This is a genomic window from Acetobacterium sp. K1/6, from assembly GCF_034438075.1.
GTDB classification, from domain to species: Bacteria; Bacillota; Clostridia; order Eubacteriales; family Eubacteriaceae; genus Acetobacterium; species Acetobacterium carbinolicum.
This window is the reverse complement of sequence record NZ_JAXQGA010000005.1, coordinates 173,015-229,070: the sequence shown is the minus strand read 5'-3', so window position 1 is coordinate 229,070 and position 56,056 is coordinate 173,015. Positions and strand designations below refer to the sequence as shown.

Here is a 56,056-nt window from a genome sequence, read left to right as displayed (position 1 = left end):
GTGAACCAATGGTATCATCTCAAGTACTGCCAGTATCATTAGCGTGTACTGGCGGTACTCTTAGCGTGAAATAATCAGATAGTAGATATAAATATTAACACAAGGAGAAATTATCATGGAAATGGACTTAAAAGACCACGAGATAACAGCAGATATTCTTAAAGCACTAGGCCATCCAGTGCGGCTTTGCATTACAAAAGGACTGATTGCAAATGGACGATGTAATGTTTCTTATATGGAAGAATGTCTTGAAGTATCTCAGTCAGGTGTTTCTCAGCATTTGTCAAAATTGAAGAATGCGGGAATTGTTAAAGGCTTCCGAACGGGTAATGAAATTTATTATGAAGTCATCAGTAAACCGGCAAAAAATATTATTCAAGCATTGTATGGAGAAGATTTATAGTCTGCGGCAGGATCAGGGTAATTAAACAAATAAATTAAAAAACGAAGTGTTCAAGAACCACTTATCTTCTAACAGGATTGTCTAAAGACAATGGTGTGTAAGTTTAAGATAATGATTAAGTGAACACTTTTTTATTAAAAAAATCAAAAGAAGTTTGACAATTTGGAATAATCATACTATAATTAAAACACAAATTATTAGTTAGGAGTTATTCTTAATCATGAAAAGTAAAAAAATACAAATGTATACAGACATGATCCGTAACGTAGGTTTAAAAGCCACACCACAACGAATTAGTGTGTTAAAGATGTTGTCAGAAATGACATCTCATCCCAGTGCAGATATGTTGATGGATGCCCTTGAAAACCAAGGATATGTAATGTCAGTAGGAACAATTTATAATATATTGGAAACATTCTCAGAAAAAGGCCTGATTCTAAAATTGAAGGATAATCAGGAAGTGATGCGTTTTGATGCAAACACACAGTTTCATGTACATATATACAACAAGGAAAACAATGGTATCTGCGATTACTATGACCCCGAACTAGAAATTCTGCTAGCAGATTATTTTAAGAATAAGTTGCCGGAAGATGTTTCTCTGAATCGCATGGAAGTATCGCTTTTTGCTTGAGATTATTTCAAGTTGCTTTTATATGCAATCAAAAAAGAATAAATTTTTACATCTAGAAAGCCTGATGCCAAAACATCAGGCTTTTGAATTTTTTGAGATTATTCAGAATGACAAATATTTATCATGAATGATTATTGACAAGTATTTATTCCAGTTCTATAATTTAGACATGATCTTAATAGGAATGATTCTTTTAAAGATATTATTTAATTTAAGATCAGTTGTTTATACAAATATCTAAAGAATAAATTATTGGAGGGTTTCATATGAATTCAAATTTTAGCTGTAAAACCTGTGCAAGTGCTGATCAAAAGCTGGAGACGTTTATTTCCAATCTCAGCGTCGACACATCCCATCACCGGATGGAAGGACAAAGTGTCAAATGTGGCTTCGGTCTACAGGGAATCTGTTGCCGTCTCTGTTCTAATGGACCATGTCGAATCACACCCGACGGACCAAAAGGCGTTTGTGGTGCCACCGCCGATACCATAGTTGCCAGAAACTTTTTGAGAGCAGTTTCTGCTGGTTCCGGATGTTATATTCATATTGTCGAAAATACTGCGCTGATGCTCAAGAAGACTGCAGCTAGCAAAGGGGTATTAAAAGGCAAGTTGGCGTTAGCGAAGCTGGCAGATATATTTGAAGTGGATGAAGCTGATGAATATGCTCGTGCCGAAAAAATTGCCGATATGGTCTTAGCTGATTTATATAAACCCGACTACATAAAAATGGAACTGGTTGAAAAAATGGCCTATAAACCACGTTTCGATCGTTGGAAAGAACTGGGGATACTACCGGGGGGAGCGAAATCCGAAGTATTTGCCGGTGTTGTTAAAACATCCACCAATTTAAATTCGGACCCCGTCGATATGTATCTGAATTGTTTAAAATTAGGTATTTCTACTGGTCTTTATGGTTTAACGCTGACCAATCTGCTAAATGACGTGATGCTTGGGGAACCTTCCATCCGTCTGGCGCCAGTGGGTTTACGGGTTATTGATACCGATTATATTAATATCATGATCACTGGCCATCAGCATTCCTTATTTTCATACTTACAAGATCGATTGATTCAGGATGATGTCATAAAAAAAGCTAAAGCAGTGGGTGCCAAAGGGTTTAAATTGGTCGGATGTACCTGTGTTGGTCAGGACCTGCAGTTGCGTGGTGAGCATTATCAAGAAGTCTTTAACGGTCATGCCGGTAATAATTTTACCAGCGAAGCGATTCTAGCCACTGGCGCGATTGATGCGGTATTATCAGAGTTTAATTGTACCTTGCCGGGGATCGAACCGATCTGTGATGAATTAAAAATCAAGCAGATCTGTCTTGATGATGTTGCGAAAAAAGCTAATGCCGAAATGAAACCTTTTATTTTTGAAGAAAAAGAAACCCAGAGCAATGAGATCATTGATTTAGTGATCGCTGCCTATCAGGCTAGACGAGGAGTTATTACTCTGAACATGGCTGCTGACCACGGAAACGATGATACTTTAACTGGTGTCAGTGAGGGTTCCCTTAAATCATTCCTGGGAGGAACCTGGAAACCACTCATCGACCTAATTGTCAAAGGTGAAATAAAAGGGATTGCTGGTGTTGTAGGCTGTTCAAGTTTAACTGCTGGCGGCCATGATGTGCTGACAGTTAACCTGGTCAAAGAATTGATTGCTAAAGATATTCTGGTTTTATCAGCGGGCTGTTCATCTGGTGGGTTAGAAAATGTTGGCTTGATGTCACCTTCAGCGGCATCTCTGGCTGGACCAAAACTGCGAGCTGTCTGTGAAAGTTTAGGGATTCCGCCAGTCTTAAACTTCGGTCCATGTCTGGCAATTGGCCGTCTAGAACTTGTTGCCACTGAACTGGCTGAAGCCATCGGAGTTGATTTACCGCAATTACCACTGGTTTTATCAGCACCACAATGGTTAGAAGAACAAGCTCTGGCCGATGGTGCCTTTGGTTTAGCGCTGGGACTACCGCTTCATTTAGGATTGCCACCGTTTGTTACCGGAAGCCCAGTGGCGGTTCAGGTGTTCACCCAGGATATGCTGAATTTGACCGGCGGACAACTGATCATTGATGACAATGCTAAATCAGCAGCCGAAACGCTCGATGCGATCATTGAAAAGAAACGCAAGGAATTAAACATCTAAGGAGGTGTAATCTATGAAACGAATCATCATTGATCGCGACAAATGCGATGGTTGTCTTAACTGCAACATCGCCTGTATCAGTGCCCATGAGGAAGGTAGTAATTTTTACACCGTAAACATGCAAAGTCCTGATGCTGAGACCCGTAATTTTATTAAGTTTGACACCCAAAAGGGATATCTGCCAATTTTCTGCCGACACTGTGATGAGCCGGAATGTGTGCTGTCCTGTATGAGCGGCGCCCTGGAAAAAGATCCCGTAACCGGACATGTACAGTATGATGAAAGCAAATGTGCGGCTTGCTATATGTGCGTGATGAACTGTCCCTATGGCGTTTTAAAGCCAGATAGTAAAACCCGAACCAAGGTCATTAAATGTGATTTCTGTGACGATAAACCGGACGGACCCAGCTGTGTCAAAGCCTGTCCCAAGAAAGCCATCGAAGTGAAAGAGGTAAGCCTATGAAAATCGTTATTATCGGCGCCAGCGCAGCCGGAATCAGTGCAGCTAAAACAATCAAAGCCTCAGAACCAGTTACCGAAGTGGTGATTATTTCTAAAGAAGACAGCGTTCACTCACGTTGTATGCTTCATAAATTTTTGGGTCATGAAAGAGATGCCAAAGGGATCAGTTTTATTGCTGAAGACTTCTTTGAAAAAAATGGGATAACCTGGCTTAGTAACACCACCGTGATTGGGCTGGATGCTCAGAAAAAGACGGTAAAAACCCATGACAATCGGGATATCAACTATGACAAGCTGCTAATTGCCACCGGAGCTTCCTATTTCATCCCACCGATCCCGGGACTCCGGGAGTCAAAAAACGTCTATGGGTTTCGTGATTTAAAAGATGCCCAGTTGTTAGATAGCGAGTGTAATACAGCTCGAAATGCCGTCGTTATCGGTGCTGGTCTGGTTGGTATGGACGCCGCAGTAGCGTTGCTCGCGCGGGGTTTGAAGGTAACCGTTATCGAAATGACGCAGTCTGTGATGAGTTTACAGCTTGATCAAAAATCGGCCGAGGCGTACCAACAGCTGTTTGAAAAAAACGGGACTGAGTTTGTTTTAGCGGATAAGGTGGTTTCAGTCGATGTTGACGAGGTTGGTCGGGGAAAAACCATCCATCTTGCCAGCGGAAAAGCGATTCCTGCTGATGTCATTGTTATTGCGGCCGGAGTACGACCTGCTTTTAACTTTACCGAGGGATCTGGTATTACAACTGACCATGCCATTTTAGTAGGGGATGATCTTAAGACGAATATCGACGATATTTATGCCGCCGGAGATGTCACCGGAATTGCCGGGATCTGGCCTAATGCCATGAAACAGGGACGGATTGCCGCAATCAACATGCTGGGTGAAAAACTCTTGTATGAAGATCGCTATGCCCTTAAAAATACAGTTAATTTCTTTGGGCTCACGACCCTATCCCTGGGAAACATCAACCCGGAGGTCGAAGAAAATTGCGATATCTTCATACGGGAAGACCGCAATAATTACCAGAAAATTGTCATGAAAAAGGGCGTCGTTCAGGGGGTCATAATCCAGGGAAATATCGGCGGAACAGGATTCTGGCAATACCTGATTAAGAATAAAATTGATGTTTCCAGTAAAAACAAAGATGTCTTTGATTTGAGCTATGCCGATTTTTATGGTCTAGACCAGAGTACTGGGGAATATAACTACGCTGTTTAAAGACACAGTTCTCAAATATCTTAAGATATTTGAGAACTGCTTTTCATTTTATTTCTTTTGGTGTATACTACATTGAAGTAAAAATTATAAGAAATATTTGGAGGAAATAATGTCAGAAACAGCAAATCCGATTGTAAAAATTGAAATGGAAAATGGCCAGACTATGGAAGTGGAACTCTATCCCGAAGTTGCTCCAATAACTGTTGAAAACTTTTTAACCTTAGTCAATGATGGCTTCTATAATGGATTGATCTTTCATCGGGTCATTCCTGGCTTTATGATTCAAGGCGGATGCCCTCAGGGCAGTGGTATGGGTGGTCCGGGACACACGATTAAAGGTGAATTTTCTGGCAATGGTGTCGTGAATGATCTGAAGCATGTGAAAGGCGTAATATCAATGGCTCGTTCCGGGATGCCAGATTCTGCCGGCTCCCAGTTTTTTATCATGGTCGATGATGCACCATTTTTAGATGGTCAATATGCGGCTTTCGGTAGGGTGATTTCGGGAATAGAAACAGCGGACGCGATCGTTGTGGTTGATCGGGATCGATCAGATAAACCGCGTGAAGATCAGGTAATTAAGAAAATTGAAGTTGTATCCTAAATTATATTTTGAAATCATTCTGTTTTTATGATAAAATAAAATAAAAAGGATGTGAGCGCAATGGCAAAGTATTGTCCAAAATGTTATGCCGGTATCGGTGCAGATGATGCAGTGTGTAGTAATTGTGGAAATGTGTTGAAGGAAAATACCAGTGAGATAGAAGATTTCACGGCAGGTGTTTTCGATAATGAAAATATTTCTCAGGATGTTACCGGAAAAGAAATTCCTGGTGAAATCTCAAATGAAGAAATCTTATCTCACGAAATTGTCGAGGATGAAATCATTGCTGATGGTATTGTTGAGGAAGAAATCATTGTCTCGGAAACGATCATAACCACTCCAGATCCTGCTCAGACCTCGTCACAATATCAGGCTCCACCGGAACGTCAGGCGGCCCCGGAAAATTCCGAAGTGCCCATGACCCTGGGTGACTGGATGCTGACGCTGCTGTTGCTGTACATACCAATCGTCAATATTGTGATGCTGATTATCTGGAGTGTTGATTCCAAAACTAGTACCACAAAAAAACACTTTGCTTGGGCAACCTTGATCTTTATGGGAATTGGCATTGTTCTTGCCATCATTTTTTCTAGCATTGTGGTGGCCATTGTTGCTTCAATGATGCAATCCATGTACTATTATTAAAACTTATCCCGATCAAACAAAAGAACCGTCAACTGGCGGTTCTTTTGTTTGTATTAATATAAGGTGGGGATCAGTAATCAACTGGATCTTCCACGCAGCCAATAATGGCGTTTTTAAATGCTTCACAAGCGGTTCGGCAATTGGATTGGGTACCGGTGAGGATGGCACCGCTCAGATTTGAATTAGTCGGGGGACTAAAAAATTTCACAACTTCCACATCGGCAACCGTTAAGGCTTCATCGATACCGACAATCCCTTCAAGAGCTGGGGCAAAGAGGAACGCAATGGATGATCCGATTGGCAGGTCATAGGTTTTTGAAAAATACTTGCCGATTTTGGGTACCAGCTGGGCATAAATTAGGTTGCTGTCATCGTCATTGACGCTGTAGACGCTGGCCTTGTTTTCGGCATAGTCCCGGATATAACGAAGTCCGCTTTCTACGTCAGACACGGTGGGTCCGGTGATGACACCAAAAACCTGACCATCATTAATTCCAGCACCGGACCCGTAAAGGGTTTTAATGTATACAACATCGACATTCGAGGTTTTGGTGGCTTCATCGGCAGCGCAATAGCCGACACCATCGTATTGGGTGGTAAAAATGCCAATATCAATGCAACCCTCCGGTAAATCAAACTCTTCCAACATGATGTCTTCAACAGCGGTTAGCATTTTACTATAAACAAGTTCGCATTTAATTCGATCTCCAGTCATGGCATCATCTCCTTTTTTGAATTTTATACAAATTTTTACTGATGATTCATAATATCATTATTTTGGCTCTGGGTAAATAAAAAAAAAGCAGAACAATGGGTAGTTTATCTGCTTTTTTCTGGTTTGCTCGTGTTTTTAAATAATTATTCGGAATGGGTTTCAATCGCGCCATATTTACGAAAGCGTTGGTAACGGTGTTCCGTCAATTGTTCAGGAACAAGAGCCTGATATTTTTGAAAGCTTTTATATAAACCGATCTTCAGTTCTCGATAGACGTTTTTAAAATCTCGATGGTTTTCAGAAATAATTTTATCAACAACCTGGAGCTCATACAAATCCTGAGCGGTTAGTTTTAGACACTTTGCTGCTTCTTTTGATTTTGAGGCATCCTTCCAGAGAATAGTGGCACAGCCTTCTGGAGAGATCACTGAATAAATGGCATTTTCCAGCATCCAGACCTCATCAGCCACACCTAAAGCCAGAGCACCGCCACTACCACCTTCGCCAATTACAATGGACAGGATTGGTACCGTAAGGCTCATCATTTCCATCAGATTTTTAGCAATAGCATGCCCTTGCCCTCGTTCTTCAGCACCGATGCCACAAAATGCGCCAGAGGTATCGATCAGACAGACAATTGGACGATTGAATTTCTCCGCCAGCTTCATCTGCCGCAGAGCTTTTCGGTAGCCTTCGGGATGGGAAGATCCGAAATTTCGCTTGACCCGTGATTTAGTATTTTTTCCCCGTTCCTGGGCAATAACGGTAACCGGCAAGTCCATCAGAAATCCCAGGCCGGTAATCATCGCGGGATCATCACCAAAACAGCGGTCGCCGTGCAGTTCGATAAAATCGGTGAACAGATTATCGATGAAATCCTGACCAGTGGGACGGCTTTTCTTCCGGGCTAGTGCGACACGTTTATATGCTTCCATTTTTATTACCGCCTTTGGGGTTTTCGTGAAGGATCAATAGCCGCTTCACCGTTTCTTTTTGGATACTACGGGGTACAATCGCATCTACAAATCCTTTTTCAAGTAAAAATTCAGCCCGCTGAAATCCTTTTGGTAACCGCTGCCGTATGGTTTGTTCAATAACCCGGGGACCGGCAAAGGCAATCAAAGCTTCGGGTTCGGCCAAAATAATATCACCTTCCATGGCAAAACTGGCAGTAACACCACCGGTGGTCGGGTCGGTGAGGATGGTAAGATAGAGCAGACCGGCATCACTGTGACGTTTGACCGCACCGCTGGTCTTAGCCATCTGCATCAGGGCCAACATCCCTTCCTGCATTCGGGCCCCACCGGAAACGGTATAGCCAAGCACCGGAAGACAATGCGAACGGGCATATTCAAAGATCAGGGTGATTTTTTCACCCACCACCTGCCCCATGCTCCCCATCATAAAGGTGGCTTCCATCACAAATAGAGCCACCTCCCGATTGTCTATTTTTCCAGTTCCAATGATAACGCCTTCATTTTCGTGACTGAACAGGGTAGCCTGCTCCAGCTTTTCATCGTATCCGGGAAATTCCAGTCGATTGAATGAGGATAACTCATGATGCTGTTCGACAAAAGTATCCGGATCAACAATCATATTTAGGCGTTGTCTGGCATTGATGCGAAAATGGTGACCGCATTTGGGGCAGACGTGGAAGTTATTTTCTAAATCTGACGTGAAGCTCAATTGTTTACAGGATGGACAGCTTCGGCACAGTTCCGAAGGAATGGCCGGGTCTGTTTTACGTTTGATCCGATGCTGGGCTTCAAGTTCATTCTTGGGTTTTTTAAATAGACTTTTACTTAGCATTTAAAACCTCCATTTCTATTCGGATAAGGGTTTACCGAATTCATTTTCCATAAAATCTGTATAATAGTCGCCCTTAATAAATAAGGGATGACTGAGAATATCTAATTGTACCTGGCTGGTGTGGTCGATCCCTTCAATCACCAGCTCGCACAAGGCGGCCTTCATTTTCCGGATCGTCAGCTCACGGGTTTTGGAATGGACAATCAGCTTGCCAACCATGGAATCGTAATACGGAGGAATCGAATAGCCTTGATAGAGTAGGGTATCAAAACGAACCCAGGGTCCTCCGGGAACATGCAGAAATTCAATGGTTCCGCAGTTGGGTCTAAAATCCAGTAGCGGATTTTCAGCATTGATTCGGCATTCGATGGCATGACCATGAATGTACACATCTTGCTGAGAAAATGTCAGCGGCAATCCAGCGGCAATCCGGATCTGCCATTTGACAATATCTACTCCAGTAACCATTTCAGTAATTGGATGTTCAACCTGCAATCGGGTGTTCATTTCCATAAAATAAAAATGGCCGTGCATATCCATTAAAAATTCGATGGTACCGGCATTTTCATAACCTATGGCCAGCGCGGCCTGACGGGAAACGTCCATCATAGCAGTGCGAATTTCCGGAGTCAGTGATGGTGAAGGACTTTCTTCCAGTAATTTCTGATTTTTGCGTTGAATGGAGCATTCCCGTTCGCCTAAGGCAACAACATGTTGATGCTGATCACAAAGCAATTGAATTTCGATATGCTTTACCCGGGTTAAAAACTTTTCCAGATAAACCCCATCGTCATTAAAAGCGTTTTGCGCTTCTTGTCTGGCCAGGGAATACTCATTTAAAAAATTTTCCGATCGTTCGACCAAACGGATCCCCTTGCCACCACCGCCAGAACGGGCTTTGACTAGCAGGGGATAGCCAATTTCATCAGCTCTTTGATGCGCCTCATCCGGATCGTTTAAAATATCGGTACCGGGAACAATTGGTACTCCAGCAGCGGCCATGGTAGCGCGGGCCTGATCTTTGTCGCCCATTTTCTGAATGATTTCCCAGTTTGGTCCAACAAAAGCGATACCGCATTGGGTGCACAAACGAGCGAACTTGGGGTTTTCTGAAAGCAGTCCGTAGCCGGGATGGATGGCTTCCGCTCCGGTTAATACCGCTGCCGATAAAATTGCCGAAATGTTCAGATAAGAGTCTGAGACTGCCGCCGGTCCAATACAAATACTTTCATCGGCTAGGCTCACATGCAGACTATTTTCATCGGCGGTGGAAAAGACTGCAACGGTGGCGACACCCATTTCTTTACAGGCACGGATAATCCGCAGCGCAATTTCGCCCCGGTTAGCTATGAGGATCTTAGAAAACACGGCTTTCCTCCTTACTCAATCAGGGCAAAAGAGAATTCTCCTACCACTGCGATCTTGCCATTCACTGAACCGGAACCGCTGGCAAAATAAAAAGGCGGTTTGGATCTCGTAATGGTGCAGGTGATTTCAATGGTATCACCGGGAAAGACCTTTTCTTTGAATTTTACCTTATTCAAACTGGTAAAGTAGGGCGTCTTATTGGCACCACCCAGGTCTGCCAGTAAGACGCAGCTGGTCTGGGCAATAATTTCGCAAAGAATAACACCGGGCACTACCGGATTGCCGGGAAAATGTCCCTGCAAAAAAAACTCGTCGCCGGTTACGGTGTAGCGCCCAGTGGCGGTGGTGTTATCTATTTTCTCAGCCTCGTCAATCAGGAGCATGGGCTCCCGGTGTGGCAGGATCTTTTTTAATTCATCACGTTTCATTCTGATTTCCTTCTGAAATTTTATAAAAATTCCGTTTAGTAATTTTTTAGACCGTTAACAAAATTTAGCCGTACCGATCATGATCGGTACGGTCAGATTAACAATTGGTCGGTACGGAGCTAGTAACTCTGTCTAAAATCTAGTCTTCAACGATGCGATAGAGCACCTGACCGAATTCAACGACTTGGCCGTTGCCGACGCATACTTCCATAATGGTTCCGGGAGTTTCGGCGGTAATTTCGTTCATCAGCTTCATCGCTTCAATAATACACAGGGTATCGCCTTCGGAAAAGCTCTGCCCCTTGGTCACATAAGCTGGTTTATCCGGCTGACTGCTTTGGTAAAAGACACCAACCATGGGGGATTTTATTTCTTTCCAATGGGCAGTATCAGTGATATCAATGGCATCGGCTGCCACGGGCTGGGTATGATGGGGCAGTGGCTCCATTGCCGCCATCCGGGTTTCCTGATAGGTAATCTCAGATGGTTGCATCGAACCGATTTCCCGTTTTATTTCGATTTTCAGGTTTCCCTGATCAAGGACCAGACTGGTGAGTTTTTCTTCAGACATGATTCTTGCCAGCGCCTGAAGTGTTTCTATATTTAATTCCATCTCTTATTCTCCTGCATATCTAACAAATGCCAGACAACCATTGTGACCACCAAAACCAAGGGAGATCGATAGAGCAATATCACTCTGGACGTCTCGTTTTTCATTGTTGACATAATCCAGATCACAATCTGGATCAGCTTCCTGATAACCAATGGTGGGGGGAATAATGCCATCTCTCAAGGCCATCACTGAAGCGATCGCTTCAATGGCACCCGCTGCCCCCAACATATGGCCAGTCATTGATTTGGTGGAGCTGACCAGCGTTCGATTGAGATGTTCACCCAGGGCATTTTTAATGGCAATGGTTTCTGATTTATCGTTAAGTGGGGTGCTGGTACCATGAGCGTTTACATAAATCTGAGATTGCTCAAATTTAATGCCCGAACTGACCGCCTCCGCCATAGCCAGGCTGATGGCTCGGGTGCCACCGATGGCGTCGGGATGGGGGGCAGTAATGTGATAGGCATCGCAGGTATTCCCGTAGCCGACAACTTCGCCGTAAATTTTCGCGCCGCGGTTCAGGGCGGATTCCAGATCTTCTAATACCAGTGCACCAGCGCCTTCACCCATAACAAAACCGCTACGGTTTTTGTCAAAGGGAATGGAGGCCCGGGTGGGATCGTTAACGGTAGTCAAAGCCGTTAAATTAGTAAAGCCGGCCACCGACAAAGGAGAAATACTGGCTTCAGTGCCGCCGGCAATAATGGCATCGGCATAACCGTGCTTAATACTTCGAAATGCTTCTCCAATGGAATGGGTACCCGTGGCACAAGCTGTAACAATCGGTAGACAGGGTCCCTGGGCATTATAGCGAATGGCGATGGTTCCCGCGGCGATATTTGAAATCATCATTGGGATGAAAAAAGGCGAAATCCGGCCAGGGCCTTTGGTATCCATTTTATGGCATTCATCAATAAAGGTGTGAATACCGCCGATGCCGGAACCCATATAAACACCCAGTCGGGTGGGGTCCACATACGCCTGGACACCACTGTCTTCCATTGCCTGGACAGCTGCGCCAATGCCGTATTGGGTAAATAGGTCAGTTTTTCGGATTTCATTCTTTTTAATATAGTCAAGGGGTTCAAAATCATGAACCTCACCTGCAATTTTCACTTTTAGGTCGGTGGTATCAAATTTCTTAATAAAGTCAATGCCGCATCTTCCGTTTTTAAGGTTTTCCCAAAAACGTTCTACAGTGCTACCCACTGGAGAAACAGCACCACATCCTGTTATAACAACTCGTCGATTCATTGATTACTCCTAAATATAGAGACCGCCATCAACTTTAATGACTTCTCCTGTAATATAGCCTGATAAATCGCTACTTAAATAAACGCAGAGATTGGCAATATCATCTGCCTGTCCCAAACGTTTTAAGGGAATTTGTTTAATAATCTCTTCTTTAATTTCGGGTTTTAATTCTTTGGTCATATCAGTGTCGATAAAACCTGGAGCAATGGCATTACAGGTGACTCCCCGCATGGCCATTTCTTTAGCAGTGGACTTGGTCAGACCGATAAGACCGGCTTTGGCAGCGGCGTAATTGCATTGGCCCACATTGCCCATTAAGCCTGAAACTGAGGAGATATTGATAATTCGACCTTTGCGCTGCTTGAGCAGGTAAGTGCCGACGTGCTTGGTCATGTTGAAGGCACCTTTTAAATTGGTGTTAATGACACTATCAAAATCAGTTTCCTTCATGGCGATTAACAGCTTGTCATTAGTAATTCCAGCATTATTCACCAGGATATCTAATCCATCAAAATCCTTAATAACCTGGGCAACCAGTTCTTTAGTGGCGTTAAAATCGGACACGTCACATTGATAGCTTTTGGCCTGCACACCCAAAGCCTGCAGTTCATTGATGGTCAGTAGCGCATTAGTTTGGCTACCACGGTACATAATGGCCACATTTCCATGGGCCTGGGCAATTTTAAGGGCGATGGCCCGTCCAATTCCTTTTGCACCACCTGTAATGAGTGCAGTTTTTCCTGTTAACATACAAAAGACCATTCCTTTCCGGCATTCTTTGCTTCGAGATAATCGGTTAGTACCGTTTCAACATGATAATAGAGGACTGATTTGTCAATTTTTTTTAAGAATCCACCCAGGGTTTTGCCGGGACCGCATTCAATAAAGGTGGTAAATCCGTCTGCGATCATGTTGCGCATCGTTTGTTCCCACAATACGGGATGATTGATTTGATGAAGAATATAATCACGGATCTCCACTGGAGATTCAGGATAGGGTTTAGCATAAGCGTTGGAATAAAGGGGAATGGAACCCGCTGAAAATGTCAATTCATAGATCTTTTTTTCCAGCAGCTTGGTTGCATAGGTCATAAAAGGGGAGTGGAAACCGCCAGATATAGTCAAGGGGATACCCCGACCGCCCAGTTCTTTCGCACGGATTAAAAACGCTTCCTGATCATCCCGAAGCATGGCGACAACCAGCTGCCCAGGGCAATTGTAATTAACCGGGTAGCATTGGCTGAATTCTTTGCAGAGTGCTTCCACCGTGGCATTATCAAGTTTTAAAACGGCCACCATGGACGCCGGTGTCATCTGAGACGCTTCATCCATAGCTTGACCACGCTTTTTAACAAACTTTAATCCATCTGCCATAGACAAGACGCCGGAGGCTACCAGACCGCTTACCTCTCCCAGTGAGAAGCCAGCGATCCCCTGAACTTCGACCCCAACACATTTTAAAGCCGTCAGTGCCGCCAGCTCCACTGCAAAAATACAAGGCTGGGTATTCAGGGTTTGATTGAGCGCTTTCGCAGGCCCTTCAAAGCAAAGTGTCGAGGTGCCCGGATGAACGGCATCAACCTGGTCAAAAATTTCCCGTGCGCATTGGCTAAGTTCATAAAGGGGTTTGCCCATTCCGACAAACTGTGAACCTTGACCGGGGAAGAGCAGTGCTATTTTACCCATTTTGTTCCTCCTTTTAAAACTGTTTCTGTTTCATCAGCCAGTGTTAAAATGATTTCCTTCACGCTTTGTTTTTCTTTAATCATTCCTGCAATCTGACCAGCCATGAAGCAACCTTTTAGAGAATCACCTTCCTGAGCGGCAATGCGAAGCGCACCCCGACCGTATTCTTCCAGAACTTCTGGCGGCGTCGTAGGATCATTTTCCGCTTTAATGAAGTCTTTAGAAAAGGTTGTTTTTAGAGAACGAACCGGATGACCCAATGACCGGCCGCTAAGGGTGGTATCAATATCTTTGGCTTTAATAATTTTATCTTTATAATTTTCATGGATGTTGGTTTCGTGGGCGACTAAAAAACGGGTGCCCAACTGAACCCCTAATGCTCCCAGCATTAACGCGGCGGCGATGCCCCGACCATCGCCAATGCCGCCGGCAGCAATGACCGGAATCGAAACCACGTCACAGACCTGGGGAATTAAGGGTAGGGTAGACATCTCGCCGACGTGTCCACCGGATTCGCCGCCTTCGGCAATGACCGCTGTGGCTCCAGCCCGTTCAGAAAAGCGGGCCAATCCGGTGGAAGGTACCACCGGAATAACTTTGATACCGGCTTCAATCCATAGCTTCATGAATTTACCTGGATTTCCGGCACCGGTTGTGACAACCGGAACCTTTTCGTCAATCAGAACCTGTGCAATTTTATCCACATGGGGATTCATCAGCATAACATTGACCCCAAAAGGTTTATCAGTCAGGCTTTTGGCCTTTTTAATTTCACTGCGTAGCCAATTCTCATCGGCGTTCATTGACGAAATAATCCCTAAACCACCTGCATTTGACACGGCAGCCGCAAGCTGAGCATCGGATATCCACGCCATTCCTCCCTGAAGAATGGGAAATTCAATGTTTAAAAGATCGCAGAGTGGTGTTTTTATCATACTATTTCACCTAAACGATTGCTTTTTCAATCAGCGTTACCACATCACCAATGGTCTTAATTTCGCCATCCATTTCAATGCTGGTATCAAAGGCTTCTTCAATTTCCATGACTAGCTCCACGGTATCCAGAGAATCCAGTTCCAGTTCTTCGAATGTTGAAGCTACTGTAACGGCTAAATCTTGTTCATCTTTGTAATTCCGTAAAATTTCCACTACTTTTTCTAATACCATTTGATTAATCCTCCTAAGATTATAAATAAATTTTTGATTGAGATCCCGTACCGACCAATTATTAATCTGTCGCATACAACATGATGTAACAATTGCCGGTACTATTTAAGAATTTAAGCTGAAGTCATTTTTAGTTATAATTTTACTAACAATACTACGCCATATAATGATCAGCCCATTCGATAACGCAGGCACCGGTTGTCAGACCTCCGCCGAAGGCGGTTAAGGCAATCCGGGTGCCGGGTTTAAAGGTGTTACTGCGGTTAAGTTCATCCAGCACCAGTGGGATGCTGGCGGCTGAGGTATTACCACAACCATTGACTCGCAGAACAAATTTATCCATTGGCAGTTTTAGGCGTTTGGCCGCTCCTTCGATAATCCGCAGGTTCGCTTGATGGGGAATGATGTAATCCAGATCGGCCAGTTCGATGCCGGCGGCTTTTGCCACTGAGCGTAAGTCACTGCAGATGGCAGCTACCGCAAAGCGATAAACTTCCGGCCCGTCCATCAGCAGATAGGGGGCTGGGTTGGTCTGGTTTTGGGTCAGGGGATGATTACCCTTAGGCCAGGGAATACTTAAGGCATGCTGATTTCCGACGGCGGTCAGCTGAATGGCTCTTAAGCTATTCCCGCTGGCCAGCACAGCGGCACCGGCACCGTCTCCGAAAAGTACAGCAGTAGCCCGATCTTGCCAGTCCACCAGCTTGGACATGGCGTCCACCGCAATGACCAGAATTTTTTGGTCATTATTCCGGGAAAAATAAGCGTCAGCCACATCAAGTCCATAGACAAAGCCGGAGCAAGCGGCATTGAGATCAAAGCTGGGGCAGGTTGCACCCAATTTTTCCTGAATCAAGCAGGCCAGGGAAGGGGTGACGGTATCACCGCCAAGGGTGGGGCAGATAATTAGATCAAGTTCTGCTGGTTTGATTTGGGCATTATCCAGGGCATTCACACTGGCTTCCAGAGCGATGTCTAAAATGGATTCTGCCACACAAATGTGTCGTGATTCGATGCCAGTTCTTGAAACGATCCATTCATTAGATGTATTAAGAAACTGGGCGAGGTCTTCATTGGTCTGAATTGTTCTTGGCAATGCAGAACCGGTTCCGATAATTGTAAAGGACATTTGTTCCTCCAAGCATCAAGGCTCAGACGTTTCATTTTCGTCAGATAATCTTGATAATTTATTTTTGAAAAAACCGTTTAATTTTTCCATACCGTGAATTAATACTTCTTTTTCGGCAACAGTCATTTCACTAGAAATATCTTTCACCATTTTTACATGAAAATACTGATGGATTTTATCGATCCGTAAACCCTTATCGGTAAGTCGAACGTATACAACCCGTCCATCGGTATTACTCTTTTCTTTCTTTACATACCCTTTTTTAACCAATTTATTTATCGCCACCGTTACAGAAGGGAGGGTAATATTAAGACTTTGGGCAAGATCACTAATGGTTTTTCCATCATTTTTGTTTTTTCCCACATGCTCAATCAGATGCATTTCATTGATTGATAAATCAATATTCGTAGATTGCTTGAGTAAATTTTCTTCAAATTTTAAAATAGTATTGAATGTATCGACCAAAACGGCGTTGAGTTGGGAAGAAAAAGAGTCCAAGGGATCACCTCCATTATCGTTAGATTGTCTAACTAATTATAGCGCTAAAAAAGTATTTGTCAAGAAAAGTTCAGATATTAACTTTTTTCTTAGGGCATATTAAGACTTATAAGATCGCTAAAAAAATGACTAAAGACCAGATTAGTGACTTAATTCTTTTGTCAATTCGTCAATTAAGGCTTCCACAGTTGTGATTTCAGTGATTTTATATGCATTAGCCCCGGAAAAAACATAGCCATTCTCCAGATCACCCTGTTTTCCGGCAATCAGAGCAAGGGCAATACAGTAGGGAGCCGTTTTATAATCGCATGATTTTATGCAATTAATGGGACAATTAACAGGATGTCGCAGCCCTGCTTTAACCTCTTCCAGAAAGTGGTTATGAATTGCCCGGCCTGGCAAACCGGCGGGACTAACGATGATTTCAATATCGGATTGTTTGGCTTTGACAAGCGCTTCTTTAAAAACCGGGGAGGCATCACATTCTTTAGTCGCCACGAATCGAGAACCAATTTGTGCGGCATCGGCACCAGCTTCCAGGGTATCCCGGACATCAGTGGCTGAGGTAATACCGCCACCGGCAATTAATGGGATTTGCCGCCCAACCAAATCTTCATAAGGTTTGATTTCTTCAAGCACGCCGGGAATCAGCGAGGGCAAGGCCTGTTGGGCCAGTCGTTCTGGGACGAGATCTTCAGGTTTAAAGCCTAAATGACCACCAGCCAAGGGGCCTTCCAGGACAATGGCATCTGGAGCAACTTCATAGTGACGCCACCAGTGTTTTAAAATCAGTTTGGCCACCCGTTTAGATGAAATAATTGGAGCAATTTTAGTTAAGGAATCGCGGGTCAGTTCTGGAAGGGTTAAAGGTAGACCCGCTCCGGCAAAAACAATGTCATAACCAGTTTGGACAGCATCTTTAACCAGTTGCTCGTATTGGGTTAAAGCCACCATAATATTTATCCCAATGGGGCGATTGCCAGATATTTCTTTGGCACGTTTAAAGTGGTCCTCCATGGCCTGTCGGTTGGCCGCTTTAGGATTTTTCTGGTAATTGGGGTAATTACTGCCCATTTCTACAGCAGAGACGACCCCGAGGCCACCAAATTTTGAGACGTATCCAGCCAACTTGGAAAGGGAAATACCAATCCCCATACCACCTTGGACAATGGGCTTTGAAAATTCGAGATTTCCAATATTAAATTGAGTTTTCAAAAAAAACCTCCTCTGCAATTTTTCTTGCAATTGGAGGTTATCATAGCATATCGGGAATTAATCTGTAAAGAAAAAGCTAAATCTCAGTCAGTTTTTCTGGATTTTTAGGTTTTGTTTTAAGAAATAGTTTCTTAAGAAAAGACCACTTGGTTTCAGCGGTAAGGATCCCCAAAAAAATCACTAGGCAGCCTAAGAACATCGTCAACGTAAACGTATCTCCAAGGATAATAATTGATAGAATACTTCCAAAAACGGCTTCCAGACTGAGGATAATAGCGGCATGAGTGGAATTGGTATATTTCTGAGCCACCGTTTGTCCCAAAAAGGCCAGAAAGGTACAGAATATCCCCAGATACAAGCCATTTAAAAGACCGGGCACAGGTATGTCTAGGGTAAACTCGCCCGAAATAAAAACGTAACCCAAAGAGACCACAGCAGCAAAGCAAAGTTGAATCACAGTCAGGGCAATGGGGTCATGCTGTTTTGAGTAAATGCCCACCACCACAATGTGACAGGCAAATAAAAAGGCACATAGCAACGTCAAAACATCCCCGGGATTAAAAGAAAAACCAACAGAAAAATCCATCGTCAGCAGGGCCAGACCTATCAGCATCGTAAAGGCTGCCACAAAATTGTAGTAATCAGGCCGTTGTTTTTTTACCGCCCAATAAATAAAGGGGACCATGATGACATTGGTGGCCGTCAGAAAAGCTTGCTTACCGGCGAGCATATATTGTAGTCCAATCATCTGGGCGGCAAAGGCGGTGAACAGAAAGAAGCCTATCATACAACCGGCCTTAATGGTTTCTTTAGAGATTTTTCTCAAATTTTTTCGAAAGATAAATCCGGATAGAAGGGCCGCTACCGTAAACCTGACCGCCATTAGCATTATCGGTGACATTGAACCAAGGGCGTTTTTCGAAGCGACAAAACCACTGCCCCAAACAAATGCCACGGCCACAAGACTAAGATCAGCGAAAAGAGATTTTTTTTTAGTTTTTTCCATGGTGACTTCCTTTCTCAGGTACTTTATTAATTATAACTAAAAAGATAGCGCTTGGCAAAAAAATTTGGTTTCCCTGATTAAAATGAGTTATAATAGAGAAAAGTTTAAAATTACATAAGGAAGAAAAAATGAAACTTATACTGGTAAGACATGTAGAAACATATGGAAACGTGGAGCATCGCCTCAACGGCCACACCGAATCAGACTATACTCCTCGGGGCGAGGCGATGAAGGTATTGTTGGTAGAAGAACTGATCGCCCTGAATGAGAAACTGTCATTTGACAAAATTTATGCTAGTCCAACCTCACGGGCTTTGAAAATTGCTCAGGCAGTAGGTCAATCCACGGGTAAGGAGATTCAGGTGGATCATCGTCTCCGGGAGTTCAACTTTGGCATTTTCGAAGGCAAAACTCGGGATGAGTGCATTGAAATCTTCCAGACCGAATGGGATCAATGGATGTCGAGTTATATAGATTATGCTGTCCCTGAGGGTCAGAGCCAGCGGGAATATCATGATCTTTGCGCTGAATTTTTAGCAGAATTGAATGAAGGCGAAACAGTTTTAATGGTTGCCCATGGTGGAACCATTCACGGGATGCTCACCAATATGCTAAATTTACCGCTTGACTGTAAATGGCATTTTGACATTAAATTAGGAAGTATTACGATAATTGACTTTAACCATGGTTTCGGTATGCTCTCTCACATGACAACCCCACCTTATGATGAGTTGATCCCTGACCAGACGCCATTGACAGATGCTAAAAAATCTGCCATGCGATCAGCTGCAAGAGAAGAAGCGAAAGCGAAAGCGGCCACTAAAAAGAAATGAAACCGGAGAGGAAATAATATGCTCGTAGTCGCTTATGATAATCGCAGTGAGTTTGAAATTACAGACATCATCCTGGAAGAAATTGAAGACGCTATGATGCGGACACTCCTTGATCAAGAAATTGGAGTAGAGTGCGAAGTGAGTTTTTCATTTGTCAATACCACCGAAATAAAGGATCTAAACAGAGACTATCGGGGCAAAGATACGATTACCGATGTGCTGTCCTTTCCCATGCATGAGGATTTCATCCTTCATCGCGAAGCAATCATTAAGGATAATCCTTTTCTGCCTTTGCTGCTTGGAGATATTGTCATCTGTATCCAGCAGGCCGAAGCTCAAGCCAAGGAGTACGGAAACAGCCTAACCCGGGAGCTTTCTTATTTATCGGTGCATAGTGTTCTACACCTGTTGGGCTATGACCATATGGAGGAGGACGAAAAATCCGAAATGAGACGCATCGAAAAGGAAATTATGGGTGACGACTAGATTACCCGTCCAACCTGAAACGTGTCGTCGTGTTTTATCCAAACAGTAAAAATCAGGAGGTGGGAGAGATTAGAAGAAAGTTAAAAAAGAGTTTTTCTTTTGCCGTTGAAGGTATTCTCTATACCCTTAAAACCCAGCCCAACATGCGGATTCACTTTGGTGTTGGATTTATCACCATTGCCTTTGGTTTTGTTTTTCAAATTGAAAGCTATGAATGGCTGTCATTAGTGATTATGATTGGATTTGTTTTTATCCTGGAGATCATCAATACAGCTATCGAAACCCTGGTGGATCTTTATACTGAGGAATACCATCATCTGGCCAAAGTTGCCAAGGATACAGCTGCAGGGGCTGTTATGGTGGCCGCAATTATGTCGGTTTGTGTGGGGCTGATTATCTTTTTACCAAAAATTATCAATTGGTTTTTTTAGCCAAAGAAAGAATGTGAACAATGAACGAAAACTTTAAATCCGGATTTATCAGCATCGTCGGTCGCCCAAATGTGGGGAAATCGACCTTGCTTAATAATATAATGGGAGAAAAGCTGGTGATTACCTCAGCTAAACCACAAACGACCCGAAATGCTATCCGTTGCATTTATACCGATGAACAGGCCCAGATGGTTTTTATTGATACCCCGGGGATGCACCGACCCAAAAACCGGTTAGGTGACTACATGCAAAAAGCCGCGGAAAATACTGTATCCGATGTGGATGTGGTTTTATATCTGGTCGAGCCGGAAACAAAAATCGGACCTGGGGATCAGTATATTCTGGAAAAACTAAAAGCCAGTAAGACACCGGTTATCTTAGTGATCAATAAAATTGATCTACTTCCCAAAGAGGATGTTTTAATCACCATTGCGGCTTATCAAAAATATGATTTTCTCAACGCAATCATTCCCATTTCCGCGGTTTCGGGAGATGGGGTTAAAGAGCTTTTGAAACTTATTACTGGACTGCTTAGTCCGGGTCCGATGTTTTTCCCGGCCGATATGATCATTGACCAATCAGAGCGTTGGATTGTTCAGGAATTGATCCGCGAAAAACTTCTGAACCTTTTAAATGATGAGGTTCCCCACGGCATTGCGGTGGAAGTTACCACCATGAAACCCCGTAAGGGAAAGGATACCATTGACATTGAAGCCACCATTTTCTGTGAGCGAAAAACTCACAAGGGCATCCTGATCGGCAAAGGTGGCTCCATGCTGACCAAAATTGGTACTCAAGCCCGGAAAGATATTGAGTTTTTTCTGAAATCGCAGATCAATCTACAGTTATGGGTAAAGGTGCGATCCGATTGGCGGGATAAGAATTTTGATTTGAAAGATTTAGGCTATTTTGAATAAATCCTCTAGTTGGGAGAATTATGGCTCTGATTAAAACAAAAGGACTGGTCATTAAAGAACAGCCCTATAAAGAACAGGATAAAATTCTGACCATCTTCACCGAAGATGATGGTAAGATTCAATGTATTGCCCGTGGTGTCCGACGTCAGAAAAGTGGCCTTCTGGCCAGCACCCAGATCTTTGCCTATAGTGAATTTGTTTATTATCCCGGTAAGAATTTTGGCATCATCAATCAGTCCAATTTAATTGAGGCCTTTTATCCATTGCGGAATGATCTGACTAAAATGGCCTTGGCTTCTTATTTACTGGATCTGATGTATAATGCCTATGAATTTTTTCAGAAAAGCCCGGAAATTTTAAAACTACTCCTTCACGTATTGTTTTATATATCAGCTGGAACAGCAAAAAACGACCTGGTTCTGGTGGGCGCCTTTCAAATGAAACTAGTTAGTTATTTAGGCTACCGCCCAGGTCTAAAAACATGTATGATGTGTCAGAATGATCAAGATTTAAGCCTCTTCAGCATTGAAAACAATGGGGTCATTTGCAGTGACTGTCAGGAACCAACCGAGGGATACCTCTATAAGCTGAGCCCCACGATGTTAAAACTACTCCGGGATTTTTTAGGACAGCCGATCAAACAGCTAAAAGATCGGGAAGTAAGCACCGTCGAGGTGATAAAAATAAATGATCTGTTGGATCATTATATCGGTTACTGCATTGGAAAATCTTCCAAAGCTTATGCCTTTTATAAAACCATGCTCACCCCTCTGAATTAAAAAAATACGTTAACAAATTAAAAAGATTGGAGATAAATATGAAAATTGCAATGACTATGAATGGAAAAGAACTGGAGTCATCGGTTGCTTCTGAATTTGATACCAGCCAGTATTTATTGGTGGTCCGACGGTCAGAGACTGCGATCGAGTCAATTGAAAAAATTGAGGATTTAACAGCAGAGCAGCTGGCTCAAAGAATCATTGATTTGAACTGTGAAGGAATTATCACTGGTAACTTCAAAAGTCAATCGGCCTTTGATCTTTTGGCTGACGCTTGCTTGACCCGGTTTCTTGGAGCCGGTCATTCCGGTTGGGAAGTCCTGGAATTGATGAAGAAACGGACCTTGCCGTTGCTTAGAAATTTCGAAGGTACCGAAGGATGTGCCGGTGAGCACCACTAAATGTTTAGCGTAGAAATGTTATGACAAGGGATTCTGGAGCCTGAAAAGTGTCTAAATGCAACGGAAGAAGGATGACGATATGGACAGATATCTCACTACGATCCAGAGGTTGTAGAGAGCTTAGCTGAAATATTAAAAAAAGTGATACAGAAAGTGATATAGGAATAAATTAAGTTATAAGGAGACTATTATGGGAAATTACAAAATGGCACATACGATGATTCGGGTATTGGATTTGGAACGATCTTTAGCGTTTTACAAAGAAGCACTAGGATTTGAGGAAGTGAAGCGACGGGACGAACCAACTTATGAATTCACCTTGGTGTTTTTAGGGGATGGCCGTTCTAACAGCCATCAGTTGGAACTGACCTTTAACTATGGGCAAGCACTCCCTTATGATTTGGGGACGGCCTATGGTCATTTAGCGGTGCTCGTTGATGATCTTGAGGCGTCTTTTGCAACTCACGAAGCAAAGGGCTATAAGCCAACACCGCTAAAAGGACTGAGTGGCGATGGGAAACCCCGTTATTATTTTATAACTGATCCGGATGGTTATAAAATTGAGATTATTCGGAATTAAATAATCATTGTGGGAGCTGATTGAAGATACGCTCTATTACTATATTTTTGATTATGAATTAATTAAGAAATATTGTATTCAGAAATGCTTAAGTCCCAAAGAAGCTGTCGTAATCAATAAAGAAGAAAAATCACTTAAACCTATTGCCTAAAATAAGTCAAAATGTCTAAGAAATTCTTACGCGGCTACTGTTAAACGTATGATCGAAGATCCCTTGAGAAGGCATTGATAATATTTTGTCGCGCATTTTTTATATTTGCTGAAAAGTTTAATTTTTTCGTTCGCATTACAATAGACTTTCCAGTAACCGCAATGTTTACAGTTTTTTCCTTCGTTTTGGATAAAGCCTTCTACATCTTCAAAAGGATAGCTCAAGAACAAGCCAATTTCATGGGGGAAATCTGCTGAGTCGTGAATGCGTTCTGATAAAAATGCCAAACACGATTCAAGATCCCCTGTTGGATAGCCAATTTTGTTTAAAAAACGTTCGACTTTGGGACATGAGAGGTCACGGTTAAGTCTATTTTTACGGTAGACGTACAGAAGAACACGATTTCGATTGGTTTTTAATCGTTCAAAATAAACTCCACGAGCATTCAAAGTATTGTTCCAATTGGTGATTTGATTAATCAACTGATCGTGATCATCGAAAGAATAGCTAAATAAATTCCCAGTTTTGATTCCAGCTAGAGTTGGAGAGCAGTGTCGGATAATTTCTTCCTCAAAAGTACTCATTGTTACACTCCGCGGGATATCGTTTTTAAATGGCACTTGTCCCGTTTTTCGCACACAGAACAGTGCTCATCTAAAATGCTACGTAATGCAGATAAGCTACTTGTATGCGATCGAGCGAGCGGCAAGTTAAGTCTTTTCGCTTCAAAGGTCGCACAGTTAACCATTTTATGAGAGACGGTTCCAGTAAATAATACGATTAGATCAGGAACTCCGATTTTCTTTTTCAGGGCACCCTGCATTTGAGTGAATACCTTGGCACGGCAGTTATACTCTTTACATAGGTCTTTATATTGATAAATCATACGATCATTTCCGCCAATGATAACAATGCTCATAAGATAACCTCCAGTTTAAATATATGTTAGATGTTGCTAACATAATCAAAATGTAACACAGTCTGCTTTCTGTGTCAAATACTTAATTATTTATTAAGTATTTTTTAGAGGGAATACAACAAGGCGAACAAATGTATTTATGTAAAAATTATAACTATAAAATCATCTCTGAGGTTAGCGTGTTTTTTTTTTCGATGGCTTAAGTATTTGCAGCATTAAAAATTAACATTTCTAAAGAATGGCAATAATATTAGATTATCATAATAAAAGATAATATTGATAACTATATAACAATTAGATGCAACATAATTTAAGGATAATCGAATGAATGTTGAGAAACATCGACGAACATAATGAATTCGTATCTTTATGTTTAGTATGACAAATAAAAAATAATGTGCAAAATATTACTCTTTAATATGCTCGGTATTTAAAATATAGCAAATAATTCTCTTGACATATCAAATACAATGAACTATCATGATCTCAATAGAATATTTAGCAAACTTATCGAAAGGTAAGGACGCAAAGCTTTAGGGTCTAAGTAATTTTTTATATGACAGCCAGTTGCAAGATAACATCATTATATGGTGTATTTAGTGCAACGTGTCAGAGCGTTGTTTTTTTATTCTAGTTTTCTCCTGTTGGACAATTTAATATTCGGCAAACTTACCGAAAGGTGAGGACGCAAAGCTATAGGGTCTAAATAATTTTTTATATGACAGCCAGTTGCAGATTTTAGGTGTATTTAATTCGCCTTTAGTGCAACGCGTAAATCGTTGCTTTTTTATTACCAAAAATTACTGGAGGTGAGCTGATGAACCAATTTGCAATAACTGTACTGGTTTTATTAACCGGAGCTGTCGTTGGCGCTTTGATGGAAAAATCTTCTGTATACTTGATCAAGCAAAGAGTTAATATTCTGAAGCACCCTCAATTTTCAGGCAGTGTTTCAAAAACAATCTTTTGGGCGATAATGAATGCATTTGTTTGGTTAGTCTTTGTAAAACTGAATGGACTTGAAGCAAAAACACTGGAATATATGATGCTCTTTTCAATCTGTATCATTCTTTCGGTAGTAGACATCAGCATAAAAAAAATCCCCAACGAACTGGTATTAATGACCATCTTCGTCGGTGGAGCCTTTGTCATAACAAGGTAACCCATTACAAGTATCGGGATGAATATTTTTGGTTTAGTGATTGGTTTTATTATTTTCTTCTTACCAGCAATGATCGGAAAGGGTGCTGGTTGGGGAGACGTAAAATATGCAGCGGCAGTTGGTTTTTGTTTAGGGGTATATGGCATTATATCGGCAATTATGATTATGACATTCTTTTTGATGATCTACACAATTTATCTGATTATCAGAAGAAAAGGTAATTTAAAATCAAAGGTTGCCTTGGGACCGTTTATGGCATCCGGTTTTGTCTCAGTTTTAGTTATAAATCTTATAAATGCAAACGATCATCTATTTGAATTTGGAATGTTATTTTAAGGATTGAAAATAAATGTTAACGATTACGAAATTTAATCAACAATTATTAAGGGAGAAAAAAGAAATGAAAAATGCATTGTCAAGGATAATTAGAACAGAGGACGGACAGGGGCTGGTTGAATATGGACTAATCATAACGGGGATCGCACTAGCTGCTATTGCTGCCATCTGGTTATTAGGACCACAAATCGGCCAAATGTTTACTGACATCGGCACTCAATTAGCAGCATGACAGAACTTATTAGTTAGACTAATAAATAATATATTAAAAGGAGAAAATAAAATGAAAAGCGTATTTGTACGAATGATGAAAGAAGAAGATGGACAGGGTTTGGTTGAATATGGATTAATCATTGCCGGGATCGCATTAGCCGCAATTGCCGCAATTTGGTTGTTAGGACCACAGATTGGTCAATTCTTTACGGATATTGGAACTCAGTTGGCACTTTAGAAAAAGCAATAGTGCACACAACTGACAAAACGAACACAAAAAAATTAAAAGGAGAACTAAAATGAAAAATTTGTTTACAAACATGATGAGGGAAGAAGATGGACAGGGTTTGGTTGAATATGGATTAATCATTGCCGGGATCGCCTTGGCAGCCATTGCTGCTATCTGGTTATTAGGACCACAAATTGGCCAATTCTTTACGGATATTGGAACCCAATTAGCATTATAAAATCTATTGGTAGTTATTGCGTTTGCGGTGAAGAAACTAGTGGCATATTGGCAACGTCAGAGTAGAGATTTCTGTCAGACGTAATCAATATGCCTTTTTTAATGAATTCAACAATTGACATAGGTTGGGTTCAAAAGGACTTAATAATAAGATCATTTTTATAAATGATCGGGGAGGGAAAATGTTTGCAAACATAATCAAAAAAATAAAAAAAGAAGACGGACAGGCCATTGTTGAGCTTGCATTAACCTTGCCAATTTTGATTATGATTTTGTGTGGAATCATCGATTTTGGTTGGTTGTTTATGAACCAGAATAGTATTGATTATGCCTCCCGAGAGGGTGCACGCTATGCGATCGTTAATTCAACCAGTAAAACAGCAATTGAAGAGCATATCCGGACGATTGCTCCGGAGAACATTGCCAGTACAGTTGATATCGACATTACTTTTACGAATGTCTCAAACCCTCGTCTTGGAGATGTGGTAATTGAGATTAGCGATGATATTGCTATTCTAACACCAATTGTCGGTGTTTTCGTCCAGGGTGAAACCATGAATCTTTCTTCATCCTGTACCATGAAGGTAGAGTAAATGAAAAAATTAATCGAAGTTTTCAATAAATACCGACCTTTTAAAAGGATAGAAAATGAAGAACATGGCGACGCATTGATTATTGTAGCCGTATCGATGGTTTTTATATTTGGAATATTGGCATTGGTGATCGATCTGGGATTGGCCTATTTAAGCACCGGGGAACAGCAAAAAGCGGCCGATGCGGCGGTGTATTCAGCGGGACGGTTGCTACCCATTGAAACCGGCAATACGGTAAAGGTCAATCAGATAAAAAATAGTGCCGTTGATTATACCAGCCTGAATGGATTTGAAGATTTAACGCAAGACGATATTGTTTTAGGTAAAATCAGCAATGGCCAATACACGGAAATACGGGTAACCGTTGATAACACTGTCCCCATGTATTTTGCCAAAATATTTGGGATTGACTATCTTGATCTTTCAAGAAGTGCTGTCGCAAAACTTTCTCCGGTCATCCGAACCAGTGGGGTTGCCCCCATTGGTTTGACCAAAGAAGAAATGGATGCCCGAATTGCCAGCAACAACCTGACTCATGTTACCTTAAAATATGGCATCCAAAGCGGCTCAACCTCATTCTTTGGTGCCCTGGATCTTGATGGACAAGGGGGCGGAGCCAGCGACTATCGAATCTGGATTACCCAGGGTTATGCTGGCGAAATCAGCGTAGGTGACGTGCTGTTGGAAGAAAGTGGAAATATGGTGGGTCCCACCTATCAGGGCTTTGAGGAACGGTATGCATCCTGTACCCATTTTGGAGCTCTCAGTGGCGGTGATGGCTGTACCACAGAGAACTTTGAGGCGTCTTGTCCGAGAATTGTCAAGGTTCCCGTTTATTCCTTTGGCGTCGATAAAAAAACAGTGGTGGTGGAGGGCTTTGCCGCATTTCTTCTGGAAAACCAGACGAATGATGGTTATATTACTGGATCATTCTTAAATATGGTATCAAATGGCGCCTCTTCGGGAAGCAATGTCGGGGAAGGCACAGAAGGAGATTTTGGATTATATAATTTGATCCTGTCAGAATAATTATTAATTAAATTATGGGTATATATTAATATAAACCATTAATCAGTCGAATGGAGAAATTTATGAAAAAACTCATCATAATCGCCTTGATTGTATCATTGATTACCGGATTTGCCGTTTTTCAGTTTGCTACTTCGCTGGAAAAAGGAAAGAACCAGGAAACTCAAGCGGTTGTTTTAGCGATAAAGACGATTCCCAAAGGCACCGTTATTGAAAAAGAAATGCTAAAAACCGCAGAGATTCCCGTTGAAATGGTGCATCAATTGGCAATTGCCAATCTGGAAGATGTTTTAGGCCGGATTACCAAAGAAAACATTGAAGCCAATGAACAGATTCTGACAACTCGGTTAAGCGATACCAACCAGGAAAACAATAATCTGTCTTATTCCATTGAACCAAATTATCGGGGAATAACGATCCTGGTTGATGAAGAAAAGGGTGTGGGTGGTTATTTAACAAAAGGTGATCGTGTCGATCTTGTTACCATCTGGATAAAAAATGATAAAACAATTGTTTCTGAGTATGTCGTCGAAAACATTGAAATTTTGAAGATTGGACCAAGCAGCGCAGGCGATAGCGGCGGGGAGTACACCTCGGTTACGGTTTCTGTTCCGGCAAGCGACGTAGAAAAAATAACCTATGCGCTATCAATTGATCAAACGCCTAAATATCTCCTGGTTCTAAGATCCCCAGTTGACAACACAATTTTAGGCCCGCGACCCTTTATACCGTAACATTTTAATAAACCGACCGAAAACTTGCTAAATAGTTAAAGAATGAAATGGGGTGAACCGATGGAAAAGATAAAAGTAATGATTGTCGGAAACAATGACAATCGGATCTATGAAATTAAGAGCCTGCTACGAAACGACACGCTCGCATTTATCGGGTTTTCAAAGTTGGATGAAAATGCTCTGGAAAAATCTATTAGTTTAAAACCCCATGTGATGATTATTCAGTGCGAGAACGACTACAAAGCGGCCATTAATTTGGCTGAAAAGATCTATATTAAAATTCCCGGTTGTGCAGTAATCCTGTTATGTGACAGTTTTGATGTGAGTATGATTGAAAAAGTCATGCTGGCTGGCATAAGAAAAGTACTGCAGTTCCCGATTGATACCGAGACATTGGCAGAAAATATTGAATTAGCCCACTACATGGAAAAATCCCGGATGGAAAATTCTGATATTGCCGCATCAAATAACATGCAATCCCGGATCATCACGGTATTTGGTGCGAAAGGCGGGATTGGCAGAACGACGCTCACGGTAAATTTAGCCGTCTCACTGGCAAAAATGGGCAAGAAAGTAGCAATTATTGATGCCGATCTTCAATTTGGGGATGTCAATGTTTATTTTGATATTGACCCGAAGGATACTATTTCTGAATTATCCCAGGGTAATGATGCCGGGGACATTGATGCCATTAAGCGGATGATGGCTTTGCATTTTTCGGGGGTCAGCATTATCTGCGCACCAAAGAGTCCAGAGTATGCCGAATATGTGACGCCAAAAAATATCGAAACCATGATCAGCACGATGCGACCCTTTTATGATTATATTCTGATTGATACAGCCCCGGTGTTTAGTGACATTACCATGACTGCTTTTGAGAATTCAAACCTGATCCTATTGATTTCGGTTCAGGATATCTCAACTTTGCGCAATACCAAAATCACCCTCAATATTCTTGAGTCGCTGCAGCAGAAAGAAAAAACAGAATTAGTGATCAACCGTCTAACAAAGGGACTGATCAGTTTAAAAGATATGCAACGGGTTTTAAATGAGTCGGTTAAAAATACCATTACTTTTGATTTTAAGACGGCGACGACCGCTCATAACAAGGGAATTCCGATTGTTTTGGACGCGCCAAAATCAGAAGTCGGCAAAGATCTTAAAAAACTTGCTAATTATGTCGTTAATACCATTGACCATCGGGTCAGTTAATAAGAATCAATAGATGAGGTAAAAAATGGGACTTTTGGAAAGAATGGAACAACAACGGCTGGGAGAAAAAGACAAGGCCCAGGAAGAAGGAAAACAGGAAGTTTTTCATGTTGACATTCATCAGGATCTGAAGAACAGAGTTCATCAGGAAGTGATTAATGAAATCAACAGTAACAAGGTTGAAAAGGTCGGCAAAGAAAATGCCATTGAAATATTAAGAATCCTGGAAAATGTCATGACCGTTGAAGCGGAGAATGTCAACCGGCTCGATCGCAGCCGCATTACGGAAGAATTACTTAATGAGATTATTGGTTATGGCCCGCTTGAGGTTCTTTTAAATGATCCTGACATTACCGAAATTATGGTTAACGGATATAATCGGGTGTACATTGAAAAAAATGGTAAGATTCAGCTTTCTCAGGTCGTTTTTAAAGACAATCAGCATGTTATGAATGTCATTGACCGGATTGTCTCGTCGGTGGGCCGGCACATTGATGAATCAAGCCCGATGGTAGATGCCCGGCTGCAAGACGGTTCCCGGGTAAATGTGGTGATTCCGCCGCTTTCGTTGGTGGGACCAGTCATCACAATTCGAAAATTCTCAAAAAAACCGATCACCACCGATCAATTGCTGGGTTATGGTTCGATCTCAAAAAAAATGTTATCGTTTTTGGAAGCCTGTGTCAAAGGCAAACTGAATATCATTGTTTCGGGCGGAACCGGCAGCGGGAAAACAACGATGCTGAATGTTCTATCCAGTTTTATCCCTGATAACGAACGGATTATCACCATTGAAGACTCGGCTGAACTGCGGTTGATCCAGGATCATGTCATCACGCTAGAAAGCCGCCCCTCCAACCTGGAAGGAAGAGGCAAGATATCGATTCGGGAATTGGTTGTTAATGCCCTCCGAATGCGGCCGGACCGAATCATTGTTGGGGAAGTCCGATCAGCGGAAACAATTGATATGCTTCAGGCTATGAACACCGGGCATGATGGTTCCCTGACCACGATCCATGCGAACACCCCGCGGGATTCGCTGTCGCGTATTGAGACCATGGTTTTAATGTCAGGAATGGATCTGCCCTTACGGGCAATCCGGGATCAGACAACCTCGGCCATTGACATCATTATCCAGCAATCGCGGCTCCGCGATGGAACCCGAAAGGTAGTCAATATTACCGAAGTCACTGGATTAGAGGGGGATGTAATTGTCATGCAGGACATTTTCAGCTATGAAATGACAGGACAATTGGACACCGATGGAAAATTTAAGGGCCGGTTTAAGAGCATGGGAATAAAACCCCGATGCTTAGAAAAAATTGCTCACAATGGTGTCATGATCAACGATGACTGGTTTATTGAATAAAGAAACGTTAACGAGGTAATACAATGAATGCGATAATAGTCACCTTGCTAATTATGATCACAATTTTCTTTCTGGTATTGCTGTTACTGTACGCCATATCTGCCGATCAGCGTCAGATGCAAAAGCGATTTGAGGCAATGACAAGCGAGGGAAATTCAGATTTAGAAAATTTGAAAAAAGTTAAAAGAAATCGCGACAAGTCCAAACACAAGGTTCTTAAAAAACTGGGAAACGACTTGTCGATGTCGGGAATTCTGATCAGGCCATCAGAATTTCTGCTATTCTGGCTTGTCTTGACCGTTGTTCCCTCAACCCTGCTGTTTATGCTGGGTGCTAATATCATTTTTGTAATTATCGTATTGGTTTTTGGATTATTAGCCCCACCCTTATATGTCAACAAAAAAAGAGCGAAACGGGTCGAATTGTTTGAACAGCAGCTAATTGATGCCATCAGCATTATGAGCAGTTGTTTGAAGGCCGGACTCACTTTTCAACAGGCCCTGGTCAGTATTTCAACGGAAATGCCAAATCCGATTTCGGAAGAATTTGGCCGGGTTGTCAAGGAATTAAAGTTGGGAAGCTCGATTGAAACCGCTTTAACCCGGCTGTCAGATAAAATAGGCAGCCAGAACTTTATGATGATTGTTTCAGCGATTCTTATTCAGCGCCAAACCGGGGGTAATCTTTCGGAAATCTTGACAAATATTTCGGGTACCATCAAGGAGCGGTTTAAAATAAAAAATGAGATAAAAGTACTGACTGCCACAGCCAGAACCTCCGGTCTTGTGGTTGGCTTAATGCCGGTGGTGATTATTCTGGTCTTTATGCTTTTCAATCCTGATTATGTGACCATATTCTTTGAATCCAATCTTGGTATCGCGATGGTTATCGTTGCCATGGTTCTGGAGCTGATCGGGTACCTGTTAATCCGAAAAATTGTCAATATCAAATTCTAAGCATTAAGTCAAATGATAAAATTATGATTGAAATGAGGTGGCATTCAATGATGTTTTTAGCAATAAGCGTTTCGGCCCTGCTTTTTGTGCTGATTCTGATTATTTTTTATAATAAAGCAAGCATCGCTGATACCAAAAAGAAAAGACTAAATTCGATTAAAAAAAGAACTAAAAATGATTTCGATGATGAGTTTGAGAAGCCTTTTTTTCAACGGGTTATTCTGCCGGTCTATCAATCGCTAATCAAGAAAATATCATCACTATTTCCCCAAAAAAGCGGTGCAACTAATAAAAAAACGGAAACAAACCTGAAGCTTGCCGGTTTGCAACTTGCCGTTAATGAATATAATGCCATTCGGATTGTCGTTTTTGGAGGCTTTTTTATTGGGGCGTTTATTGTGACCTTATTTACCCGCTGGAATATCGCAAACGAATTGTTATTTGTTTTTGTTAGTATGCTGTTAGGGGTCGTTTTACCGGTGATTTTTTTAAAACTCAAAATTAAGAAACGTCAAGGTGCCATTTCTAACGAATTACCGGATATAATGGATATTTTATGTGTCACCATGGAAGCTGGGCTGGGTTTTGATTCAGCCTTAATTAAAATTGGTGAACGTTTAAGTGGGGTACTGGTGGTGGAGTTAAATATTGTCCATACCGAAATCAACTTTGGAAAGCCGCGAAAAGATGCGCTAAAGAGTCTGGCTGATCGTAATTCGGTTGAAGAATTAAAGACCTTTGTGGGCTCAATTATTCAGGCTGAACAATTAGGGATCCCGATTAATCATGTACTCAAGGCCCAGTCGGAAGAATTGCGGATAAAAAGAAGGCAACGCGCCGAAGAAAAAGCAATGAAAGCACCGGTAAAAATGATGATTCCACTGGTATTTTTCGTGCTCCCGGTTTTGTTTATCGTTCTTTTGGGACCTACGATTTTACAGCTTGTTAAACAGTTTGCTTAAAGGGTATAATAGATGAAAAATTGTAGCATTTTAAATAATGATAAGGTGTTATGTGATGAGGTGAAAGTAGCGGATCGTTTTATTACCCGATTGATCGGTTTATTAAGAACAGCGGGATTGGCTGAAAACCAGGGACTGCTACTAAAAAAATGCAATCAGGTTCATACCTTTGGAATGAAATTTCCGATTGATGTGATATTTCTGTCAAAGGACGGAGATATACTGCATATGGAACAGGAAATGAACCCGGGAAAAGTTAGTCCCCATATCAAAAAAGCATATTGGATCTTGGAGCTGAAGTCTGGTTCCTGTAAGCACTATTCATTAGAAATCAATCAGCGTCTCGTTGTCAAACAGTAATTTAGAAAGGTATGATGAATCATGGCAAAAAAATCCGAACAACTAACCTTAGATGAACTCAGAGATAAGTCCGTAAAATCGAAAACTAAATTATCTTTTGGAAAAGAAATGGGCGGATACAATAAGAAGCAAGTAACGGAGTATATTGACAATTTAAGTGAAAATTTAAGCAGTGCTGAGGAATCCTTCAATAATCGGCTTGAAGAATATGCAGCCATGATAACGATGTTAAAACAGGAGCGTGATCAATATGGCGAAATGTATAATCTCTGCAAAAGTTCAAAAAGTGAAATGTCAAATCAGATTGACGAACTAAAAAGAGAAAATGTGGAATTGAGTCAGTTAATCAGTGAACTGAGCGTCAATCAAAACCCGCAGCAATCTGAACCTTTCAATACAGATCCCAGAGAATCACAAAAGCAACTTGAGGAATACCTAAGTTATGAACAGGAAAGCCAGGAAATGAAGGCTCAATTAGATCAATTGAAAACAATGGTGCGTGAGTTGAATAATGAGCTTGAAACTTATGTAAAAGAAAATCTGACTGGGAATGATTTGGGAAGCGCTTTTGTTGAGCAAAAACAGGAAGCTAAATCTATCTTACAAAGTCAGTACGACGATATTCTTCGGGAGAGAAGTGTACTAATGACTGAAAACAATCATTTAGTAGCAGAGAAAAATAAACTGGCTGATACGGTAGATGCTTTAAATGAGCACATAAAAACTGCCAGTCAGAAATGTGCAGCTAGAATTCAGGCATTAAATTCAAATGAATTTATAAAAAATCACCGGGAAAACCTCGTTCAGTTGACACTAAATATGAATAATTCATTGCAGCTGATCAAAGCTGAAGAAGATGATCTGGAAACGCTTAATAAGTTTATGCTAGACGAGAATAATCAGGTACTAAAATAAAAATATACAGGTGTGATTAAATAATTGCTTGGTATAGAATCAAATTAAAATTTAGGAATATAAATAACCGCTTCTGCTTGATTTGTCGCTGATTCTGTATTAGTATGGTGTCAACGCTAAAAAAAGGAGTTGAAGTAATGAGTTTTGAAATTGTAACGGACTCTTCTGCTAATTTGCCAGATGAATTAATCAATCAATATAACCTGCATATATTATCCCTTTTATACCGAATCGGTGAAGAAGAATATGAGAGTTACGTTAAAGGGCAACGAACGGACTTAACGGATTTTTATAAACGGATGAGAAATAAAGAAGTCATCACAACCTCTTGCATGAGTTCAGGCACCTGTCGCGATTTATTTGAGCGTATTCTCAGCCAAGGTAGCGATCTTCTTTATATCGGGTTTTCATCTGCCCTCAGTGCAACCTATCAAACTGGTAGTCAGGTGCTGGAGGAAATGAAAAAAGAGTATCCGAATGCTAAAATTTTGTCGGTCGATACCCTGGGTGCATCCCTTGGTGAGGGCCTGTTAGTAACCCATGCCGCAAAACTTCGAGAAGACGGACAGTCAATTGATTCGGTTTATAATTGGCTCATTGAGAACCGATTGCATCTTTGTCACTGGTTTACTGTGGACGATTTATTTTTTTTGATGCGTGGGGGACGAGTGTCAGCCTCAAGTGCAATCATGGGGACGGTGCTCAGCATTAAACCGGTCATGCACATGGATGATTATGGTCGCTTGATTCCGATATCTAAGGTACGGGGCCGAAAGAATTCTCTTCGTGTGCTTTTGGAACAGATGGAAAAAACCGCCATTGATCCCAAAAGACAGACCATTTATATTTCTCACGGGGATTGTCTGGAAGATGCCCTCTATCTGGCTGATAAAATAAAACAGAAATTTGGTACAGAAGATATTCTGGTTCACCTGATTGAACCAGTCATTGGTGCCCATTGCGGCCCGGGGACAGTCGCCCTGTTTTTTATTGGTACCGAACGATAAGATCATTTACCGATTGAAACAAACCAACAGCCTGATGTTTACATCAGGTTTTATTTTACAATCAAAGTGCTTTCAATGATCAAAATATAAAAAATCGTTTAACCAACTCCAAAAAGGTTATAAAGATAATAAAGTTATTTGCGTGGTGGATTATTTTTTAATTATGGAGGGTTGATATGTTTGATAAAATAATTGTTGTTTCTGAGGTTTCTAATGCATCTTCAGAAATGGTGGAGTTTATTCGAAGTTTGAGGTCTCTTGGTGCAAAGGAATGTTTGCTCTTACAATGTTTTAACCCTCAGGATGTTGACGCCGGTGTTAATTCCTATTTAAGATCGATCTTTGATGAAAATCTAAAGCAACAATCAGCGATTTTAATTGAACAGGGATTTACCGTTAAAACACAGATTATTTCCGGTAATATCAAGCATGAAATCAATCAGATTGCGGAGGAAGATCAATATTCTTTGATCGTTGTTGGTGCCGAGAAGCACTCAATTGTCAGTTCCCTGTTTTTGGGGGGAATTGCGTATAATATTTTATATGGTGCCGTAAAGCCAATTTTGGTCATTCGTGATAATAATGGAAAGCAAACACCGGAGGACAATTTTAACCTGATACGCCATGTTTTGTTTCCCACAGATTTTTCTAAAAATGCCGATGTCGCATTTGAACAAGTCAAGGAGATGGTAAGAAACGGTCTTAAAAAAGTAACGATATTCCATATCCAAGATGAATCGAAAATTAACCCCTATCTTTTGCATCGCTTGGTTGAGTTTAACGAAATTGATCATGATCGTCTTCAAAAGCTTAAGGATGAGCTGTTGACGCTGAATAACGTTAGCGTTGATATACAAATACGTTTCGGATCCCCTACTTCAGAAATCATTAAACTACTCAATGAAGAAAAAATTCCTTTGATCGTTATGGGAACTCAGGGACGGGGGTTTATCAAAGAGATATTTTTAGGCAGTGTCAGTCATAATATCGTCCGTCACGCCTCAGCGTCCGTCCTTTTAATACCAGGAAATCGGGAATGATAAATGCGATAATAAAATAACAAAACGAATAAACAGTTGGGCTCATCCACTAAACAGGAATCCATCTGTTAATTTGTTTGAATAAATAATACTTGAATTTTCATACGTTGCCAAATATAATGAAAGACAAAGTTTATACTACAGGAGGAATAAATGAAAAGAAAAAGTTATGTACTGATTGCAATTGTATTAGGAATTTCACTGTTTTTATCGGGATGTGGAAGTAACTCTGCCAACACTGAAGATCCATTGGCTGATGGGGTTTTGACCGCCGGAACAAACGATATGTATTTACCCCTGGAGTTCCGAGATGAAAATAATGAGCTTGTCGGCTTCGATATTGACCTGGGCCAAGCTTTAGCTGATGAACTTGGGGTCGAAATCGAGTGGATTCCAACTGCATGGGATGGAATTTTCAATGGTCTTAATGCAAACCAGTATGACATTGTTTTATCGGGGACCAGTATTACTGACGAACGACTAGCGGGATTTAATATGACCGACCCTTATCTTACCAATGGGATTGTAATTGTATCACGCAAGGATGCAACCCCAGCTGAAACGCCAAAAGATTTGGCCGGAAAAACGGTTGGTGTTCAAATTGAAACCACTGCCGATTATGCGGCCGAAGCTTTAAAAACCCAGGAAAATGTAGAATATACTGTGAATAAATATGATGCGATGCTTGATGCCTTCGCTGCTCTTGAAGGAAAACAGATTGATAATATTATGACAGATATTAGTGTTGCTCAGTTTTACACCACTTTAAAACCTGAGATCTACGCTATTTCCTCTGATGTTTTGTCAAATGAACCAATCGGTATTACTGTTCGAAAAGCGGATACTGCATTCAACGAACAATTAAACACAGCTTTAGACACCTTAAGACAAAATGGAAAACTAACTGAGATATCAATGAAATGGTTTGGAGAAGATGTTACTAAGAACATTGATACAAATTTAAAAGTGATTGAGTAATCAAAAAAATTAAACTTTAGAACCCGGCGCTGAGATCTGATCTCCAGTGCCGTTTTTTGTTTGTTAAGGGTTTTATTTGTCATCATAATTGTGGTAGTATAAAGAATAACTAATTTGAAGGGAAATGTGAGTCGTGGAAGATTTAATTTATTGGCTATGGTTTATGGGTGTTGAAAAACTGTCTATCAAACAAAAAAATATGCTACTGGAACAATTTACATCTCCTGAAGTAATTTTTTCATTAAGCCCTGAAATTCTTTTAAAGACACGAATCGTGGACCAGAAGACGGTAGATTATTTTTGTCAGATCAGAACGCTCGAAAAAGCCAAGCACGATTTGTCATATATGAAGAAAAACAACATTGTGCTAATTCCACGTTGTCATCCGGGATTTCCGGAATCGCTGTTGAATCTTTATATGCCACCTTTAGGCCTGTATGCCAGGGGCGATCTATCCTTATTGAATGCCCCATTATCGATTGGGATTATCGGCTCCCGGAATCCCACTGTCGCAGGTGAAAAATACGCCAAATTATTCGCTTCGTCGCTTTCATCCCGTGGCGTTACAATCGTCAGCGGTTTAGCCACTGGTATTGATGGTAAGAGTCATTGGAGCAGTGTCAATGAACTGGGGAGCACCATCGGGGTATTAGGCACTGGTATCGATATCTGCTATCCTCGGGTTAACAAAAAACTCTTTGAGCTAATGGCAGAGAAAGCGCTCGTTATTTCAGAGTTTAATTTAGGCGAGAAGCCACTACCTTACCATTTTCCGCAGCGCAATCGGATCATCAGCGGGCTTTCTCAGGGCATACTGGTGATTGAAGCCAGAAAGAAAAGTGGCTCATTGATTACAGTCAACCATGCTTTAGAGCAAGGTAAAAACATCTATGTGATTCCAGGGGAGATCTGTGGAACGAGTTGGGCAGGTGGAAATCAGTTACTCAAAGAGGGGGCAAAACTCGTTACTGAGCCGAATGATATTCTCGAGGATTACATTGTTTTTGATCAAGCCGAGAAAAAAAACAATTTCAATAACCAGTCGTCAGGATTAACAATGGCAACGCCTGAGGAGCAGTTGATTCTAGACCTTATTAAAAAAGGGTATCAGACGATTGATGCGCTGGTAGCTTGTTCAGATTTACCGGTCAACCGCGTGAATAGTGTATTGACGATGATGGAAATAGAAGAAATTATTCTGATAAAATATGGAAATATTGTGTTAATTTAAGGACAATGGGTTATATTCGAATGCATAGGTTTTGTATATAGTAGAATTATTTGCTATAATATGGCTATTTTAGAGAATACACATCACAATATTAAGAAAGAAGGAGGTAGTCAATGAGTAAAACCTTAGTTATCGTTGAGTCACCGGCAAAAGCTAAAACGATTAAAAAATATTTACCAAAAGGATTTGAAGTTGAAGCTACTATGGGACATGTAATCGACCTGCCCAAAAGTCGGATTGGTATTAATATAGAAGAAGATTTTAAACCAGAGTATATTAAAATACGGGGCAAGGCCCAATTGTTAAAAAGTTTAAAAACCGCTGCCAAAAAAGCAGATCTGGTCTATCTTGCTACTGACCCTGATCGTGAAGGGGAGGCTATTTCGTGGCATATGGCTAATTTTCTTGAAATTGATTTAGATACGAAATGTCGGATTGAGTTTCATGAAATTACTAAGAAGGCTGTCAATGCTGCCATTGAAAACAAAAGAACGATTGATATTGATCTAGTTAATTCGCAGCAAGCGCGACGGATCCTTGATCGATTGGTTGGTTATTCACTTAGTCCATTTTTATGGAAAAAGGTCAAGAAGGGATTGAGTGGCGGTCGCGTTCAATCAGTTGTCACCCGGATTATCGTCGATCGGGAAGAGGAAATCGCTGCATTTATTCCGGAGGAATACTGGAATCTGGAGCTGCTCTTAAAAAAACACGATGATGACAAATCATTTGTTTCAAAATTTTACTCCGAAGACGGTAAGAAGAAGACCATCACCAATGCCGAAGATGCTATCCGTTTGGAAAAAGTTGTAGAAGAAAATGAAAGTGTAGTTAGCAACGTCAAAAAGAGAACGCGCTATCAAAAACCACCCCTGCCTTTTACTACCAGTACGCTTCAGCAGGAAGCATACAAGGTGCTTGGTTTTACAACCCAACGGACCATGCGTCTGGCTCAGCAACTATATGAAGGTGTAGACATAAAAGGCAGCGGATTGACAGGTCTGATTACCTATTTACGAACTGATTCAACCCGAATAGCGGATGAAGCGATTTCTGAGACTAAAGAATATGTCAGACAGCATTTTGGTGATGATTATTTAGGTAATGAAAAAAAAGTCAGTAAAAAGAAAAATGTACAAGACGCACATGAAGCCATACGTCCATCATCGGTTATGTTAACGCCAGAACAAGCTCGAAATTCATTAGAATCTGATCAATATCGACTATATAAACTCATATGGGAACGACTGCTCTGTAGTCAAATGGCTGATGCCCAGTATTATGTGACTGATGTCGATGTTGCCTGTAGTAATCTAATTTTTAAAACAAAAGGTGAAACCCAAAAGTTTGATGGATTTACCCGGGTTGGTAAAAATGCTGGCAAGAATGATGATAGCATCTTGCCAGAATTAGTCGCAGGTGATGACCTGATTCGACTTAAGACTTCTAGAGAACAAAAATTTACAAAGCCCCCAGCTCGTTACACTGAGGCATCATTAGTTAAAATATTAGAAGAAAAAGGAATTGGTAGGCCTAGCACCTATTCCCCTACCATCGCTACCATTAAAAATCGTGATTATGTGGAAGTTGAAGATAAGCATTTTAAGCCGACAGAACTCGGCATTACGGTTACCCATTTGATGAAAGAATACTTTAGTGATGTGGTAAATATTTCATTTACGGCAGAAATGGAAGATCGTCTTGATTTAGTTTCGGAGGGGGAAACAGACTGGATTGAACTCCTGAAAAACTTTTATAAAAGTTTTGAAAAGGAACTGACTAACGCCCAGGAAAATGCCGAGTCTGTGACAATCGCTGACCCTGAATCTGATGAAGATTGTGAATTATGTGGACGACGGATGGTTATAAAAAAAGGGAAATATGGGCGATTTCTAGCATGTCCGGGTTTTCCGGAATGTAAAAACACGAAACCTTTTTTCGAAAAAACAGGTGGCATTTGTTCTGTCTGTGGAGGCGATATTGTCAAACGAACCTCCAAAACTGGACGAACTTTTTATTCCTGTAGCAATTATCCGGACTGTGACTATATGAATTGGGATTTACCAATCCCAGACAAATGTCCGGTTTGCGGATCAACACTTTTTCAAAAAGGTTTGGGTAAGCGAAAATCGATCTATTGCGATAAAAAAGACTGTGGGTATAAAGCACCAGTGGGGCAATAGCAGCCGATTTGATTAAATAGGAAAGCGAGAAAATAATATGTTTCATGCAACAACCATTGTTGGAATACGCCATAACGGTCAGGTTGCCATTGCGGGAGATGGTCAGGTAACCATGGGCGAAAAAACAATTATGAAAAATAAAGCAACAAAAATCAGACGAATTTACAATGATAAAATCTTAGTGGGGTTTGCCGGCTCAGTTGCTGATGCATTCACTCTCTGTGAGAAATTTGAGCATAAGGTCGAACAGTATAATGGCAATCTGAAACGGTCGGCAGTAGAATTGGCAAAAGAATGGCGTTCGGACAAAATTCTCAGAAAGCTTGAAGCACTGTTAATTGTTATGGACGAAACAGAAACCCTGGTCTTATCAGGAAATGGGGAAGTCATTGAGCCAGATGATGATGTGGCCGCTATCGGTTCTGGCGGATCTTATGCCCTTGCGGCAGCTCGAGCGCTAAAAAACCATTCAAATCTTTGTGCCGAAGAAATGGTTTATGAATCACTGAAAATCGCCTCAGAAATATGTGTGTTCACAAATAATAATATTTCTGTTGAAGTATTATAGAAACGGAAGAGTGATTATGAAAGAATTAACACCTAAAAAAATTGTTACTGAATTAAACCGCTATATTATTGGCCAGGAATCAGCTAAAAAAGCTGTGGCAGTAGCTATCAGAAACCGTTATCGTCGATCACTTCTGCCGATGGATCTGATTGATGAATTTACGCCCAAGAATATTATCTTAATCGGACCTACCGGGGTGGGGAAAACAGAAATTGCCAGAAGAATGGCAAAACTGGTAAAAGCGCCGTTTATCAAGGTTGAAGCTACAAAATTTACCGAAGTCGGCTATGTCGGTCGCGATGTCGAATCCATGGTTCGCGATCTTGTCACGACATCGATCAGAAATGTTCAACAGGAAAAAATGAAAGAGGTATATGCTGAAGCCCAAAAGAATGCCAATAAAATCATTCTTGATACGCTGGTTCCTTCAAAAAAAATTAAAGAAACCTTAAAAACACCCTTTGACATTTTTATGAAACCTTCGCCATCTACGGCACCCACACAATCCGAATTGGAAGTCGATGGCGAAAAGGAAAAAACAAAAAAAGAAAAACGTGAAGCTTTGTCAAAAGAATTAGAAGCGGGCCAGTTAGAAGACCAGATCATCGAAATTGAAGTAGATGACGATGGATCGAAGACCATTGGTGTTATGCAGGGCATGAACAATGATAGTATGTCTTTTAATATGAATGATATCCTGGGTGATTTTATGCCCCAGAAGAAAAAGAAGAAGAACGTGAAAATTTCCGAGGCCCGAAAAATACTGATCAATCAGGAAGCCCAGAAACTTATCGATATGGATCAGGTTAATGAATTGGGTGTCAAGGATGCCGAACAGAATGGCATCATATTTATTGACGAAATTGACAAAATTATCGGAAATAGTAATAATCATGGACCGGATGTTTCAAGAGAAGGCGTCCAGCGTGATATCCTACCGATTGTTGAGGGAAGCACCGTCAATACAAAATATGGTCCGATTAAAACGGATTTTATTTTATTTATTGGGGCTGGGGCCTTTCATGTTTCAAAGATATCAGACATGATTCCTGAGCTTCAGGGTCGTTTTCCCATTAGTGTCCATCTTGACAGCTTGACAGAAGAAGACTTTATCCAGATTCTAACCCATACTGAAAATTCAGTAATTAAGCAATATCAGGAACTCATACGAACAGAGGATGTCAATCTTATTTTTGAGGAGGACGCAGTTAAACATATTGCCAAGATTGCTTATCTTCAAAATGAAGATGATGAAAATATTGGTGCCCGGCGACTGCATACGGTTATGGAAAAACTATTGGAAGAAATATCTTTCTATGCTTCAGATTATGAACAGGACGATTTTAAAATTGACATGAACTATGTTGAAAGTGTGTTCAATATATCTGACAAACGGGAAAATTACCAAAAATATTTACTTTGAATAAAAAAACTTACTCAAAATAAAACTTGCTCAATTTGAATGATTGTGCTATTATATTTGGGTATGTATTACACACATTCTCTGAGAGACATCAGGTGCCTGTTTTAAGGTCGATGTTCTTGATTGATGAGGATGGAGGAAAAACCAAGGAGGAATAAATTATGGCATGTGTTTCAATGAAGCAATTATTAGAAGCAGGGGTGCATTTTGGACACCAGACACGACGATGGAATCCGAAAATGGCTCCGTATATTTTCACAGAAAGAAATGGTATTTATATCATTGATTTACAACAAACTGTGAAGAGAATCGAAAAAGCTTATAACTTTGTCAAAGAGCTGGCTGAAAACGGAGAAGAAATTCTTTTTGTCGGTACAAAAAAACAAGCTCAGACCAGTATTGAACGAGAAGCAAAGCGCAGTGGAAGCTACTGTGTTAATCATCGGTGGTTAGGTGGAACCTTAACAAACTTTGGTACCATCAGCAAACGAATTGACCGATTAAATGAACTCGAACAAATGGAAGAAGATGGTACTTATGCACTTCTACCTAAAAAAGAAGTTATTAAACTAAAACGTCAACGTGAAAAATTACAAAAATTCCTGGGTGGCATCAAAGATATGAAGGGTGTTCCAGGAGCTATTTTTGTTATTGATACTAAAAAAGAAAGAATTGCTATCGCAGAAGCTAAAAAACTAGGTATTCCAATTATTGGAATTGTCGATACAAACTGTGATCCTGATGAAATTGACTACATCATTCCTGGTAATGATGATGCGATCCGCGCAGTTGCTTTAATCCTTTCTGTTATTTCAGATGCAATTATTGAAGGACGTCAGGGCGAGCAAGTCGAAGAAGAAATTGTTGTAGCGCCAGTAGCAGCTCCAGTTGTCGAAGAAGTTGTCGTCGAAGTTGAAGTTGTTGAAGAAGTTGCTGTAGTTACCGAAGTAGAATAATTTATAATTACGATCAGGAGGAAAAAAGTGGACGCAAAATTAGTAAAAGAATTAAGAGCTAAAAGCGGTGCCGGTATGATGGACTGCAAAAAAGCCTTAGTTGAAACAGATGGAAATATCGAAGACGCGATGATCTTTTTAAGAGAAAAAGGACTGGCAGCAACCAACAAAAAAGCGGGTCGTGTTGCCGCGGAAGGTATCGTTGAGTCATATATTCACATGGGTGGAAAAATCGGCGTTCTTGTGGAAGTGAACTGCGAAACTGATTTCGTTGCAAAAAATGAAGGATTTAAAACCTTTGTTAAAGACGTAGCGATGCACATTGCAGCTGCCAACCCACTATATGTGACCAAAGAAGAAGTGCCTAGCGATGAAATTGAAAAAGAAAAAGAAATTCTTCGCGCTCAAGCTTTAAATGAAGGTAAACCAGAAAAGATCGTTGATAAAATGGTAGAAGGTCGTGTCAGTAAGTATTATAAAGAAATCTGTCTTTTGGAACAACCTTTTGTTAAAAATCCGGACCTGACGATTGAAGATCTGGTTAAGGAACAAATCATGACTATCGGCGAAAATGTTAAAATCAGACGATTTGCCCGATTCCAGATGGGTGAAGGTTTAGAGAAAAAAGAAGAAAATTTTGCCGAAGAAGTAGCGAAGCAATTAAACGCATAAACGCTTAAAAAGAACACATTCGTGTTCTTTTTTTACCGTTGATAAGATTGTAAATTGTAGACAGTTACGATATAATATAGAAAATGAAGGGGGGAGTCTTTTTGGAACCGAAATACAAACGTGTCATCATAAAATTAAGCGGTGAAGCATTAGCAGGCAACGCTGGTCATGGTATCGATACTCCAACGGTACAATCAATATGCTGCCAGATCAAAGAAGTTTTTGAGTTGGGAGTTGAAATTGCCATTGTTGTGGGCGGCGGTAATTTTTGGCGGGGACGAAGTGGTGAAGGTATGGATAAATCCACCGCAGACTACATGGGAATGCTTGCCACCTGCATTAATGCGCTTGGTTTACAAGATGTTCTGGAAGAAATGGAAGTACCTGTGCGTGTTCAGACAGCTATCGAAATGAAGCAAATTGCAGAGCCTTATATCCGCAGAAAAGCAGTTCGTCATCTCGAAAAAAGAAGAGTTGTCATTTTTGCCTGTGGCACCGGAAATCCCTTTTTCACAACCGACACAACCGCAGCACTGAGAGCGGCTGAAATTGATGCTGAAATAATTCTTCTTGCGAAAAGCATAGATGCAGTATACGATTCTGACCCGCTGGTTAACCCTGATGCAATACGCTATTCTGAATTATCATACATTGATGTGCTTAATCAAGGTCTGAAGGTTATGGATTCGACAGCAACTTCCTTATGTATGGATAATCACATTCCTATTCTAGTGTTTGGTTTAAATGAACCGAAAAATATTTTACGTGCGATCATGGGCGAAAAAATCGGAACAATTATTCAGGAGGTGTAGAAGATGGTAAATGAGATTAAAGCAACAGCAAATGAAAAAATGGATAAGGCACTAAAAAACCTTAATGAGAGTCTTGGCAGCTTACGGGCAGGACGGGCAAATCCGCGGATTCTTGATAAGGTAATGGTAGATTATTATGGTTCGCCCACGGGTTTAAATCAATTAGCAAATATAAGTACCCCTGAAGCGAGAATGATCGTTGTTCAACCTTATGATGCTACGGCTATCCCAGCTATTGAAAAAGGTATTTTAAAGTCAGATTTAGGTTTTAATCCTTCAAATGATGGAAAGATCATTCGATTGCTAATTCCCCAATTAACTGAAGAACGGCGAAAAGAACTTGTTAAGCTGGTAAAAAAATACGGTGAAGAGTGTAAGGTTGCGATGCGAAATATCCGCAGACACGCCATTCAAGAATTGAAAGACGGTCAAAAAGAAGGACTGATCACCGAAGATGATTTAAAACAAGGTGAAAAAGAAATTCAGAAGGTAACGGACGACGAGATTAAAAACATTGAAACCATTCTAAAAGAAAAAGAAGCAGAAATTTTAGAAGTTTAAGTGTTTTTCGGGATATGATTTATTTAATTGTTTATTCAATTATATAGTATTTCATTAAGAGTGGGGAGACCCACTCTTAACTATTTTTCGAGTAGGCATCAATAATGATTAAAAATATAAAAAATCGTCCCTAAATGATTTAGAATAAAAATAAATGAAAAGGAATAAGTATGAAAAAAGTATCGAAAGAGTTCTTCTTGGAAGAATTAACTGCACCAGCGGTAGAATCGCTTGGTTATGAATTAACAGATCTGACTTTTGATAAAAAGGGAAAAGACTGGTGTCTAACCCTTTTTATTGATTCCGAAAATGGAATTTCATTAGACGATTGTGAAATAGTCAGCCGACAAATCAGTGAATTGCTCGACGAAAAGGATCCCATTGAACAAAGTTATTTTTTGGAAGTATCTTCACCAGGTATGGATCGACCTTTAAAAAAAGAAAAACATTTTCTGGCAAATCTTAATAAGAAAATTGCCATCCACCTTTTCGCCCCACTAGATGGAAAAAAAGACATCGAGGGGATCTTAAAATCATATAATAATGAGCAATTAACCCTTGAATTGGAAACAGGTGAAATGCTGACACTGGACAATAGTAAAATCGCGAAAGCAAATCGGTTGGATGAGTTGAATTTCAAACCTCTTCCATCAGCTGAATAATACGGAAGGCGGAGAAAATCAATATGAATCAGGAGTTTATACGTGCTCTGGATGTAATTCAAGAAGAAAAATCGATTGATAAAGAAGAACTAATTCAAGCAATTGAAGCTGCCATTACCACAGCATACAAAAAAAATTATGGTAACTCCCATAACGTTGAGATTAATATTGACCGGGAAAATGGTGATATTCAGGTATTTGCATTAAAAGAAATTGTTGAAGTTCCCGAAAATGATCACAGTCAGATTTCTTTGGAAAAAGCCCGTGAAGTTGACAGCAACTATGCTGTTGGTGATTTTTTCAGAAAAGAAGTCAGACCCAGAGATTTTGGACGAATTGCCGCTCAAAATGCTAAACAACTTATCATTCAACGAATTAAAGAAGCTGAGCGCAATATCATCTATGATGATTATCTCAAGCGACAAGATGAAGTACTAACTGGCATTATCAAACGGATTGAAAAGAGTATCGTTTATGTTGAGGTTGGAAAACTTGAGGCGGTGATGCTGCCTTCAGAGCAGACAACCGGAGAGAAATATACACTGAATCAGCGACTAAAAGTTTACCTGCTGATGGTCAAGAAAACAACCAAGGGTCCACAGGTAAATGTATCCCGGACCCATCCGGGCTTGGTGAAACGCTTGTTTGAATCTGAAGTTCCTGAAATATTCGACGGCATTGTCGATATTGTATCCATTTCCAGAGAAGCAGGTTCCAGAACAAAGGTAGCGGTCAAAGCTAATGACCCAAGCATTGATCCGGTTGGTTCCTGTGTGGGGCAAAAAGGGGTTCGGGTGCAGAATATTATCAATGAGCTCCAGGGCGAGAAAATCGATGTGATTAAATGGAGTGATAATATCGAAGAGTATTTATCCAATGCCTTGAGTCCCGCTAAAGTGGTCGAAATTATAGCAAATAAAGAAGATAAAACAGCAATTGCTATTGTCGATGATTACCAGTTATCGCTGGCTATTGGAAAAGAAGGACAGAATGTCCGACTGGCAGCTAAACTAACCGGCTGGAAAATTGATATCAAGAGTAAAATCGATTATGTGAATCAACATAAAGTTCCTCAAGAAGAAAACCGAGAATTAGATGATATATTACTAGAACTAAAAGAAGAGTTGGAATCTGCTGAAGAATTGGAAGTTTTAGATGGATCAATTGTAGATCAAGAGCCCATACTTGAAGATACTTCAGATCTTGAAAACTAAAGGTTTAATCAATAATATAGCTTTTTTATGCTATAATACTTAGATGAACAATGTCGGGGAGGTACAATGAAAAAAATTCCACAGAGAACCTGTGTTATCTGCCATTTGAAATTTGATAAACGCGACTTATTTAGGATCGTATCAGATAAATCTGGAGAAATTTTTTTTGATCCCACTGGTAAAGCAAATGGACGTGGTGCCTATGTGTGCAAGTCCGAAGCATGTGTGGATCAATTCCTGAACAAAAATTACCTGGAACGGGCATTTAAAAGAAAAGTAGAAAGTGATGTTGTCGAGACTGTTCGGCAGCAACTGTCAGAGAAAAAACAAATGAAATAATTAAATATTGAAGGGAGGAATAATATGTCAAAATTAAGAGTATACGATTTAGCAAAAAAATATAATATTCCCAGTAAAGATTTCGTAGCTATTTTAAATAAGCACAATATTCCTGTAAAAAACCATATGAGCGCCCTGACTGATCAACAAATTACTGAATTTGAAAAGAAATTCGATAAAGATAAGTATCTAGCAGAGCGAGAACCAGAGAAGAAAAAAGAATCGGTCAAGACTGCTGAGACTGCAAAAACGAGTCAGGTTACCCCAAAAACAAGTACGGATATAAAAAAACAGCCTAAATCAACAAAACCACCACAAAAAAACCAACAAAAAACAGGGGGCAATGTGCCGAAAAGAACAGACGATAAAAAAAGACCCGTTTCAAGCAATCAGAGTCAGCAACCAAAGGTCAGAGACCATAGTAAAAAAGAAAAGACTGCTAGAAGTGTTTACAAACGAATTAAAGATGAAAAAAAGAAATCCGTTCAGTTAAATCAGACATTTGAAATACCTGAGATTTTAACCGTTGGTGAGCTAGCCGATATTCTTGAAATAAGTGCTACCGAAGTCATTAAAACTTTAATGCTCGCAGGTACCATGGTCAGCATTAATCAGGAAATTGATTTTGAAACAGCTGCGATCGTTGCAGCAGAGTTAGGTTTTGAAGTTGAGGCGATTAAAATTGAAGATGTCGTTTCTAAAATTCTGGAAGAATACGATGAAGAAGAAAGTGATAATCTGATTCCTCGACCACCGGTTGTAACCGTCATGGGACATGTTGATCACGGTAAAACATCACTTCTTGATCGAATCCGCAAAGCAAATGTTATCGCCGGCGAAGCTGGTGGTATCACTCAACACATCGGTGCTTACACGGTTAATATTAAAAACCATGCCATTACTGTGATCGATACGCCGGGACATGAGGCATTTACGGCAATGCGGTCTCGAGGGGCGCAAATCACAGATATCGCGGTCCTGGTCGTAGCAGCCGACGATGGCGTTATGCCTCAAACGGTTGAAGCGATCAACCATGCCAAGGCTGCTGGAGTTCCCATCCTGGTTGCCATCAATAAAATTGACAAACCTGGAGCTGATCCAGAGCGGGTTAAACAGGAATTGACCAAATACCACCTTGTTGTTGAAGAATGGGGCGGCGAAACCATAGCCGTTAACGTTTCTGCAAAAACCGGCGAAGGTATAGAATCCTTGTTAGAAATGATTATCATGATGTCTGAAATGGAAGAATTGACTGCAGATCCTGGTCGTGAAGCGAGAGGAAGTGTCATTGAATCCCAGATAAAGCGTGGAAAAGGTTCGGTTGCAACCTTACTTGTTCAACAGGGAACCTTACATGTTGGTGATTCTATTATCTCAGGAACTACTCACGGTAAGATCCGAACAATGATTGATGATAAGGGTAAGCGACTAAAGAAAGCCGGTCCATCCACACCAGTAGAAATATCGGGCCTTTCTGATATTCCAGCGGCGGGGGACGATTTTATCGTGCTTGAGAATGAAAAAGAAGCCCGTCAATTGGCTGAAAAGCGGAAAGAAATGCAAAAAGGCGAACGCCAGCGACGTTCTAATATTTCTCTTGACGATTTGTTTAGTCAGATTCAGGACGGCAATATTCAGGATGTTAATGTTATTATTAAAGCCGACGTTCAGGGTTCCATTGAAGCCATTAAACAATCACTGGAAAAACTGGATAATGAAGCGGTTCGGATTAATATTATCCATGGTGCTGTCGGCGCTATCAACGAAACGGATGTAATGTTAGCGGCCACCTCAAACGCGATTGTCATTGGCTTTAATGTCAGACCAGATAAAAATGCTGTGAAACTGGCTGAAACAGAAGAAGTGGACATTCGCCTCTATCGAGTTATTTATGATGCCGTTGAGGATATTAAAAAGGCTATGGAAGGCATGCTGGCTCCTGAATTCCGAGAAAAGGTCATGGGGAATGCTGAAATACGAGAAGTATTTAAAATCCCAAGCATTGGGACTATTGCCGGCTGTTACATTACCGAAGGAAAAATTAACCGAAATGATGAAATCCGCATTATCCGCGATGGAATTGTTGTCCTGGAGGGAAAAATCGCCTCATTAAAACGATTTAAAGATGATGTTAAGGAAGTTAGCACCGGATATGAATGTGGAATTGGTATCGAAAAATACAACGATTTAAAAGTTGGCGATAACATTGAAGCATTTACGATGGAAAAAATTGAAAGATAAGTGAACGCCTATCTTTCCGTGAAGGAGATAAACATAATGGCATCTCATCGAAATGAAAAAATTAATGGTTTAATTCAAAGAGAATTGAGTTTGATCATTATACACAAATTGAAAGACACTCGTATCAAAGACAGTAATGTGAGCATCACCAGGGTTAAAGCTGCCTCAGACTTAAAGACCGCAACCGTTTATGTCAGTATATTTGGAGATGAAGCTCAGAAAAAGATCGTTCTCGAATTACTAAATAATGCCAGGAGTTTTCTCAGATCGAGCTTGGGACAGGTAATTACGGTTCATTCCGTACCTTCCCTGAGCTTTGAAATTGACAACTCCATTGAATATGGTATGCATATTGAATCGATTTTAAAAAGTTTGAAGGACAATAAAGAAGCGAAGGACTCGAATGAAGAAGATTCCTGATGAAATATTAAATTGCTTACGGGACAATCAATCCTTTTTAATTCTGCTGCACCAAAAACCGGATGGCGATGCAATTGGCTCAGCAGTCGCGATGGGAAAGGGCTTGAAGCAACTAAATAAAACCGTTGATTATTATATTGAGCTTCCTCTTGAAGACAAACTCGTTTTCTTTGACGAAGTTCAGTGTTTTAACCGGTCCTTACAAGATCGTTATGATGTCATAATAATTTTAGACTGTTCCAGCCCTAGTTTTGCCTTTTTGCCTGCTGAAATGCCGGTTACTAAAACAAAACTGGTTATTGATCATCATACGAGTAATGCCCATTATGGTGATCTTAACTTTGTTGAAATTACCGGAGCGACCGCAGAAATTGTTTTTCGAATTTTAAAGGGCTTACATGTGGTATTTGATGAAGAAATGGCTGATGCAGTTTTTACTGGCATTACAACAGATACCGGAAGCTTTCAATTTTCCAATGTAACTGTAGATACCCATTTAATTGCCAGTGAATTATATGGCATCAAAAATAATTATGCCCATCTTTCTAAAAGACTTCATACACAGAAAAATATTGATCAGATGAAAATGACCGGGGCTGCCATTCATTCATTAGAAATCTTGGATAGTATGCCCATTGCTATGATGATCTTAAATCATGATACAATTTCGAAGTTTGGCGGTACAATAAATATTACTGACGATGTTGCTAATTTGGGGCAGAATACGATTGGGGTTTCAATAACAGCACTTTTAAAAGAAATTGATCTGGGCGAGTATCGGGTTTCTTTGCGTGCTAAATACCCCTATGATATTCATGAAGTGGCTTTAAAATACGGTGGCGGAGGGCATGAACGAGCAGCAGGCTTTAATTTTAGTGGTGACATTAATGAACTCAAGCATGATCTGATGGCAGTTTATGAGAGTCAAAATGGAGAAAATTAAAAGTTATAGTGGCTATCTTAATGTCTACAAAGAAAAAGGGATGACTTCTCATGATGTAGTCTTTAAAGCGCGCAAGATTTTAAAAACTAAAAAAATCGGTCATACCGGAACCCTGGATCCTGATGCCCAGGGTGTTCTTGTTTTATGTGTCGGCCAAGCCACCAAAATGGTTGAATATATCACCGATTATGAAAAGGTTTATGAAGCGGAAGTTATCTTGGGAATAGAAACTGATACCTGTGATCTATCAGGGACGGTTATCAGTGAAAACCATCGACGGATCAATCGCGATGATTTTGAGCGTATTTTGAACAAATTCATCGGTGATATACGCCAGAAACCGCCTATCTATTCAGCTATTCGGGTGAATGGAAAAAAACTGTATCACTATGCCAGAAATGGCGAATCGGTGGAAATACCGGAACGGGACATTCATATTGCGAAGATCAGTTTACTCAAATTCAGTGCTGATACCCAAAAAGCCAGAATTATGGTAACCTGTTCCAAGGGTACCTATATTCGTTCCCTGTGCCGTGATATTGGGAGCGCTCTGGGGACCTTGGGATGTATGGGAAATCTGATTCGTCATCGAGTTGGTCGTTTCAGCATTAATGATGCGGTAACCTTGGCTGAAATAGAAGAAATAAACAATCGAAATCAGAATGAACTTTTTTTCTATCCGCTGGAGTATTCTCTTGAACGTTATCAATTGGTACGGGCAACGGAGCAAGGTCGTAAGTTCCTACTCAATGGAAATAAGCTTTTTCAATGGAATGTTCATGAAGCTCTCGATGATTTTTACCCTGGGGAAACCCTGCGCTTATATGATGGTGACCAACTTATCGGTATGGGCAGATATCATGTAAATGAAGAAGGAAACTATATTAAACCGACAAAACTACTGTGAGGTAAATAATGACGATAGAAACTTATCATGGAGAAGAAATTGTTTTAGCACTGGGCTTTTTTGACGGCGTTCATCTAGGGCACCGGGCATTGCTTGAAGAAACTAAAAAAATAGGTCAGCGATTCGGCTTTAAAACTGGGGTTATGACCTTTAAAGAACATCCCCTCGAATTAATTTTTCCTAATTACACGCCCTGGCTGATTACATCTAACGAAGAAAAAGAATCCATGATTCGGAATTATGGTGTTGATTTTGTTTTTATGAATCCTTTCACCGAAACGCTGATGAAGTTAACCCCAGAGAAATTTATTACTGACTATTTGCTAAAAAAGTATAATGTCAAAGTTATTGTTGTCGGTTTCAATTATAATTTTGGTTATAAGGGTGCAGGGACAACACGGACATTAAATGAGTTAGGAAAAAAATATGGATTTGAAGTTGAAATTCTTCCTCCCTTTGTCATCAATACCCATTCAGTAAGTTCAACCTTCATTCGTGAACTGATCAGCTGTGGTCAGGTGGATGAGGTTAAAACCTTTCTGGGCCGAAATTATGCATTAAGCGGAACCGTTGTAAAAGGGAAGGGGCTTGGCCACCAATTTGGCATTCCAACTGCAAATATAAAACTCAGTAAGAAATTAATTTTACCGAGCACTGGGGTTTACTATACTCAGGTATATTATAAAGGAAAATGTTTAAACGGGTTAACTAACTTGGGGTTTAATCCGACCTTTGAAAAGCATCCATTTACGATTGAAACTTATATTTATGATTTTGATGAGGACATCTATAATCAGGTGATAACCATTGAATTCAAGGAAAAAATTAGAGATGAAATAAAATTTGAATCGATTGATGATTTAATCACGCAGATTAAAATGGATATTGACACGATCAGAAAAAGATTCATTGAATAATATATTTACAACGATAAATACTTATGATATACTCATTAAGTTATTACCGTTCACTTAGTTTTTTGAAGCTCCTACAAAATACTCGGTTTACGGCTAAATTAAAAAACAAGGAGATTTTAAATGATTAGTAAAGAATTAAAAGCACAGGTCGTCGAAGACTACAAGACACATGAAGGTGACACTGGTTCCCCAGAGGTTCAAGTTGCACTATTAACTGAACGAATCAATGATCTTAATGGACATCTTCAAATTCATAAAAAAGATCATCACTCACGACGCGGTCTACTGAAACTGGTAGGACAGCGACGACGATTATTAACTTATCTTAAAAACAAAGATATCAATCGATATCGAGAACTAATCCAAAGATTAGGCTTAAGAAAATAATTTAGGGCGGAGTATTCCGCCCTTTTTTTTTACCTGAAGGTTATCAATCCAAATGCGGATCCCGATACCCTTATGATTGCACCTTACACCAGAGGGTGTAAAAGCACCACTTCTGGGGAATTATAAGAGAAAGCGAGAAAAAAATGAATATTTTTGAAACTGAAATTGCCGGACGACCACTCCGCGTGGAAATTGGCGAGGTTGCACTGCTTGCAAAAGGTGCAGCTATGATTAGATATGGAAAAACAGAAGTTTTAGCTGTTGTTTCAGCGGCTAAAAAACCCCGAGAAGGGATGGATTTTTTCCCATTAAGTTGCGACTATGAAGAAAAACAATATTCTGTCGGGAAATTTCCTGGCGGCTTTATAAAGCGTGAAGGTCGCCCAACAGAAAGAGCTATTTTAAATTGTCGACTGATGGATCGCCCGATCCGTCCACTCTTTCCTAAAGGCTTTAGAAATGAAGTTCAGGTCATTGCGACAGTTATGTCTGTCGATCAGGATAATGCTCCAGAAATAGCGGCCATGATTGGAGCTTCCATCGTTTTATCGATTTCTGATTTGCCCTTTAATGGACCAATTGGCTCGGTTGCTATCGGTCTTGTTGACGAAAAATTTATTGTCAATCCAAATGAAGAACAACGGGCTATTAGTGATCTTAACCTGATTGTATCAGGAACCAAAGATGCAATTATGATGGTTGAGTCATCATCTAATGAGATTTCTGAAACAGCAATGCTTGAAGCCATTTTATTGGCTCATGAAGAAATAAAGAAAATTGTTGCTTTTCAGGAAGAAATTATTGCGGCTGTTGGTAAGACAAAGGCTGATTATCCAATTTTTGCACCATCTGAAGAAATCAAAGCTGAAATTGTGGCTTTTCTTGGTGATCAATTAAGTGATGCTGTTAAAACACCTGACAAAATGGAACGACTTGACAATATTGAAAAAATAAAAGAGCTTGTAAAAGATCATTTCTTAGAAATTTATCCTAATCAGAAGATCGAAATTGATGATGTGATTAGTTCACTCGTTAAAAAAGAAATTCGTCGCATGATTCTTGAAGACCGTATTCGTCCAGATAATCGAAAAATGGATGAAATTCGCCAGATCACAGCTAAGATAGACTTTTTGGAAAGACCCCATGGTTCTGGATTATTTACCCGAGGTGAAACTCAGGTACTTTCGGTTGTAACTCTGGGTGTTCTTGGTGATGTGCAAAAACTGGATGGCCTGTCAAATGAAGAGTCTAAGCGTTATATCCACCATTATAACTTCCCATCATACAGTGTTGGGGAAGCCCGACCATCACGTGGCCCAGGCCGTCGTGAAATTGGGCATGGTGCATTGGCTGAACGGGCGTTAATTCCGGTCCTGCCATCTGAAGATGAATTTCCATATGCTATTCGGGTGGTTTCTGAAGTACTAAGTTCAAATGGTTCAACCTCCCAGGCTAGTGTTTGCGGCAGTTCGCTTTCATTAATGGCTGCTGGTGTTCCGCTTAAAGCACCCGTTGCTGGTATTGCGATGGGTTTGGTTAAAGAAGATGATAAATTAGCCATTCTTTCTGATATTCAGGGAATGGAAGACTTCCTTGGCGATATGGATTTTAAAGTGGCCGGAACAGCCGATGGTATTACAGCCATCCAAATGGATATTAAAATAGATGGCATCAACAAACAAATTTTGACTGAAGCCCTGGAACAAGCTAGAATTGGTCGACTCCATATCCTTGGCATCATGAATGAAGAAATCGCCGAATCACGCAAAGATTTAT

At 40.6% G+C, this 56,056-nt stretch carries 66 protein-coding genes and 2 riboswitches (1 of these 68 only partly in view); of the genes, 49 read left to right on the top strand and 17 right to left on the bottom strand.

What is annotated here, in order from left to right:
* The first annotated feature begins 115 nt into the window (after window positions 1-115).
* The 7 genes from U2P91_RS06660 to U2P91_RS06630 all read left to right on the top strand — a co-directional run bounded on the left by U2P91_RS06660 (window position 116) and on the right by U2P91_RS06630 (window position 6,128).
* Entirely contained in the window at window positions 116-403 is a 288-nt protein-coding gene (locus U2P91_RS06660) for an ArsR/SmtB family transcription factor (protein WP_111886991.1), read from the top strand.
* 220 nt (window positions 404-623) lie between these two features.
* Window positions 624-1,037: a Fur family transcriptional regulator gene (locus U2P91_RS06655; RefSeq protein ID WP_111886990.1), complete on the top strand. Its 414-nt coding sequence runs from the start codon at window positions 624-626 to the stop codon at window positions 1,035-1,037.
* Window positions 1,038-1,303: 266 nt separating this feature from the next.
* Complete coding sequence (cooS, locus tag U2P91_RS06650; RefSeq protein ID WP_111886989.1) at window positions 1,304-3,187, top strand: anaerobic carbon-monoxide dehydrogenase catalytic subunit; 1,884 nt, start codon at window positions 1,304-1,306, stop codon at window positions 3,185-3,187.
* A gap of 13 nt (window positions 3,188-3,200) precedes the next feature.
* On the top strand, window positions 3,201-3,650 hold the full coding sequence (locus U2P91_RS06645; protein ID WP_111886988.1) for a 4Fe-4S dicluster domain-containing protein: 450 nt from the start codon (window positions 3,201-3,203) through the stop codon (window positions 3,648-3,650).
* A complete protein-coding gene (locus tag U2P91_RS06640; protein WP_111886987.1) occupies window positions 3,647-4,879 on the top strand; it encodes an NAD(P)/FAD-dependent oxidoreductase in 1,233 nt (410 codons plus the stop codon). Before U2P91_RS06645 ends, U2P91_RS06640 begins: the two co-directional genes overlap by 4 nt.
* A gap of 109 nt (window positions 4,880-4,988) precedes the next feature.
* Window positions 4,989-5,483, top strand: coding sequence for a peptidylprolyl isomerase (locus U2P91_RS06635; RefSeq protein ID WP_111886986.1), 495 nt, complete (start codon window positions 4,989-4,991; stop codon window positions 5,481-5,483).
* 60 nt (window positions 5,484-5,543) lie between these two features.
* Window positions 5,544-6,128, top strand: coding sequence for a hypothetical protein (locus U2P91_RS06630; protein WP_204355463.1), 585 nt, complete (start codon window positions 5,544-5,546; stop codon window positions 6,126-6,128).
* Between the two features lie 70 nt (window positions 6,129-6,198).
* Here U2P91_RS06630 and eutL read toward each other — a convergent pair whose 3' ends face one another.
* The 15 genes from eutL to U2P91_RS06555 all read right to left on the bottom strand — a co-directional run bounded on the left by eutL (window position 6,199) and on the right by U2P91_RS06555 (window position 19,015).
* Window positions 6,199-6,843: an ethanolamine utilization microcompartment protein EutL gene (eutL, locus tag U2P91_RS06625; RefSeq protein ID WP_111886985.1), complete on the bottom strand. Its 645-nt coding sequence runs from the start codon at window positions 6,841-6,843 to the stop codon at window positions 6,199-6,201.
* Between the two features lie 143 nt (window positions 6,844-6,986).
* A complete protein-coding gene (locus tag U2P91_RS06620; protein ID WP_111886984.1) occupies window positions 6,987-7,778 on the bottom strand; it encodes an acetyl-CoA carboxylase carboxyltransferase subunit alpha in 792 nt (263 codons plus the stop codon).
* Window positions 7,765-8,652 carry an acetyl-CoA carboxylase, carboxyltransferase subunit beta gene (gene accD / locus U2P91_RS06615; protein ID WP_111886983.1) on the bottom strand — a complete coding sequence of 296 codons (888 nt, stop codon included), beginning with the start codon at window positions 8,650-8,652 and terminating at the stop codon, window positions 7,765-7,767. Before accD ends, U2P91_RS06620 begins: the two co-directional genes overlap by 14 nt.
* A 15-nt stretch (window positions 8,653-8,667) precedes the next feature.
* Entirely contained in the window at window positions 8,668-10,020 is a 1,353-nt protein-coding gene (gene accC / locus U2P91_RS06610) for an acetyl-CoA carboxylase biotin carboxylase subunit (protein ID WP_322519273.1), read from the bottom strand.
* 11 nt (window positions 10,021-10,031) lie between these two features.
* On the bottom strand, window positions 10,032-10,448 hold the full coding sequence (fabZ, locus tag U2P91_RS06605) for a 3-hydroxyacyl-ACP dehydratase FabZ (RefSeq protein WP_111886982.1): 417 nt from the start codon (window positions 10,446-10,448) through the stop codon (window positions 10,032-10,034).
* 139 nt (window positions 10,449-10,587) lie between these two features.
* Window positions 10,588-11,061, bottom strand: coding sequence for an acetyl-CoA carboxylase biotin carboxyl carrier protein (gene accB, locus U2P91_RS06600; protein ID WP_111886981.1), 474 nt, complete (start codon window positions 11,059-11,061; stop codon window positions 10,588-10,590).
* A gap of 3 nt (window positions 11,062-11,064) precedes the next feature.
* A complete protein-coding gene (gene fabF, locus U2P91_RS06595; RefSeq protein ID WP_111886980.1) occupies window positions 11,065-12,315 on the bottom strand; it encodes a beta-ketoacyl-ACP synthase II in 1,251 nt (416 codons plus the stop codon).
* 9 nt (window positions 12,316-12,324) lie between these two features.
* Window positions 12,325-13,065 (bottom strand): 3-oxoacyl-[acyl-carrier-protein] reductase, encoded by a 741-nt coding sequence (gene fabG, locus U2P91_RS06590; RefSeq protein WP_242988589.1) that lies wholly within the window; start codon window positions 13,063-13,065, stop codon window positions 12,325-12,327.
* Complete coding sequence (locus U2P91_RS06585) at window positions 13,059-14,000, bottom strand: ACP S-malonyltransferase (RefSeq protein ID WP_111886978.1); 942 nt, start codon at window positions 13,998-14,000, stop codon at window positions 13,059-13,061. The genes fabG and U2P91_RS06585 overlap by 7 nt, the downstream gene beginning before the upstream one ends.
* On the bottom strand, window positions 13,988-14,935 hold the full coding sequence (locus tag U2P91_RS06580; protein ID WP_111886977.1) for a nitronate monooxygenase: 948 nt from the start codon (window positions 14,933-14,935) through the stop codon (window positions 13,988-13,990). Before U2P91_RS06580 ends, U2P91_RS06585 begins: the two co-directional genes overlap by 13 nt.
* 10 nt (window positions 14,936-14,945) lie before the next feature.
* Entirely contained in the window at window positions 14,946-15,167 is a 222-nt protein-coding gene (locus tag U2P91_RS06575) for an acyl carrier protein (RefSeq protein WP_162624396.1), read from the bottom strand.
* Between the two features lie 154 nt (window positions 15,168-15,321).
* Window positions 15,322-16,296, bottom strand: a complete 975-nt coding sequence (locus U2P91_RS06570) for a beta-ketoacyl-ACP synthase III (RefSeq protein WP_111886975.1) — start codon at window positions 16,294-16,296, stop codon at window positions 15,322-15,324.
* Window positions 16,297-16,311: 15 nt separating this feature from the next.
* Window positions 16,312-16,794: a MarR family winged helix-turn-helix transcriptional regulator gene (locus tag U2P91_RS06565; protein ID WP_111886974.1), complete on the bottom strand. Its 483-nt coding sequence runs from the start codon at window positions 16,792-16,794 to the stop codon at window positions 16,312-16,314.
* Window positions 16,795-16,935: 141 nt separating this feature from the next.
* Window positions 16,936-18,009: an NAD(P)H-dependent flavin oxidoreductase gene (locus U2P91_RS06560; RefSeq protein WP_111886973.1), complete on the bottom strand. Its 1,074-nt coding sequence runs from the start codon at window positions 18,007-18,009 to the stop codon at window positions 16,936-16,938.
* Window positions 18,010-18,085: 76 nt separating this feature from the next.
* The gene (locus U2P91_RS06555; protein WP_111886972.1) at window positions 18,086-19,015 is read right to left on the bottom strand and encodes a DMT family transporter; all 930 of its coding nucleotides are present in this window, start codon (window positions 19,013-19,015) and stop codon (window positions 18,086-18,088) included.
* Between the two features lie 128 nt (window positions 19,016-19,143).
* On the opposite strand from U2P91_RS06555, the gene U2P91_RS06550 reads away from it, so the two are divergent.
* The 7 genes from U2P91_RS06550 (at window position 19,144) to U2P91_RS06520 (ending at window position 23,442) form a co-directional block, all read left to right on the top strand.
* Complete coding sequence (locus U2P91_RS06550; protein WP_111886971.1) at window positions 19,144-19,848, top strand: histidine phosphatase family protein; 705 nt, start codon at window positions 19,144-19,146, stop codon at window positions 19,846-19,848.
* 18 nt (window positions 19,849-19,866) lie between these two features.
* Window positions 19,867-20,334 carry an rRNA maturation RNase YbeY gene (gene ybeY, locus U2P91_RS06545; RefSeq protein WP_111886970.1) on the top strand — a complete coding sequence of 156 codons (468 nt, stop codon included), beginning with the start codon at window positions 19,867-19,869 and terminating at the stop codon, window positions 20,332-20,334.
* Window positions 20,335-20,363: 29 nt separating this feature from the next.
* A complete protein-coding gene (locus tag U2P91_RS06540) occupies window positions 20,364-20,765 on the top strand; it encodes a diacylglycerol kinase family protein (protein ID WP_322519272.1) in 402 nt (133 codons plus the stop codon).
* A 20-nt stretch (window positions 20,766-20,785) separates the two neighbouring features.
* Complete coding sequence (gene era, locus U2P91_RS06535; RefSeq protein WP_111886969.1) at window positions 20,786-21,682, top strand: GTPase Era; 897 nt, start codon at window positions 20,786-20,788, stop codon at window positions 21,680-21,682.
* Between the two features lie 20 nt (window positions 21,683-21,702).
* Entirely contained in the window at window positions 21,703-22,461 is a 759-nt protein-coding gene (recO, locus tag U2P91_RS06530) for a DNA repair protein RecO (protein ID WP_111886968.1), read from the top strand.
* A gap of 38 nt (window positions 22,462-22,499) precedes the next feature.
* Complete coding sequence (locus U2P91_RS06525; RefSeq protein ID WP_111886967.1) at window positions 22,500-22,862, top strand: NifB/NifX family molybdenum-iron cluster-binding protein; 363 nt, start codon at window positions 22,500-22,502, stop codon at window positions 22,860-22,862.
* A 190-nt stretch (window positions 22,863-23,052) separates the two neighbouring features.
* Window positions 23,053-23,442, top strand: coding sequence for a VOC family protein (locus U2P91_RS06520; RefSeq protein ID WP_111886966.1), 390 nt, complete (start codon window positions 23,053-23,055; stop codon window positions 23,440-23,442).
* 177 nt (window positions 23,443-23,619) lie between these two features.
* Here U2P91_RS06520 and U2P91_RS06515 read toward each other — a convergent pair whose 3' ends face one another.
* A complete protein-coding gene (locus tag U2P91_RS06515) occupies window positions 23,620-24,177 on the bottom strand; it encodes a DUF3793 family protein (protein WP_111886965.1) in 558 nt (185 codons plus the stop codon).
* A gap of 2 nt (window positions 24,178-24,179) precedes the next feature.
* The gene (locus tag U2P91_RS06510; RefSeq protein ID WP_111886964.1) at window positions 24,180-24,512 is read right to left on the bottom strand and encodes a DUF2325 domain-containing protein; all 333 of its coding nucleotides are present in this window, start codon (window positions 24,510-24,512) and stop codon (window positions 24,180-24,182) included.
* Between the two features lie 490 nt (window positions 24,513-25,002).
* Window positions 25,003-25,087, top strand: a riboswitch (cyclic di-GMP riboswitch).
* 77 nt (window positions 25,088-25,164) lie between these two features.
* Window positions 25,165-25,249, top strand: a riboswitch (cyclic di-GMP riboswitch).
* An 80-nt stretch (window positions 25,250-25,329) separates the two neighbouring features.
* Here U2P91_RS06510 and U2P91_RS06505 point away from each other — a divergent pair.
* From U2P91_RS06505 to U2P91_RS06335, 35 genes are all read left to right on the top strand, one after another.
* Window positions 25,330-25,674 carry a hypothetical protein gene (locus tag U2P91_RS06505; protein WP_111886963.1) on the top strand — a complete coding sequence of 115 codons (345 nt, stop codon included), beginning with the start codon at window positions 25,330-25,332 and terminating at the stop codon, window positions 25,672-25,674.
* 18 nt (window positions 25,675-25,692) lie between these two features.
* Entirely contained in the window at window positions 25,693-26,010 is a 318-nt protein-coding gene (locus U2P91_RS06500) for a hypothetical protein (protein ID WP_111886962.1), read from the top strand.
* A gap of 13 nt (window positions 26,011-26,023) precedes the next feature.
* The gene (locus U2P91_RS06495; protein ID WP_242988588.1) at window positions 26,024-26,242 is read left to right on the top strand and encodes a Flp family type IVb pilin; all 219 of its coding nucleotides are present in this window, start codon (window positions 26,024-26,026) and stop codon (window positions 26,240-26,242) included.
* A gap of 51 nt (window positions 26,243-26,293) precedes the next feature.
* Window positions 26,294-26,461: a Flp family type IVb pilin gene (locus U2P91_RS06490; protein WP_111886961.1), complete on the top strand. Its 168-nt coding sequence runs from the start codon at window positions 26,294-26,296 to the stop codon at window positions 26,459-26,461.
* A gap of 61 nt (window positions 26,462-26,522) precedes the next feature.
* Window positions 26,523-26,690: a Flp family type IVb pilin gene (locus U2P91_RS06485; RefSeq protein ID WP_111886960.1), complete on the top strand. Its 168-nt coding sequence runs from the start codon at window positions 26,523-26,525 to the stop codon at window positions 26,688-26,690.
* Window positions 26,691-26,871: 181 nt separating this feature from the next.
* Window positions 26,872-27,282: a TadE/TadG family type IV pilus assembly protein gene (locus tag U2P91_RS06480; RefSeq protein ID WP_111886959.1), complete on the top strand. Its 411-nt coding sequence runs from the start codon at window positions 26,872-26,874 to the stop codon at window positions 27,280-27,282.
* Complete coding sequence (locus tag U2P91_RS06475) at window positions 27,283-28,311, top strand: Tad domain-containing protein (protein WP_111886958.1); 1,029 nt, start codon at window positions 27,283-27,285, stop codon at window positions 28,309-28,311.
* Between the two features lie 62 nt (window positions 28,312-28,373).
* Complete coding sequence (cpaB, locus tag U2P91_RS06470) at window positions 28,374-29,045, top strand: Flp pilus assembly protein CpaB (protein WP_162624395.1); 672 nt, start codon at window positions 28,374-28,376, stop codon at window positions 29,043-29,045.
* Between the two features lie 60 nt (window positions 29,046-29,105).
* A complete protein-coding gene (locus U2P91_RS06465) occupies window positions 29,106-30,257 on the top strand; it encodes an AAA family ATPase (RefSeq protein ID WP_305781828.1) in 1,152 nt (383 codons plus the stop codon).
* A 25-nt stretch (window positions 30,258-30,282) separates the two neighbouring features.
* Window positions 30,283-31,626, top strand: a complete 1,344-nt coding sequence (locus U2P91_RS06460) for a CpaF family protein (protein ID WP_111886955.1) — start codon at window positions 30,283-30,285, stop codon at window positions 31,624-31,626.
* A 23-nt stretch (window positions 31,627-31,649) separates the two neighbouring features.
* A complete protein-coding gene (locus tag U2P91_RS06455) occupies window positions 31,650-32,582 on the top strand; it encodes a type II secretion system F family protein (RefSeq protein ID WP_111886954.1) in 933 nt (310 codons plus the stop codon).
* Window positions 32,583-32,629: 47 nt separating this feature from the next.
* Window positions 32,630-33,544, top strand: a complete 915-nt coding sequence (locus tag U2P91_RS06450; RefSeq protein ID WP_162624394.1) for a type II secretion system F family protein — start codon at window positions 32,630-32,632, stop codon at window positions 33,542-33,544.
* 12 nt (window positions 33,545-33,556) lie between these two features.
* A complete protein-coding gene (locus U2P91_RS06445; protein ID WP_111886952.1) occupies window positions 33,557-33,904 on the top strand; it encodes a DUF192 domain-containing protein in 348 nt (115 codons plus the stop codon).
* Window positions 33,905-33,925: 21 nt separating this feature from the next.
* Window positions 33,926-34,819, top strand: coding sequence for a hypothetical protein (locus U2P91_RS06440; RefSeq protein WP_111886951.1), 894 nt, complete (start codon window positions 33,926-33,928; stop codon window positions 34,817-34,819).
* Between the two features lie 137 nt (window positions 34,820-34,956).
* The gene (locus U2P91_RS06435; RefSeq protein ID WP_111886950.1) at window positions 34,957-35,826 is read left to right on the top strand and encodes a DegV family protein; all 870 of its coding nucleotides are present in this window, start codon (window positions 34,957-34,959) and stop codon (window positions 35,824-35,826) included.
* Window positions 35,827-36,002: 176 nt separating this feature from the next.
* Window positions 36,003-36,866 (top strand): universal stress protein, encoded by an 864-nt coding sequence (locus U2P91_RS06430; RefSeq protein WP_111886949.1) that lies wholly within the window; start codon window positions 36,003-36,005, stop codon window positions 36,864-36,866.
* 153 nt (window positions 36,867-37,019) lie between these two features.
* Window positions 37,020-37,844, top strand: coding sequence for a substrate-binding periplasmic protein (locus U2P91_RS06425; RefSeq protein WP_111886948.1), 825 nt, complete (start codon window positions 37,020-37,022; stop codon window positions 37,842-37,844).
* Between the two features lie 133 nt (window positions 37,845-37,977).
* Complete coding sequence (gene dprA / locus U2P91_RS06420; RefSeq protein WP_111886947.1) at window positions 37,978-39,075, top strand: DNA-processing protein DprA; 1,098 nt, start codon at window positions 37,978-37,980, stop codon at window positions 39,073-39,075.
* A 113-nt stretch (window positions 39,076-39,188) separates the two neighbouring features.
* Window positions 39,189-41,258, top strand: coding sequence for a type I DNA topoisomerase (gene topA, locus U2P91_RS06415; protein ID WP_111886946.1), 2,070 nt, complete (start codon window positions 39,189-39,191; stop codon window positions 41,256-41,258).
* 37 nt (window positions 41,259-41,295) lie between these two features.
* Window positions 41,296-41,826 (top strand): ATP-dependent protease subunit HslV, encoded by a 531-nt coding sequence (gene hslV, locus U2P91_RS06410; RefSeq protein ID WP_111886945.1) that lies wholly within the window; start codon window positions 41,296-41,298, stop codon window positions 41,824-41,826.
* A gap of 16 nt (window positions 41,827-41,842) precedes the next feature.
* Entirely contained in the window at window positions 41,843-43,249 is a 1,407-nt protein-coding gene (gene hslU / locus U2P91_RS06405) for an ATP-dependent protease ATPase subunit HslU (RefSeq protein ID WP_111886944.1), read from the top strand.
* Between the two features lie 161 nt (window positions 43,250-43,410).
* Entirely contained in the window at window positions 43,411-44,205 is a 795-nt protein-coding gene (rpsB, locus tag U2P91_RS06400) for a 30S ribosomal protein S2 (protein WP_111886943.1), read from the top strand.
* 27 nt (window positions 44,206-44,232) lie between these two features.
* Window positions 44,233-44,877: a translation elongation factor Ts gene (tsf, locus tag U2P91_RS06395; protein ID WP_111886942.1), complete on the top strand. Its 645-nt coding sequence runs from the start codon at window positions 44,233-44,235 to the stop codon at window positions 44,875-44,877.
* 101 nt (window positions 44,878-44,978) lie between these two features.
* Window positions 44,979-45,689: a UMP kinase gene (gene pyrH / locus U2P91_RS06390; protein WP_242988587.1), complete on the top strand. Its 711-nt coding sequence runs from the start codon at window positions 44,979-44,981 to the stop codon at window positions 45,687-45,689.
* Between the two features lie 3 nt (window positions 45,690-45,692).
* Window positions 45,693-46,250 carry a ribosome recycling factor gene (gene frr, locus U2P91_RS06385; RefSeq protein WP_111886940.1) on the top strand — a complete coding sequence of 186 codons (558 nt, stop codon included), beginning with the start codon at window positions 45,693-45,695 and terminating at the stop codon, window positions 46,248-46,250.
* 170 nt (window positions 46,251-46,420) lie between these two features.
* On the top strand, window positions 46,421-46,912 hold the full coding sequence (gene rimP, locus U2P91_RS06380) for a ribosome maturation factor RimP (RefSeq protein WP_111886939.1): 492 nt from the start codon (window positions 46,421-46,423) through the stop codon (window positions 46,910-46,912).
* 23 nt (window positions 46,913-46,935) lie between these two features.
* A complete protein-coding gene (gene nusA / locus U2P91_RS06375; RefSeq protein ID WP_111886938.1) occupies window positions 46,936-48,126 on the top strand; it encodes a transcription termination factor NusA in 1,191 nt (396 codons plus the stop codon).
* Between the two features lie 66 nt (window positions 48,127-48,192).
* Window positions 48,193-48,465 (top strand): RNase P modulator RnpM, encoded by a 273-nt coding sequence (rnpM, locus tag U2P91_RS06370; protein WP_111886937.1) that lies wholly within the window; start codon window positions 48,193-48,195, stop codon window positions 48,463-48,465.
* A gap of 24 nt (window positions 48,466-48,489) precedes the next feature.
* Window positions 48,490-50,706, top strand: coding sequence for a translation initiation factor IF-2 (infB, locus tag U2P91_RS06365; protein ID WP_111886936.1), 2,217 nt, complete (start codon window positions 48,490-48,492; stop codon window positions 50,704-50,706).
* 36 nt (window positions 50,707-50,742) lie between these two features.
* Window positions 50,743-51,126, top strand: coding sequence for a 30S ribosome-binding factor RbfA (rbfA, locus tag U2P91_RS06360; RefSeq protein ID WP_111886935.1), 384 nt, complete (start codon window positions 50,743-50,745; stop codon window positions 51,124-51,126).
* Window positions 51,110-52,069, top strand: coding sequence for a DHH family phosphoesterase (locus U2P91_RS06355; RefSeq protein WP_111886934.1), 960 nt, complete (start codon window positions 51,110-51,112; stop codon window positions 52,067-52,069). The genes rbfA and U2P91_RS06355 overlap by 17 nt, the downstream gene beginning before the upstream one ends.
* Window positions 52,056-52,976 carry a tRNA pseudouridine(55) synthase TruB gene (gene truB, locus U2P91_RS06350; protein WP_111886933.1) on the top strand — a complete coding sequence of 307 codons (921 nt, stop codon included), beginning with the start codon at window positions 52,056-52,058 and terminating at the stop codon, window positions 52,974-52,976. Before U2P91_RS06355 ends, truB begins: the two co-directional genes overlap by 14 nt.
* 8 nt (window positions 52,977-52,984) lie before the next feature.
* Window positions 52,985-53,893, top strand: a complete 909-nt coding sequence (locus U2P91_RS06345; RefSeq protein ID WP_111886932.1) for a bifunctional riboflavin kinase/FAD synthetase — start codon at window positions 52,985-52,987, stop codon at window positions 53,891-53,893.
* Between the two features lie 120 nt (window positions 53,894-54,013).
* Window positions 54,014-54,280 carry a 30S ribosomal protein S15 gene (gene rpsO / locus U2P91_RS06340; protein ID WP_111886931.1) on the top strand — a complete coding sequence of 89 codons (267 nt, stop codon included), beginning with the start codon at window positions 54,014-54,016 and terminating at the stop codon, window positions 54,278-54,280.
* A gap of 143 nt (window positions 54,281-54,423) precedes the next feature.
* Window positions 54,424-56,056: the 5' portion of a polyribonucleotide nucleotidyltransferase gene (locus U2P91_RS06335; RefSeq protein ID WP_111886930.1), read on the top strand. 446 nt of this gene lie beyond the right edge of the window; the window shows 1,633 of its 2,079 coding nt (coding positions 1-1,633); its start codon is at window positions 54,424-54,426; its stop codon lies beyond the right edge, outside the window.

Bases quoted from the DNA above. Each gene is read 5' to 3' on its own strand.
- U2P91_RS06660 (WP_111886991.1), top strand. From the start codon at position 116: ATGGAAATGGACTTAAAAGACCACGAGATAACAGCAGATATTCTTAAA.
- U2P91_RS06655 (WP_111886990.1), top strand. From the start codon at position 624: ATGAAAAGTAAAAAAATACAAATGTATACAGACATGATCCGTAACGTA.
- cooS (WP_111886989.1), top strand. From the start codon at position 1,304: ATGAATTCAAATTTTAGCTGTAAAACCTGTGCAAGTGCTGATCAAAAG.
- U2P91_RS06645 (WP_111886988.1), top strand. From the start codon at position 3,201: ATGAAACGAATCATCATTGATCGCGACAAATGCGATGGTTGTCTTAAC.
- U2P91_RS06640 (WP_111886987.1), top strand. From the start codon at position 3,647: ATGAAAATCGTTATTATCGGCGCCAGCGCAGCCGGAATCAGTGCAGCT.
- U2P91_RS06635 (WP_111886986.1), top strand. From the start codon at position 4,989: ATGTCAGAAACAGCAAATCCGATTGTAAAAATTGAAATGGAAAATGGC.
- U2P91_RS06630 (WP_204355463.1), top strand. From the start codon at position 5,544: ATGGCAAAGTATTGTCCAAAATGTTATGCCGGTATCGGTGCAGATGAT.
- eutL (WP_111886985.1), bottom strand. From the start codon at position 6,843: ATGACTGGAGATCGAATTAAATGCGAACTTGTTTATAGTAAAATGCTA.
- U2P91_RS06620 (WP_111886984.1), bottom strand. From the start codon at position 7,778: ATGGAAGCATATAAACGTGTCGCACTAGCCCGGAAGAAAAGCCGTCCC.
- accD (WP_111886983.1), bottom strand. From the start codon at position 8,652: ATGCTAAGTAAAAGTCTATTTAAAAAACCCAAGAATGAACTTGAAGCC.
- fabZ (WP_111886982.1), bottom strand. From the start codon at position 10,448: ATGAAACGTGATGAATTAAAAAAGATCCTGCCACACCGGGAGCCCATG.
- accB (WP_111886981.1), bottom strand. From the start codon at position 11,061: ATGGAATTAAATATAGAAACACTTCAGGCGCTGGCAAGAATCATGTCT.
- fabF (WP_111886980.1), bottom strand. From the start codon at position 12,315: ATGAATCGACGAGTTGTTATAACAGGATGTGGTGCTGTTTCTCCAGTG.
- fabG (WP_242988589.1), bottom strand. From the start codon at position 13,065: ATGTTAACAGGAAAAACTGCACTCATTACAGGTGGTGCAAAAGGAATT.
- U2P91_RS06585 (WP_111886978.1), bottom strand. From the start codon at position 14,000: ATGGGTAAAATAGCACTGCTCTTCCCCGGTCAAGGTTCACAGTTTGTC.
- U2P91_RS06580 (WP_111886977.1), bottom strand. From the start codon at position 14,935: ATGATAAAAACACCACTCTGCGATCTTTTAAACATTGAATTTCCCATT.
- U2P91_RS06575 (WP_162624396.1), bottom strand. From the start codon at position 15,167: ATGGTATTAGAAAAAGTAGTGGAAATTTTACGGAATTACAAAGATGAA.
- U2P91_RS06570 (WP_111886975.1), bottom strand. From the start codon at position 16,296: ATGTCCTTTACAATTATCGGAACCGGTTCTGCATTGCCAAGAACAATT.
- U2P91_RS06555 (WP_111886972.1), bottom strand. From the start codon at position 19,015: ATGGAAAAAACTAAAAAAAAATCTCTTTTCGCTGATCTTAGTCTTGTG.
- U2P91_RS06550 (WP_111886971.1), top strand. From the start codon at position 19,144: ATGAAACTTATACTGGTAAGACATGTAGAAACATATGGAAACGTGGAG.
- ybeY (WP_111886970.1), top strand. From the start codon at position 19,867: ATGCTCGTAGTCGCTTATGATAATCGCAGTGAGTTTGAAATTACAGAC.
- era (WP_111886969.1), top strand. From the start codon at position 20,786: ATGAACGAAAACTTTAAATCCGGATTTATCAGCATCGTCGGTCGCCCA.
- recO (WP_111886968.1), top strand. From the start codon at position 21,703: ATGGCTCTGATTAAAACAAAAGGACTGGTCATTAAAGAACAGCCCTAT.
- U2P91_RS06525 (WP_111886967.1), top strand. From the start codon at position 22,500: ATGAAAATTGCAATGACTATGAATGGAAAAGAACTGGAGTCATCGGTT.
- U2P91_RS06520 (WP_111886966.1), top strand. From the start codon at position 23,053: ATGGGAAATTACAAAATGGCACATACGATGATTCGGGTATTGGATTTG.
- U2P91_RS06515 (WP_111886965.1), bottom strand. From the start codon at position 24,177: ATGAGTACTTTTGAGGAAGAAATTATCCGACACTGCTCTCCAACTCTA.
- U2P91_RS06510 (WP_111886964.1), bottom strand. From the start codon at position 24,512: ATGAGCATTGTTATCATTGGCGGAAATGATCGTATGATTTATCAATAT.
- U2P91_RS06505 (WP_111886963.1), top strand. From the start codon at position 25,330: ATGAACCAATTTGCAATAACTGTACTGGTTTTATTAACCGGAGCTGTC.
- U2P91_RS06500 (WP_111886962.1), top strand. From the start codon at position 25,693: ATGAATATTTTTGGTTTAGTGATTGGTTTTATTATTTTCTTCTTACCA.
- U2P91_RS06495 (WP_242988588.1), top strand. From the start codon at position 26,024: ATGTTAACGATTACGAAATTTAATCAACAATTATTAAGGGAGAAAAAA.
- U2P91_RS06490 (WP_111886961.1), top strand. From the start codon at position 26,294: ATGAAAAGCGTATTTGTACGAATGATGAAAGAAGAAGATGGACAGGGT.
- U2P91_RS06485 (WP_111886960.1), top strand. From the start codon at position 26,523: ATGAAAAATTTGTTTACAAACATGATGAGGGAAGAAGATGGACAGGGT.
- U2P91_RS06480 (WP_111886959.1), top strand. From the start codon at position 26,872: ATGTTTGCAAACATAATCAAAAAAATAAAAAAAGAAGACGGACAGGCC.
- U2P91_RS06475 (WP_111886958.1), top strand. From the start codon at position 27,283: ATGAAAAAATTAATCGAAGTTTTCAATAAATACCGACCTTTTAAAAGG.
- cpaB (WP_162624395.1), top strand. From the start codon at position 28,374: ATGAAAAAACTCATCATAATCGCCTTGATTGTATCATTGATTACCGGA.
- U2P91_RS06465 (WP_305781828.1), top strand. From the start codon at position 29,106: ATGGAAAAGATAAAAGTAATGATTGTCGGAAACAATGACAATCGGATC.
- U2P91_RS06460 (WP_111886955.1), top strand. From the start codon at position 30,283: ATGGGACTTTTGGAAAGAATGGAACAACAACGGCTGGGAGAAAAAGAC.
- U2P91_RS06455 (WP_111886954.1), top strand. From the start codon at position 31,650: ATGAATGCGATAATAGTCACCTTGCTAATTATGATCACAATTTTCTTT.
- U2P91_RS06450 (WP_162624394.1), top strand. From the start codon at position 32,630: ATGATGTTTTTAGCAATAAGCGTTTCGGCCCTGCTTTTTGTGCTGATT.
- U2P91_RS06445 (WP_111886952.1), top strand. From the start codon at position 33,557: ATGAAAAATTGTAGCATTTTAAATAATGATAAGGTGTTATGTGATGAG.
- U2P91_RS06440 (WP_111886951.1), top strand. From the start codon at position 33,926: ATGGCAAAAAAATCCGAACAACTAACCTTAGATGAACTCAGAGATAAG.
- U2P91_RS06435 (WP_111886950.1), top strand. From the start codon at position 34,957: ATGAGTTTTGAAATTGTAACGGACTCTTCTGCTAATTTGCCAGATGAA.
- U2P91_RS06430 (WP_111886949.1), top strand. From the start codon at position 36,003: ATGTTTGATAAAATAATTGTTGTTTCTGAGGTTTCTAATGCATCTTCA.
- U2P91_RS06425 (WP_111886948.1), top strand. From the start codon at position 37,020: ATGAAAAGAAAAAGTTATGTACTGATTGCAATTGTATTAGGAATTTCA.
- topA (WP_111886946.1), top strand. From the start codon at position 39,189: ATGAGTAAAACCTTAGTTATCGTTGAGTCACCGGCAAAAGCTAAAACG.
- hslV (WP_111886945.1), top strand. From the start codon at position 41,296: ATGTTTCATGCAACAACCATTGTTGGAATACGCCATAACGGTCAGGTT.
- hslU (WP_111886944.1), top strand. From the start codon at position 41,843: ATGAAAGAATTAACACCTAAAAAAATTGTTACTGAATTAAACCGCTAT.
- rpsB (WP_111886943.1), top strand. From the start codon at position 43,411: ATGGCATGTGTTTCAATGAAGCAATTATTAGAAGCAGGGGTGCATTTT.
- frr (WP_111886940.1), top strand. From the start codon at position 45,693: ATGGTAAATGAGATTAAAGCAACAGCAAATGAAAAAATGGATAAGGCA.
- rimP (WP_111886939.1), top strand. From the start codon at position 46,421: ATGAAAAAAGTATCGAAAGAGTTCTTCTTGGAAGAATTAACTGCACCA.
- nusA (WP_111886938.1), top strand. From the start codon at position 46,936: ATGAATCAGGAGTTTATACGTGCTCTGGATGTAATTCAAGAAGAAAAA.
- rnpM (WP_111886937.1), top strand. From the start codon at position 48,193: ATGAAAAAAATTCCACAGAGAACCTGTGTTATCTGCCATTTGAAATTT.
- infB (WP_111886936.1), top strand. From the start codon at position 48,490: ATGTCAAAATTAAGAGTATACGATTTAGCAAAAAAATATAATATTCCC.
- rbfA (WP_111886935.1), top strand. From the start codon at position 50,743: ATGGCATCTCATCGAAATGAAAAAATTAATGGTTTAATTCAAAGAGAA.
- U2P91_RS06355 (WP_111886934.1), top strand. From the start codon at position 51,110: ATGAAGAAGATTCCTGATGAAATATTAAATTGCTTACGGGACAATCAA.
- truB (WP_111886933.1), top strand. From the start codon at position 52,056: ATGGAGAAAATTAAAAGTTATAGTGGCTATCTTAATGTCTACAAAGAA.
- U2P91_RS06345 (WP_111886932.1), top strand. From the start codon at position 52,985: ATGACGATAGAAACTTATCATGGAGAAGAAATTGTTTTAGCACTGGGC.
- rpsO (WP_111886931.1), top strand. From the start codon at position 54,014: ATGATTAGTAAAGAATTAAAAGCACAGGTCGTCGAAGACTACAAGACA.